The sequence below is a fragment of the Qipengyuania sp. NPDC077563 genome, from assembly GCF_044901345.1.
Taxonomy (GTDB): Bacteria; Pseudomonadota; Alphaproteobacteria; order Sphingomonadales; family Sphingomonadaceae; genus Qipengyuania; species Qipengyuania aestuarii.
The window spans coordinates 57672-114489 of the sequence record NZ_JBJDPC010000003.1 but is presented as its reverse complement, the minus strand read 5'-3'; the positions used below and the strand labels follow the sequence as shown (position 1 = coordinate 114489).

Below are 56818 nucleotides of genomic sequence, written 5' to 3'. Positions count from 1 at the left end.
GAAGGCGCGGTTCGGCGTCACCTTCCTCAAGCTCGGCCTGATCCCGGGCGATGGCGGCACCTGGATCCTGCCGCGCATCATCGGCGAGGCGCGGGCGGCGGAGCTGTTCTATACCGGCGATGTGATCGATGCCGAGACCGCGCTCGACTGGGGGCTGGTGAGCCGCGTGACCGGGCACGAGTCACTGCTGGAGGAGGCGGAGGCGCTGGCCGCCAAGGTCGCCGCGATGCCGCCGCATGCGCTGCGGCAGGCCAAGAACCTGATGCGGCAGGGGCGCTCGACCAGCTATGACGGCGCGCTGGAAATGGCCGCCAATGCGCAGGCGCTGATGCATGCTACCAGCGACCATATGGAAGGCGTCGACGCGCTGATCGAGAAGCGGGCGGCGCGATTTACCGGCGAATAGCGCCGGGAGTTTTGTGCTGTCCTATCGCTGCGCTGCTTCAGGATGTTTTCATGTCTTATCGCTTCGCTACTTGAGGACGGTCAGACCCAGCGCCAGATGCCCGCATCCCAGCCATTGGCGTGGATATGGCCATAGGTCGCCGCCAGCCAGATCGCGGTGCCGCCCAGCCATGCGGCGGCGCCCGCGTGCTTCAATCCGGCAAGGCGCGGCCAGTAGCTGGTCTGCGCTTCCCAGCCTGCCCAGGCCTCGCCCATCAGCGCCTCTTTCTTGCGGTCCTGCATATGCGCGCCGAGCAGCGCGAGCAGAGCGATCGACCCGGCCAGAACCAATTGCCGCGGCGTCGGGCTCAGCATCACATGCACGGTAGCCCAGAGCGCGAAGGACCACATCATCGGGTGGCGAGTGACATGGAAGACGCCGTGCACGCCCGCCGCCGCATGCTTAGCCGCGCGCGGATCGGGCAGGGCGGGATTGCGGACAAAGGACCCGGCCAGCAGGACCGAGGCGAGCAGCATGATCACGCTCGCCGCGATCCACAGCGCATCGCCTTTGCCGTCCCACAGCGCCGGGCCGCCCGGGCCAACCGCGCGGAAGGCCTGCACCGTCCAGACAAAGGTGGCGAGCGCGACCAGCGAATAGAGCAGGCGGAAAAGGTTCTCGCCCACCAGGCCGACCAGCGGCCGCCGCAGCGGATGCGACAGCGCGAAATGCGTGCCGACGAACGCCATGCTGGCAGCTGCGAGCGCGATGATCGAGGACGGCATCATTCCCTCCTGATTGGCCGGGCCCAGTCAATCGCAGCGCGGCGGCAAAGGCAAGCGCTTACTCGATATCGATCAGCTTCACCGTGAACAGCAGGGTCGCGCCGCCGGGGATCGGGCCCTTGCCGGTGGGACCATAGGCGAGGTCGGCAGGGGCGGCGATTTCGATCGTGTCGCCCACGCCCATTTGCGGGATCGCCATCTGCCACGCCTTGACCAGCCTGCCGAGCGGGAAGGTGGCCGGTTCGCCGCGGTCGAAGCTGGAATCGAAGGTTTCCCCGTCGATGAAGGTGCCCGCGTAATGCACGGTCACCGTGTCGCTCACGCTCGGCTTGCGGTCATTGCCCGTGTAATCGACGAAGCGCCAGCGCAGGCCGCCGTCCATCGAATTCCAGCCGTCTTCCGCCTTCAGACCGCTGAGATAGGCCTGCTGCGCATTCATCCACGCAATATCCGAGGATTTATCGGCACTCTGTATCTGGGCGGCGGCGGAGGTAATCGCCACGGCCGCACAGGCGGCGCCGAGCGCCAGCAACATGGTTCGCATTTCGGGGTTCTTCCTTACCAATCGTAGGCCTTGGGCATATCGCTCGTATCGAGATCGCGATATCGGTCGCGCAGGCGGCTCTGGTGGCTTTCGAGGGGTTGTTCGACACCGTCGATATAGACGCTGACCGGCGTCGATCCGAGTTCGAGCGGATCACCGTCCCACACGACCAGATCACCCACCGCGCCCGGCGTCAGCACACCCGCCCTGGACCCCATGCCCACGATGTCTGCCGGAACGGAGCTGATCGCGGCAAAGGCCTGGCCCCAGCTCAGCCCGTCGGCACCCGGAATGTGCGTGAGAGCGACGAGGTTGCCCGCATATTGGTTGAGATTGCGCGGGTTCTCCATCGCGGCGGCGTTGATCGCCACTTTGACCCCGGCTTTCACCATGCGGCCGATGTTCGACTGCGTGCTGGCGAGCTCTTCGAAACTGGCGGGCAGATCGTCGAGCCCGTCGGCGATTACCGGAATACCGGCAGCGGCGATTTCGGGGGCCACCAGCCAGCCTTCGCTGGCGCCGACCAGCACCAGATCGAGGCGCGGGAATTCGCGCTTGAGCGCGATCACGCTGCGAATGTCCGAAGCGCGTTCGACCATGACGAACAGTTTCTGTTCGCCGCGCACCACCGGCACCAGGGCCGCGGCATCGAAACGGGTCAGCAGCACGTCGGTCCCGCGTTCGCGGTTCTCACCGGAGAGGCGCGGATCGAGCGGGAGATCGTCACCCGTGCGCACGTCGCGCTGGCGTGATTCCATGCCGGGGATGCGCGCATCCTCGCCGAACTGGCCCGCTTCGCGCAAGGCGTTCCGGAACAGCGCATGGGCCGAGGCGCGGCTGCCGCCGGCCACTCGTGCGCCTGCTTCGCCGAGAGCGACGGACTGGAATGCGCGCGGCTGGACCACGGCATCGCCATCCGATCCCAGATCGATGATCGCGCCCTGGCCCTGGAAGATCGAACCGGTCGAGGACATCAGGCTGGCCGCGCGGGTGATTCCCGCGGCGCGGTGCACCGCGATATGCTGCGAGGCCGGGTTGACGGCCGGGGCCACGTCAAGAGCGGCGCTGAAGGGCGAACCGCCGGCGCTGGTATCGTTCGACTGGCTTACGGCGCCCACGTCCCACAGGCCAAGCGATGTGACCGTGGCGAAGAGGCCGGGCGTGACCCACGAACCCTGCGGCGCCTCTACCACGGCGACCGATGTCTGCGGCATGCCCGCAGCGGGGCCCGCATAGACGACCTTGCCACTGCGCAGGACCACCGCACCGTTTTCGATCGGGGCCGAACCGTCCCCGGTGGCCACGGTGACGCCGGTCATGGCGACATCCTGTGCCAGCGCGGGCGTTGCGGCGAGGGCCAGCGTGCTGGCGGCGAATGCGAACAGCGCCTTCATTTCACGTCTCCTTCACCCGGCTGGCCAAGCTCGAAATCGCTGACCGGCCGCCGTTTGCGGTCCATCGTGTCGAACATCAGCGCGCCGTCGACCCAGACCTTTTCGGGCCGCGAATAGACCGACAGCGGATCGCCATTCCACAGCACCACATCGGCCATCTTGCCCGGCTCCAGGCTGCCGGTCATGCCGTCGATGCCCATTGCCCTGGCGGCGTTGAGCGTGAACCAGCCGATCACTTCGGCATCGGGAATGTCGATGCCCGCGCGCCGCCCGGCGGCCTGCGCCTTGGCGGCTTCCTGGTTGAGCCGCTGGATGCCGTTGGCATCGTCGGAATGGATGATCACGCAGGCATCGGCCTGGCGCAGGAAGGCTGCGTTTTCGAGAATGCCGTCATAGGCTTCCATCTTGAAGCCGTACCAATCGGCCCAGATCGCGCTGCACACGCCGTTTTCGCGCAGGAGATCGCCGATCTTGTAGGCTTCCACGGCATGGTGGAAGGCGGTGACCTTGTAGCCCATCTCCTTGGCCATATCCATGACCAGCGCCATTTCGTCGGCGCGGTAGCAATGGTTGTGGACGAGGATGTCGCCCGCCAGCACGCCCTTGAGCGTTTCCTTGCCCAGATCGCGTTTCTTGCCGTCATAGGCCTTCGCATCGAGCCACATCTGGCGGTTCACGGCGAAATTGCCCATGCGGGTGGAAGGCATCCGGCCCTTGCCGCCATAGACGCGCTTGGGATTTTCGCCGCAGGCCATCTTCATGCCGTAAGGCGCGCCGGGAAACTTCATACCCTGCACCGTGCGCGCGGGCACGTTCTTGAGCGTGACCGAGCGGCCGCCGGTGAGATTGGCGGATCCGGGCAGGATCTGCAGGCTGGTGACGCCGCCATTGGCCAGCGCGCGGGTAAAGCCGGGATCCTGCGGCCAGACCGAATGTTCGGCCCAGACTTCGGGCGTCATCGGGCTGGTGGCTTCATTGCCGTCCGAATGCGCGTCGACGCTGGGGGTCGGGTAATCGCCCAGATGGGAATGGATGTCGATCACGCCGGGGGTGACGAACTTGCCGCTGCCATCGATCCGGTCATAGCCTTCGGTGGACAGCGAGGCATCGCCGGCAGCGACGATCTTGCCGTCGCGCAGCAGCACGGTGCCATTGTCGATCCGCCCGCCCGTGCCGTCATAGACGGTGGCGCCGACCAGTGCGGTCGGGCGGCCGGGAAAGGGCCGGTAGGTCGAGGCAAAGGGTGTGCGGTCGTCGGCACCCTTGGGCGCAGACCAGTCCTTGTCCGAAGCCGAGGCCGTCCGGCTGTCGGTATTCGCGGTGGCGCAGGCGGTAAGGCTCGCAGCGAGGGCGAGCAGGGCAAGTTTCTTCATGAAGTCCCCCAAAAAGAACGGGTCGGAACATCGCTGTCCCGACCCGTCTGGTCAATTGCCTTTGTCGATAAGAGTTGGCCGCTTAGCGGTTCTCTTCGTGCTTGCCGGGCATCTGCGGATTGGTCGCAGGATGCATACCGGCTTCCTGCGCCTCGAGACCGGCACCTGCCTGGCCTTCGAGATCGTCGCCGACCGTATCGTCGACGATGGTGTCGAGATGCATCAGCTTCTTGATCAGCGGGCTGATGACCATGACGAACACGCCGACGCCGACTGCGAACCAGCCCACCGTCGAATAGACGCCGAGGACGACCTGCTTGCCCGCTTCTTCGCCGACACCTTCGGCACCGGTGGCCGAAGCGATCAGACCGGCGGCAAAGTTACCGGCGGCCGAAGCGAAGAACCACGTACCCATGATCAGCGAGGCCATATGGGCCGGGCTGAGGCGGTTCATGGCCGAGAGGCCGACCGGCGAGAGGCAAAGCTCACCGGTGGTGTGCAGCAGGTAGATCAGGAAGATGAAGATGACCGGCGTCGGCACGTTCACGCCCACGCTTTCGGCACCCCAGACCAGCACCAGGAAGCCGAGGCCGACCTGGATAACGGCCATGCCGAACTTCAGCGGGGTGCTGGGTTCCTTGCCCTTGCGGGCGAGGCCTTGCCACCCCATCGCGAAGAGCGGCGCGAGCAGCACGATGTAGATCGCGTTGATCGACTGGAACATGGAGGCGTTCACACCCTGCGTATCCACGTGACGGTCGGTGAACAGGTTGAGGCTGGAGCCTGCCTGTTCGAACAGCGCCCAGAAGACGATCGAGGTCAGGATGAGGAACATGGCGGCGAAGATGCGGTCACGCTCTTCGCTGGGCAGCTTGGTGACTGCGGTGAACAGCACATAGAGCACCAGACCGCCGCCGAAGATGCCGAGCACCACGCCGACGAGTTCCTGATACTGGATGGCGGCCCAGCACAGCGCGACCATGGCAAGACCGGCACCGTAGATGCCCCATTCCTTGCCGCCCTTGAGCTTCGAAGGATCCTTTGGTTCGCCCTTGCCGAGCAGCAGGGGCTTGCCGAGCACGAAGAAGACGAGGCCGATCAGCATGCCGAAACCGGCGAGGCCGAAGCCGTACTGCCAGCCATAGGTCTGGCCGAGATAGCCGCAGATGATCGACGCGGTGGCCGCGCCGACGTTAATCCCCATGTAGAAGATGGTATAGGCCGGATCGCGGCGGACGTCGGTGCGCGAATAGAGCTGGCCGACGATCACCGAGATATTCGCCTTGAGGAAGCCCGAACCCACGATGATGAGGGCCAAAGCCAGCCAGAAGATGTTGATGATCGGATCGGTCTGGCCGCCGTCGCCTTCGAAGGCCATGAAGAAATGGCCCAGCGTGAGCAGGACAGCACCGAAGACCACGGCCTTGCGCTGACCGAGGAACCGGTCGGCCAGATAGCCGCCCACCACCGGGGTGATGTAGACCAGCGCGGTATAGGCACCGTAGATGACGGAGGCTTCGCTATCGGTGAAGAGCCAGTGCTGGACCAGATAGAAGATCAGCAGGGCGCGCATGCCGTAATAGGAGAAACGCTCCCACATTTCGGCCATGAACAGCAGGAACAGCCCCTTGGGGTGTCCGATGACTTCGGGTTGCGGGCGTGTGACGAGCACCACCCCTCCGATAAGAAAAGATGCCAGTGCGATTACGGCAACTCTGAATGCCCACATTTCGAACGCAGAGCCGAATGTGAAGAACATGCCTTCGACCATATGAATCGGTGTCCCTCTAAGTATTCCGATAGCCGCCCCTCCCTGGGCGCGGCCCTCCCTTGAAGCGGGGCACCCTAGCGGTTTGCGCGGCCATGTGAAGCATTAGTTACAGTCGCGACCAATCTGGAACGGCGCGGCAGGCCGTGCCGCGGGAACCTTGCGCGCGGCGCTGTATTATGGCACTGATGCACTATTGTGTCGCCCGGGAATTAACCATGAAGAACCAGTCCAAGCCCGTCTATCTCAAGCTGCGCGATCTCATCGCGGCGGCTATTATCGACGGGCAGTATAAAGAGGGCGAGATGCTGCCGTCAGTCCGCGCGCTCGCGGCCGAGCAGGGGGCCAATCCGCTCACCGTCGCCAAGGCCTACCAGCAATTCCAGAACGACGGGCTGGTCGAGGTGCAGCGCGGCGTCGGCATGTATGTGGTCAAGGGTGCGGCGCAGATCCTGCGGGACCGCGACCGGGAGATTTTCCTGAAAGAGGAATGGCCCGAAATCCGCGCACGGATGGCCCGCCTGGGCCTTGCACCGGAGAAACTGCTCGCCGAAACGTGATCCTGTGTCCACGAAATGCGACCTATTGTCTTGTGGAAACCACCTAATTCTGCCACTGGCAGGTGAAAGGGCTCGCAAAAATCGGTGCCCGTTACGGGTCGCATTTGTAACTGATGACGCTGCCATACTGGCGGTCTGGAAAGAGTGACCATGATTCGTTCAGAACTCCTCGCTGCTATCTCGAAGGACAATCCCGAACTGCGCGCCGAAGAGGTGGAGCAGGTGGTGGACATCTTTTTCGATGAAATCAGCCAGCGCCTGTCGGAAGGCGGCCGGGTGGAGTTGCGCGGCTTCGGTGCCTTTTCCACGCGCGAACGCGAAGCGCGGCAGGGCCGCAACCCGCGCACCGGGGATCTGGTGGACGTACCCGCCAAGCGGGTGCCCTATTTCAAGCCGGGCAAGGAAATCCGCGAGCGCCTCAATAACGAGCAATGATCCGCACCGGCACGATCCGGATTGCGACTTCCACCACTTGGCTCTAGGACGCCTCGCGCAATCGGCGGGTGTGGCGGAATGGTAGACGCCGGGGACTTAAAATCCCCTGAGCTTTGCTCGTGCGGGTTCGAGTCCCGCCACCCGTACCAGACCGCGGTTGGTGCCAGGCACGTGCTCCAGCGCCAGCGCCAGCGCCGCGAGATTAAAGCGGACGGTTAACCATAACCTAACCATTATCCTCCACTCCCCAACCCAGTTGATCAGGCCTGGGGGCACTCGTGGAAAAACCGAACCAATCCATCAAAGTCGATGTCGCCATTATCGGCGCAGGCCCCGCCGGTCTGACCGCCGGCTATCTGCTGACCCGCCAGGGCAAGTCGGTCGCCATCATCGAGCAGGACGAGACCTATGTCGGCGGCATCAGCCGCACGGTCGAACACGAAGGCTATCGCTTCGACATCGGCGGCCACCGGTTCTTCTCCAAATCGCAAGCCGTAGTCGACCTGTGGAACGAGATCCTCGGCGAAGACGATTTCATCCAGCGCCCGCGCATGAGCCGCATCTATTATGAGGGCAAGTTCTACAGCTATCCGCTGCGTGCCTTCGAGGCCCTGTGGAACCTTGGCATCCTGCGGTCGACCATCTGCATGGCGAGCTATCTGCAGTACAAGCTCTTCCCCAAGAAGGAGGTGAAGAGCTTCGAGGACTGGACCGTCAACCAGTTCGGCCACAAGCTCTATTCGATCTTCTTCAAGACCTATACCGAGAAGGTGTGGGGCATGCCGTGTGACGAGATGAGCGCCGACTGGGCGGCCCAGCGCATCAAGGGCCTCTCGCTCTGGGGCGCAGTGACCGACGGATTGAAACGCAGCCTCGGTCTCAACAAGAAACCGAACGACGGGCAGGCGGTGAAAACGCTGCTCGAAACCTTCCGTTATCCGCGGCTGGGGCCGGGCATGATGTGGGAAGCCGCGCGCGACAAGATTCTCGCCACCGGCAAGGGTCAGATCGTCATGGGCCACGGGCTCAAGCAGCTGGCCAGCGACGGCAAGGGCGGCTGGCGCATGAGCGCAGCCGGCAAGGACGGCGAAATCGTTATCGAGGCGGCGCATGCCATCAGCAGCGCCCCGATGCGCGAGCTGTCGAAGCGCCTGCATCCGCTGCCGCAATCGACCTTGCAGGCCAGTGAGCTGAAATATCGCGACTTCCTGACCGTCGCCCTGATGGTGGAAGGCGAAGACCTCTTCCCCGACAACTGGATCTACATACACGACAGCAAGGTAAAGGTCGGCCGCGTGCAGAACTTCCGCAGCTGGTCGCCCGAAATGATCCCGGACGCGGACATGGCCTGCGTGGGCCTCGAATATTTCTGCTTCGAAGGCGACGGCCTGTGGTCGATGAGCGACGACGATCTGGTCGCCCTCGCGACCGACGAGATGGAAATCCTCGGCTTGGTCGATCGCAAGAAGGTCAAATCCGGCGCTGTCGTCCGTCAGGAAAAAGCCTATCCGGTCTATGACGAAGATTATGCCGCGAATGTCGATGCCATGCGCCGCGAGCTGGAGGACAAGCACCCGACACTGCACCTCGTCGGCCGCAACGGTATGCATCGTTATAACAACCAGGACCACGCGATGATGACCGCCATGCTGACGGTCGAGAACATCCTGGCAGGCGAGCGCGTCTATGACACCTGGTGTGTCAACGAGGATGCCGAATATCACGAGGCGGGAGACGAGGGAGCCGAAGGTGTGCTGCCCAATCGCCAGCTTACCAACGACCAGGCCGCTGCGCTCAGTTCAGTACGCGAGGTTCCGGGCAAGGTTTCGCACGGTGGTCGGGAAGCAGCATAGGCTGCAGCAAACGTGCAAGGGGGGCAGGGCATGACCGCCATCATCTATCGGCTGCAACAGATACGCCTGTTCCGCTATGGCCTGGCAAGTATCGCCGCCTTGGCGGCGGATATGAGCATATTCTCGATCCTGATATTTCTGCTAACGCCTCCCATTGCGGCCTCTGCGGCTGCTTATTCTGTCGGAATCGTCATTCACTGGCTCCTATCGAGCCGCACTGTCTTTACCAATAAAGTAGCGGTAGACGGTGCATACCGCACTCGTCAGAAGGCCCTATTTGTCGCCTCCGCCATGGTGGGACTGGCCCTTACTGCAACTATCGTAGGTGCTGGTGACGCGGTGGGTGTGGATCCTCTAGCCGCCAAACTGGTTGCTATTGCGCTCAGCTTTTCCGCAACTTGGCTCTTGCGCAGCCGCATCGTCTTTCGCTCTGGGCTTTGACATGACCGAAGATCGGCACGAAGGACCGGGGCAATTTCCAGGGAGGCAGCTCTTTTTTGCCTGGATGGCAGTCGTGGCTATCCTTCTTTTGTCGAGCCTTGGTCAATTACGTGAACGCCAGTTTCCTGACCCTGACGATATCCTTCGGTTGGTACAGGTTCGCGACCTCCTAGCCGGACAGGCTTGGTTCGATCCGACCCAATACCGCATCGATCCACCCTTGGGGACACCGACGCATTGGTCGAGGCTCGTCGACCTCCCGATTTTAGCAGTCATCGCGCTCACAAGTCCGCTGTTTGGTCAGGACGCCGCGGAGCAGGTCGCGCTCATCGGCGTGCCGATGCTCACCTTTGGCCTTACCGCCGCGATGATCGGTCGGCTGGCATGGCGCTTGCTCGGTGCCCGGGTGGCTGTATTCGCGATCCTATCGTGCGGATTTGTGCCCGCGATTTTGTTTCAATACCGTCCTATGCGGATCGACCATCATGGCTGGCAAATCTTCAGCGTCATGCTCGCACTTTGGGCGATAAGCTGGCGTGATGCGAGGAAAGGTGGCTGGGTGGCAGGCCTGGCGATGGCGTTCGGCGTGAGCGTTTCGGTCGAGCTGCTACCCATGGCTGGTGCTTTCGGGAGTGTGCTTTTTTTGCGCTGGTGGCACGCAGAGGAGCGGCAGCGTTGGTTGGTGTCATACATGCAGGCTCTTTCAGGCGGGATAACCCTCTTTTATCTCGCGACGCGAGGGCTATCACTGCTTGAATATTGTGATGCTATTTCTCCGGCGCACATAGCATTCTTCCTCATGGCGGCCGGTGGAACCTGGGTGATTTCAGCCGTTCCTCAACCGCGAACGCCTATCGTCCTCCTTTTATTTGCATTTGTCGGCGGCGCTGCCTTGGGAATCTTCGCCCTCATCTCTCCCAAGTGCCTCGCAACGCCATTTGCTCAACTGGATCCGGTTGTCGATGCTCTTTGGTATCGTCAGGTACTGGAAGGGCAGCCCCTTTGGCGGCAGTCCAGTGAATACATTTTAAGCGCGATAATTCCGATAGCGGCCGCCAGCGGCGCCGTGGTGGCCCTGTGGATGCGGTCGCAGGGCTGGGCGCGATTATGGTGGGCAGAGTATCTTTGCGTCCTCGTTGCAGCCTCAGGCCTTGCTTTGCTTGTCTCGCGCTCGCTCATTTTTGCTGCAGCCATTGCAACTATTCCAATTGCCTGGCTAGCTTCGGTCCTTCTGATGAAGCTTCGCAGAACAGAAAGCATGATCGGAAAATTAGGGTTCGCAGCGCTATTTACAGTCATTCTCGTCCCGGTGGCTCCATTGCAATTCGTATCTTCTTTTGCTCCCGCAGCGCAAGATGCCGATCGCGGCGGCGCAGAGCTGGGGGCGGCCGAATGCCGGGTGCAGGATCAAGTAAGCCTCCTCAACGCGTTGCCTGCTTCCACAATCTTCACGCCCCTCGATATCGGGCCTCAAGTGTTGCTCGACACTCAGCATTCGGTGGTGGCGACCAGCCATCATCGGTCGGAGCGAGCGATGGCCGACGTGCTCAATGGTTTTACTGGGGCGCCCGAGAGGGCGCAGGCAATAATCCGTCGCCACAATGCTGCCTATCTGGCGCTTTGTACTGATGTCATCGAAACATCGCTATACAAGTCTGTAAATCCGGACGGCCTCGCGGCAGCACTCATCCGCGGCGATACGCCAACATGGCTGGAGCCAGTCGATGTAGGACAGGCGCCTGAATTTGCCGTCTACCGCGTCCTTCCTCAGACCGGGCATCAGACCGGGACGAAGTCCATCGCCACGCCATTGATGCAGTGACGCTTGCCGGTGGGTTTCGGCCCGTCCTTGAAGATATGGCCCAGGTGCCCGCCGCAATCGGCGCAATGCACTTCGGTGCGCGGATAGCCGATCTTGTAATCGGTGGCGGTGCCCACGGCTCCCTTGTCGATCGGGGCCGAGAAGCTGGGCCAGCCGGTGCCCGATTCGAACTTGGTCTTCGACGAATACAGCCGGTTGCCGCAGCCGGCGCAGACATAGGTACCGCTGCGCTTTTCCTTGTTGAGCGGCGAGGAATAGGGCCGTTCGGTCGATTCCTTGCGCAATACGCTGAATTCCGCGCTGGTCAGCTTCTTGCGCCACTGCGCCTCGCTCATCGAGACGGGATAGCTTTTCGCCTCTGCCCGGCCCGATCCACAGGCACTGAGGGCGACGAAACTGGCGGTGGCACCGATCCAGCCGAGTAGGCCGCGGCGCGTCTGGGTGTGTTCAGGCTTCATGGTCATATTAGCCTTATATCATAGAGTGGCTGAACCGGGGCTTTCCGGGGCTCAGAACTCCGATAGCTCTACCTCGAGCTTGCGAAACCCGTGCACGAAATTGGCGCGTACGCGCTCGATCTCGCCCTTCACATGCACCCGCAGCCGCCGCTTGTGCATTTCTTCCAGCAGCACCCGCAGCTGCAATTCCGCCAGCCGCGCCCCGACGCAGCGATGGATGCCATAGCCGAACGCGATGTGCCGGCGCGCATTCTCCCGCTCGATATCGAGCTTGTCGGGATTGTCGAAGACCTGCTCGTCGCGATTGGCGGACAGATACCACAGCACGACCTTGTCGCCCTGTTTGATCTGCTGCCCGAAGACCTCGGTATCTTCAGTGCAGGTCCGCCGCATATGCGCCAGCGGCGTCTGCATGCGCAGGATTTCCTGCACCGCATTGGGGATGAGGTCGGGCTGCCGTTCGAACAGTTCGCGCTGGTCCGGGTTCTTGTCGAGCTGGTAGATAATCCCGCTCATCGAATTGCGGGTCGTGTCGTTGCCGCCGACGATCAGCAGCACCAGATTGCCCATGAATTCCTCGGGCCGCATCTGACTCATCGCCTCGGAATGGATCATCATCGAGATGAGATCGTCGCCCGGCTCTTTATCCTGCGCGCGTTCCATCCACAGCGACTGGAAATAAGCCGCCATTTCGTGGAGGAAGCCCCAGCGCATTTCGTCCAAGCCGCGGACGGTGGCGAGTTCGGTATCGCCTGCCCAGTCGGACCACAGCGTCAGTAGGCGGCGATCCTCCCACGGGAAGCCGAACAGGATCGCCAGCATGCCCGTGGTCAGTTCGATCGAGACCTTGTCGACCCAGTCGAACACCTCGCCGCGGGGCAGCGAATCGAGCAGTTCGCCGGTGCGGGCGCGGATATCCCCTTCCATTTCGGCCATGCCGCTGGGGGTGAACTTGGGCGCCACGGTACGGCGCTGGCCGGTATGTTCGGGCCGGTCCATGGCGATGAACATGGGCAGTTCGCGCCGCTCGCCGCCGCTCTGAGCGATTTCCTCCTCGCTCAGGCGGTTGAGAATGGTGATGCCGCCATATTCCCAGCTCGACGAAAACAGTTCCGGCAGTGCCTCGATATGCTGGATCGCCTTGTGCTGGACGACCGCCCAATAGGGGCCGAATGGGCTTTCGGGGATGTAGTGAAGCGGACCTGCCTCGCGCATTTCGCGGAAGATCGGCTGCCAGGTGTTGTCGGCGTAGATATCGCTGCGGGACACATCCCATTTGTGCGGATGGTGCAGCCGCTGCTCGGGGTGCTCGTCGAAATGCTGCTTCAGCGCGGCATAGGCCGTAGGCGATGTGCGGCATTCGGGGCGGCTGGCGGCGGCGGTGGCCATGGCTCTCTCCTCGTGGCGACAGCGAGGCGCTGCCGCTATCCTCTCTCGCCCGGCATCCTGCCCTAACTTACACAGCTGTCAATAGTGCGTTGCAAAAGCGAACCCATGTCTTGCGCGCAAGCGGGCGGGAGAGAGGCGGCGCGTGCTATCGCCGCACGAGGCCGCGGCGTTTTGCCCGTTTGCCCCCGGCCTTGCCCGATTTCATGACCTTGCGGCGGAAGAGTGTCGCCCCGGTTTTTACGAAGATCGCTACCCACAGGATCTGCCATGCCAGCGCTAGCGCATGGGTCCATAGAACCGGAGACTGCGCCGCGCGGGCGACCATCGCATAGGGCGAGGAGACCGGGAACAGCACGGCGAAGATCTCCGGACCCGAGCCGGGATCGCTCATCGAATAGGTGGCGAGGAAAAACACCGCCAGCTGGAGAATGGTGGCCGGCATCGACAGCGTCTGCACATCGCGCACGGTAGGCGCCATTGATCCGATAGTCAGGAAGACCGAGCCGATGAGGAGGTAGGCCATTGCGAAATAGATCACGAACAGCGCGGTGAAGAGGGGCCAGCCGACCGCCGGTTCGGGCAGCGGCCCGAAGGCCGATTTGCCCAGCGCGAAGATCACTGCGCCGATGCTGCCCCACACGGCGATGCCCACGAAACTGACCGCCAGCATGGCGAACAGCTTGCCGTAGAAAACGGCGTCCATCGGAATGGCGGCGGCCAGGATCTCGATGATCTTGTTCGCCTTTTCCTCCACCAGATTGGACAGCACCATGCCGGCCAGCAGCATGGTCAGAAGGAACAGTAGGGTGATCGCGCCGGTGGCTGTGGCAGTCTGCGAGCTGCGGGTATTGGCGACGCTGGAGCGTGTCGGTTTCAGCGCCACTTCGGGCATGGCTGCCGCGCCTCCGCTGCTTGCCTGAGCGCTGAGCAATGCGACTTCGCCGCGCCAGCTTTCGATCCGTTCGGGCGTGCCCGTGAGTTCAGGCCGCTCCAGCGTTCCGGTGAGCACGGCGCCGAAATTGCGCGAGCCATCGCCCAGCAGCGCTGTAGGCGCGGTATCACCCGTTGCGGGCACGCGCTCGATCCCGGGCAGGCTGATCGAATCCTTCAGTCGCTCATGCGCGGCGACGAAGGCCGAGCTTCCGGCATCGTCCAGCATGACCGCCAGTTTGGGCGGCGCGGCGCTTTCCACTGCCTTGGCGCCCAGCGCACCGGCGGCAAAGCTGATCGCGGCGAAGAAGACCGGGCCAAGCAGGAAGAACAGGAAAGCCTTGGAGAAAAGGATCGCGCCGAAATCGCGGCGCGCGATGACAAGGGCGGCACGCCACAGCGGCAGGCGGCTGGCATCGGCGCTCATGCGGGTTCTCCTGCTGCGGGGTCTTGCATGGCGCGGGCGGCGGCCTCGCCCGCGATTTCCACGAAGGCATCGTGCAGGCCGGCGCGTTCGATCGAAAGCGACAATATGCCCGCCTCGCCGTCGATCAGTCGCCGCAAGAGCGCCTCGATCCCGCCTTCGGGCATGGGGAAATACCAGAAATGTCCGCCGCCCTGCTTGGCATCGTGGCGGGCGTCGGCGGGCAGGGCCGCGCGCCAGTCGCCATCCGCCCGGTGCGTTTCCAGCCGGACCTGCGCGGGAATGCGGTCGCGCGCGGCGTCCACCGACCCGGCATAGGGCACGCGCCCGCCGGCGATGATCGCCACATCGTTGCACAGCCGTTCGGCATGGTGGATCACATGGGTGGAGAAGATTACTGTCGTGCCGCTGTCGGCAAGTTCGCGGATCATCACCTCCAGCTTGCCCTGGTTGATTGCGTCGAGCCCGCTGAAAGGTTCGTCGAACACCACCAGCCGGGGGCGATGCACCAGCGTGCCCAGTAGCTGGACGGTCTGCGCCATGCCCTTCGACAATTGCCGGATCTGCCGGTCTATCGCATGGGACAGGCCGTGCCCTTCCATCAGCTCGCGCCCGCGCCTGCGCCCTTCGTCCAGCGACAGGCCGCGCAAGGCGCCCATGAAAGCGATCGCTTCATCGCATTTCATCGCGGGGTAAAGCCCGCGTTCCTCAGGCAGATAGCCGATCCATTTCGCGATCTCGTGCGGCCGGTCATGGCCGAAGACACGGCGCACGCCCTCATCGGGGTCGATGATGCCCAGCAGCATGCGCAGCGTGGTCGTCTTGCCCGCGCCATTCGGGCCGAGGATGCCGTAGATCGCGCCTTCGGGGACGGATATATCGACCCCGTCGACCGCCAGCGTATCGTCGAAACGCTTGACCAGCCCGCGCGCTTCTATCGCAAGGGTACTGTTGTATTGATCGTCGTTTCGCGACATCGCGTCCATCGAACTCCCCAATGTGGAGTGTGACCTACCCTCGCGGGATGAACGGGAGCAACAGCAAGTTTGGTTAAGACCGCGTCACTGGAAGAATTGCAGCATGCGCTGAGGCAAGAGGCGCGCGCGCTGGGTTTTGCCGCCTGCGGTTTCACCTCGGCGGTGGAGGATCCCCTGCGCACGGCGCGGTTCGAGGAATGGCTGGCCGAGGGCCGCCACGGGTCGATGGAATGGATGGAAAGCCGCAAGGTCCAGCGCGCCTCGCCGCAGGGGCTGTGGCCTGAGGCGAAAAGCGTCATTGCATTTGGCATGAGCTATGCCCCCGATGTCGATCCGCTCGCGCTGGAGGGTGACGAGGAGAAGGCCCGCATATCCGTCTATGCCCAAGGGCGCGATTATCACGATGTGGTGAAGAAGGCGCTGAAGGCGCTCGCCCGCTGGCTGATTGCGCGCGAACCGGACAGCGACCTCAAGGTTTTCGTCGATACTGCGCCGGTGATGGAGAAACCGCTGGGGCAGGCCGCGGGGTTGGGCTGGCAGGGCAAGCATACCAATCTGGTGAGCCGCGCGCATGGCAGCTGGCTGTTTCTCGGGGCGATCTATTCGACCATCGAATTCGCGCCCGATCCGCCGCATCGCGACCTGTGCGGAAGCTGCCGCGACTGCCAGGATGCCTGCCCGACCAATGCCTTTCCGCAGCCCTATCATCTCGATGCGCGGCGCTGCATTTCCTATCTCACGATCGAGCACAAGGGCCCCATCCCAGAGGAGTTCCGCGCCAGCCTCGGCAACCGGATCTATGGCTGCGACGATTGCCTCGCCGTGTGCCCCTGGAACAAATTCGCCGACACCGCGCATCGCCATATGAAGCTGGCCCCGCGAGAGGAGCTTGCCGCGCCGCAGCTCGCGCGCTTCCTCGTGTTCGACGATGCCGGGTTCCGGCAGTTCTTTTCAGGCTCGCCGATCAAGCGCGTCGGGCGCGACCGGTTCGTGCGCAACTGCCTGTATGCGGCCGGTAACAGCGGCAATGCAGCGCTGAAGCCGCAGGTGGAGCGGCTGAAAGCCGATCCCGATCCCGCAGTCGCCGATGCAGCCGCATGGGCCGCCGAGCGGCTCAGCCCATCTCCTTGAGCGCGATTTCGGTATCCGCCAGCAGGTCCGGATCGATCTCTGCACCATTGGCGACCAGTTTGCGCCCCTGCGCATAATCGCGGGTATTGTTCACGCAATCTAGCGCGATCACCCGGCCTTCCCTGAGATAGATCAGGCTGAACTTGCGATCCGACGGCGTGCCGCGCAGCACGGCCTGATCATAGCCGTTCGAGATGCCCACCGTCTGCAGCCGCAGGTCATACTGGTTCGACCAGAACCACGGCACGGCATCATAGCTTTCCCGTTCGCCCATGATGCTTTTTGCAGCGACGCTGGCCATGTCGTTGGCGTTCTGGACCGACTCGAGCCGGATCACCGCATTGTCGGCATAGGGATTGGGATGTGCGGCGCAGTCGCCGATGGCGTAGATATCGTCGAGCGAGGTGCGGCCGTATGTGTCGACATCGACCCCGTTGCTGCCTGCCGCCCCCGCCGCGATCAGCGGTCCGACCGATGGCACGATGCCGATCCCGACGATCACGATCTCGCATGCGATCGTCTCCCCTGTCGAAAGGGTGACGCCGGTGACCTTCTCGCCGTCTCCTTCGATCCGGTCGACTCCGGTCTCTAGGCGGACTTCCACGCCCTGTGCGCGGTGTTCGGCCAGATAGAAGTCGGAAATGTCCGGCCCGGCGACGCGGGCCAGCAGGCGGTCCTGCATTTCCACGACCATGACCTCGCAGCCCAGCTTGCGCAGAACAGCAGCGCCTTCCAGCCCGATATAGCCGCCGCCCACCACAACGGCTCGTCTGGCACCCGCGGCGAGTTCGCTCTTGAGCGTATCGGTATCGCGCCGGTTGCGGATGGTATGGATGCCCGCAAGGTCCGCGCCCGGACAATCGAGCCGCCGCGCGTCGCCGCCGCCGGCCCAGATCAGCTTCCGGTAGGACAGGCTGCTGTCGTCCGACAGGGTCAGCACATGCCGCATCCAGTCGACTTCGTTGACATTGCAGCCAAGGCGCAGGGTCACGTTCCGGTCGGCCCAGAATTGCTCGGGCCGGATAAGGATTTTCTCGAAGGGCTTTTCGCCGGCGAGATATTCCTTCGACAGCGGCGGGCGCTCGTACGGCGGGTTGCGGTCGCGGCTGATCATGAGGATGGGCTCCTCGTGACCAGCCTGCCGCAGCGCTATAGCAGCCTGCGCGCCGCTATGGCCCGACCCCACGATGACGACATCATAGTGCTCCATGCGCGGGAGGGCTGGCCTCAATTGCCGGTCGGGTCAAGCCTTGCGGGCCGTTTCACCGGGCCAGCAGGTTGCGTGCCATGCTTGCCACCTGGGCCAGCATCGCAGGCGCGACAGGGGTCTGCGCCTGCGCCCGGTCCACCATGGTGCGGAACTGGCGGATCGCGGTTTCATGGTCTTCCGCCCAGTTCTCGACGACGCCCGGCATATCGGTCTTGGCATCTTTCCTGCGCGCAAGGCGGCGCAAGAGTTCGAGCCGCATCTGCTGGAAGTCCCGGGCAAGGCCCGATGTCAGCAGCCGTTCCCAGACGTCCGAAGGGTTCATCTTCGCCGCCGTGCTCTGCGCCCAGTCGATCCCGAGCATGGCCCCGAGATCGGAGAAGCCCTGCGTGACCATCTTGGGCCCGATGTCCGTATCGGCGGCGAGCTTCGCCAGGCCGACCGACCCGTCGAGGTCGAAGGTATTGGTCACCTTGACGGCAAGGTCGTCGGGCGCGCCGGCGGTGGTGAAGACTTCACGCAATTTCAGCGACTGGGTCTTCAGTTCGGCACCAAGCAATTGCTCGGAAGATTCGACGAGGACCTTCACCCCTTCGCCGAGTTCGGCGACCATGGCTGCGGGCTGGACGCGCCCGCCAGCCGTGCGGAGCACATCGGACATCAGATTGCCCGTGGCTGCGGCCAGACGGTCGAACAGCACCAGACGCCCGCTTTCCTCCATCTCGGCGAGATCGATTTCCGCCCAGAGAGTGCTGAGGTCGAACAGATGCGCGACGGCGACGAAGGCTGCCGCCACTTCCGAAAGTTCGACACCTTCTTCTTCGGCGAGCTCGAACGGATGCACCATGCCCATCCGGTTGACGATCGCATTGGCGAGCTTGGTTGCGATGATTTCGCGGCGCAGCCGGTGATTTTCGATCTGGGTTCGGAACTTCTTGCGCATCGGTTCGGGGAAGCTGCGCATCAGCAGGCCTTCCAGGATCGGATCGTCGGGCAGGTCGCTCGCCTCGATCGCGTCCTGCAGCACCAGCTTGGTGGAGGATAGCAGCACGGCCAGTTCGGGCCGGGTCAGGCCGATACCGTCGGTGGCGCGCCGCTGCAGCGTCTGGTTGTCGGCCAGCCCTTCGGTCCGGCGATCCAGATTCCCGCCGGCTTCCAGCGTCTCGATCAGGTGCAGCTGCGACGCCATCGCTCGTTCGCCGCCGATTTCGGCGATGGAAATGGCAAGCGCCTGCAGGCGGTTGTCTTCCAGCACCAGCGCGGAGACCTCGTCGGTCATTTCCTCGAGCAGTTCGACCCGCTTGGGCTCGGTCAGCTTCCCCGCGCGCTTGGCCGCCGCGAGGGCGATCTTGATGTTGACCTCGTTATCCGAGCAATCGACCCCGGCGGAGTTATCGATGAAGTCGGTGTTGCAGCGGCCGCCATTCTGCGAATACTCGATCCGCCCGGCCTGCGTGACGCCAAGATTGGCGCCTTCGCCGATAACCTTCGCGCGCACTTCCTTGCCGTCGACCCGCAAAGGATCGTTGGCGGGATCGCCGACCTGCACGTTATTCTCGGCGCTCGACTTGATGTATGTTCCGATACCGCCGAACCAGATCAAATCGACCGGAGCCTTAAGAATGCCGGAAATAAGCACATCGGGTTCGATTTCCGAGACGTCGAGGTCGAGGACCTTCTGCATCGCCTTCGACAGCTTGATGGTTTTCGCGTCGCGCGAATAGACGCCGCCGCCGCGCGAGATAAGATCGGCATCGTAATCCTCCCAGCTCGACCGCGGAAGGTCGAACATGCGCGACCGCTCTTTCCAGCTTGCCGCAGGATCGGGATCGGGATCGAGGAAGATATGACGGTGATCGAACGCCGCCACGAGCTTGATCGCCTTGGACAGCAGCATGCCGTTCCCGAACACGTCGCCCGACATGTCGCCGCAGCCCACGACCTGGATCGGGTCGGTCTGGACGTCGATGCCCTTCTCGAGGAAGTGGCGCTGGACACTGACCCACGCGCCCTTGGCGGTAATGCCCATGGCTTTATGGTCATATCCCTTGGAGCCGCCCGATGCGAAGGCATCGTCGAGCCAGAAATCCTTCGATTCCGCGATCGCATTGGCCACGTCGGAAAAGCGTGCGGTGCCCTTGTCGGCGGCGACCACGAAATAGGGGTCCTCGCCATCGGTGATGACCACACCGTCAGGATGTACCACCTTGTCGTCGACGATATTGTCGGTGATCGACAGCAGCGTACGGATGAAGACTTCGTAGCTGGCCTGGCCTTCTGCCGCCCAGCCATCGCGGTCAATCGCTGGATCGGGCAATTGCTTGGGATAGAAGCCGCCTTTCGCCCCGGTTGGGACGATCACGGCGTTCTTCACCCGCTGGGCTTTCATGAGACCGAGAATTTCGGTGCGGAAATCGTCGCGCCGGTCCGACCAGCGCAGGCCGCCGCGGGCGACAGGGCCGGCCCGCAAATGAATGCCTTCGACCCTGCGCGAATAGACGAAGATTTCGCGCCAGGGAATCGGCTTGGGCAGGTTGGGCACCAGCGAACTGTCGATCTTGAATGCCAGCGCCTCGTTCGCCGCCGGAGCGAAGGAATTTGTGCGCAGGATAGCATCGATCAATGCGTTGTAGAGCCGCAGCAGGCGGTCGTCATTGATCGCCTTGACCTTGGACAGGCCGCGCTTGATCACATTGCGCGCATCGTCGACCGCGCCTTCCCGGTCGCCCTTGAAGGCGGGATCATGGCGGGCGGTGAAAAGATCGATCAGCGCACGGGTGATGTCGGCATTCTTGGCTAGCGCGTCGACCACCGTGTAGATGGTGAAGCCCATGCCCGTCTGGCGCAGGTAACGATAAAAGGCGCGCAGCCAGTCCGCATGGGCGGCATCCAGCCCGGCTTCGGTGACCAGGCGGTTGAAGACATCGTTTTCGGCATGGCCATTGAGGACGGCGGCTATTGCCTCTTCGATCGTCTCCGAACGTTCGAACAAATCGCCCGCATCAACGCCCGGCGCCAGTTCGAGCGCGAAATCGTGGATGGTGCCCAGCTTTCCTTCATTCAGAACAGTGGGCATTTCGGCCTGTACGTGGAACCCGAAGTTTTCCAGCACGGGCACGGCGTCCGATAGCGGCAGGCTGCCTTCGGACTGGTACAGCTTGAGGTGCAGGTTGGATGGGCCATCCCGCTCTGAAAGATACAGCCGGGCACCGCGCTGCGGCGCGTTGTTGGCGTCCTCTTCCGCATCATCGGCGTGGATGCCCAGGCCGCGCAGCCGCGCAATGTCTTCTGCGGCCTCGCGCGGGCCGAAGCGCGCGCGGAAGGCGGTGGGAAAATGTTCGGCGAACCGGATCGCCAGCGCAGCTGCGCGTCCGCTTTCGACCATCGTGCCAAGTTCGTTCTCGACCGCTTCGCTCCAGCCGCGCAGGAGGGTCTGCAACTGCTGTTCAAGCAGCGCTTCGTCGGGCGATTTGGCCCCGTCGCGAATGTCGAGCACGAAGCGCAGCATGGCGAGATTGCCGCCTTCGACTTCCAGGCTCCAGTCGAGCAAGCGTGCCGCAGCGTTGTCTTCCAGCAGCGACTTGATCTGCAACCGGACCTGCGTCGCCAGCATGTCGCGCGGCAACCACACGAATGCAAACAGGTGACGGGCCAGGGGCGCTTCGACCAGCGAGAGGCGCGGACGCGGACGATCGACCAGCGCCATCATGGTGGTGGCGACGCGTTCGCAATCCTCTTCGCTAAAACCGATCAGGAGATCGTGCGGCAGCGTGGTCATCGCATGAACCAGCGCCTTGCCCGCATGGCCGCCCTCGTCGAAATTCAGGCGGTCGCGGATGCGATCGACCCGTTCGCGCAGGATGGGGACAGCACGTGGCGGCGCAGCCAGGGCGGCACTGGTCCAGACGCCGGCGTGGACCGACAGGGCAGTGACCTTCTTGCCTTCACGGCGCGGCACGATGAACAGGTCGAGCGGCACATGGCGGTGCACGCGTGAAATGTGGTTGGCCTTGATGATCAGCGGCGTGCGCTGATTGCCGCCCTTTTCGAACCAGGCGAACGCGCGTTCGAAGCTGCTGTCCACAAGCAATTCGGGCTCGCCTGCGCGGCAGATGCCCAGCGGGTCCTGCTGGCTCCCGTCGCGCAGCCGCACGACATGGCCGAGCTGCGTCAGCATGCCCGACTCAAGCCATTCCAGAAGCGCGCTGCCCTCATCGTCGTCGATGGAGGCGGCATCGGCTTTCATCTGTTCCTGAAGCTTGGCCCAATCCTGTACCGCGGCGCGCACATCGGCCAGCGTCGTCTGCAGCTCTTCTTCGAGAGCGCGGCGCTGCTTGGCATCGACACGCGCGGTCTCGAGATAGATCATCGATTCCCAATAGGCGTCGTCAGGCTCGCCCTCATGGATCTGGCTGAGCGTGCCATCCTTGGCCCGGGCTACCGGGACGACCGGATGGACGAGACGATCGATCGCGATGCCCAGCGCCGAGATCGCGTTGGCGGTCGAATCCACCAGAAACGGCATGTCGTCATTGACGATGGCGATGCGCGTATAGCGATGCCCTTCCGTCACCGACTCGATCCGCATCGCAACATCGCCGAACTTGCGTTGCTGCGCCGTCGCAGCGACATATTCGGCTGCGTCCTTCATTCCCTCCGGGCTGAACGGCGTATCGCCGGGCAGCATGGAATCGCGCATGTGCTGGACAAGCGCCTCAATCTGGTTGGCAGGAACGGTAGCGGGCTTCGAATCGGTTTTGGAACCCATGGGGCCTCTCAAATATGACGCGAAAACTTGCCGCGCCTTGAAACATCCGAGTCTTCACCCGGTATCGATCAGACGCCGCGATTAGGCCCGTTGCCCAGCAAGGGCAAGGCACTGAACATGCATTTTCGCAAACCTATGCATGAACCACGGACGTAGCGTCAGCGCGGCCAATCAGGCCAGCGCATCCAGCGCCAGCTTCAGGCTGTCGATGCGAGCCTGCGGGTCGAAGGTCGGGCCTGCAAAGATGATCTCATCGGCATGGGTGCGTTCGGCGAACCGGTTGACGGCCTCTGCACATTGCTGAGGCGTCCCGATCGCGCTCGCCTGTCCGATGTGGTCGAGCATCGCGGCCGCTGGGGGCGGCAGATGCGCGCGATAGCCTTCCACCGGCGGCTTGAGCTTCGAAGGACGCCCGGTGCGCAATGCGACGAAAGCCTGCATCTGCGAAGTTCCCAGCGTATGGGCTTCATCCTCGGTTTCGGCGCAGAACAGGTTCATCGCGGCCATCACATGCGGCTTCTCGCAGGTTTCGCTCGGCTGGAAATCCCGGCGGTAGATTGCCAGTGCATTATCGAGATGGTCGGGCGCGAAGTGGCTGGCAAATGCGTAGGGCATGCCCAGCCGTGCAGCGAGCTGCGCCCCGAACAGGCTCGATCCCAGCATCCAGAATTCGGGCCTTGCGCCAAGACCAGGCGTGGGATGGACCGCGGTATCGCCGGCCATGAAATCCTGCAGTTCGACGACGTCCTGCGGGAAGGTTTCCGCCGCCCGGTGAAGGTCTTTGCGCAGCGCCCGCTGCAATTCCGGTCCGGCCCCCGGGGCGCGGCCCAGGCCCAGGTCGATCCGGCCCGGGAAGAGTGCGTCGAGCGTCCCGAATTGCTCGGCAATCTGAAACGGCGTGTGATTGGGCAGCATGATCCCGCCCGAACCGATGCGGATACTGTCGGTCGCATTGCCGATATGAGCCAGCACTACCGAAGTCGCGCCGCCCGCAATACCTTCCATCGCGTGATGTTCAGCCACCCAATACCGTTTGCAGCCCGCCTCTTCGGCCCCTTGCGCCAGAGCGACGGCGGCCTCGAAGCTTTCGGTGAGGGTGCTGCCTTCGCGGACAGGGACGAGATCGAGGACGGAATATGCGGTCATTCTGGAGATGGTTTCCTTAGCTGGTCGAGATAGCCTTGCGCCCGCTGAGCCTCGGGGCTGTCCGGCGCGACTTCGAGGACCGAAGAAAAGCTCGCGATTGCATCGGCTTCGCGACCCGACATGGCGGCGATTACCCCGGCTTCAAGTCCGACCTGAGGGTTGCGCGGATCCAGCAGCGCGGCGCGCTCGATCTGCGACTGGGCCTCGCCTAAACGCTGTAGCCGGCGCGAAAGGGTCGCTGAAAGCAGCCAGGCTTCGGCATTGCTTTCGTCGGCTTCACGCGCCTCGGCAAGAGCGGCGGCAGCATCTTCCTGGCGGTCTGCGCGCACGAGAATGCGGGCAAGATCTACGCGAAGGCTGGCTGCCAAAGGTCCTTCGTCTGCGGCCAGCGCCATGCCTCCTGCGCGGTCGAGCAGCGGGAGGGCAGCTTCGATCTCTCCTTCGGCAACGGCTGCGTTACCCGCCATTGCGGCAAGCCGCGCCGAATAGGCCAGATTGTCTGCGGGAGCTTCCGCGCTGGCCAGTTCGAAAGCCTGCCGCGCTTCGTTCATCCGGCCAAGCTTGACCATGGCGAGGCCGAGGCAATGGGCGCTCTGCGCAAGGCCGAGATCGCTGTCTGCCGTCTCCCGCCAGCGCTGGGCCGTGTCGAGCGCTCGCTGCGGATCGCTGTTCGTCTGCTGCAGGCACTTGGTAAGCGCGCCTGCCTCGCTGTTCGTCCCAGCCTTCTCTCTCGGCGGCCGGTCCCGCAATTCTTCAGGCACGCCGGGCATCCCGCCCGCAGCGGGATTGAGCCCGACCTGCATAAGCATCAGGGCGAGGGGGGTAAGGAGATTGGTCACGTGGTTTCCAGCTGTTGCAAAAGGCCTTCGACTGTTCGCAGCAGCAGGGCGATATCCTGCGGCCGCGAAAGCCGGTGGTCGCCATCCTTGATCAGGGTAAGTTGAACAGCATCCGAACGCAGCGCCTCGGCCAACCGCTGGCTGATCTGCCAGGGCACATCGGCATCGCGCTGGCCGTGCAGCAGGTGTGTGGGCGCCGCGATCTCAATCGTTTCGTCCAGACGGCGCAGCGCCTGGCCATCGGCGAAGAAGCGCGGATATGTCGGCGTTGGCTCGGGGCCATAGGGATTTTCTTCCCGCACCACCGCGCCCGATGCCAGCTGTTCTTTATGTTCGGCGGAATAACCCCAGTCGGTGAAGTCCGGCGCGGCAGCGATGCCAATCATGCCGGCCAGCCGTTCGCCGAGCTTAAGTGCGGCCAGCAGCATGAGCCAGCCGCCCATCGAAGACCCGACCAGTACCACCTGGCCAGCGATGCGCGCGTCGATCAGGGTCAGCACCTCGTCCCGCCATGTCGACAGGGATCCATCGGCAAAATCGCCGTCGCTGCGCCCGCAGCCCGAATAGTCGAGCAGGAGGCAAGCCCGGCCGTGCCCACGCGCCCAGTCGAACAGGGCGGTAGCCTTGCTGCCGTCCATGTCGGACATGTAACCGGGCAGGAAGACCAGCGCGGGGCCCTCGCCCTCGCTAAGCCGGAAGGCGATCCGGCGTCCATCTGCCATGGAGTGGAATTGTACGTCGCTCATCGACAGGACATGTCGTGGCGAAGGGTTGGGGATGCAACCCTGCAGGGGAAACGCTCAGAAGAAGAGATCGAAGCTCTCTACATCCGGATCCTGTTTGCACATGTCTTTCAGTGCCTGAAACTCCGCGGCGGTCAGAACCGGCTCGAACGTCTTCCCGCGCGCTGCGGCGCGATAGGCCTTGGCGCGTTCGGCCGGCCCGGGATGGCTGGACACCCAGCCGGTCAGCCCTTCCTCATCGGCTTCGTCATCCCCGCCCAGGCGTTCGAAGAAGCGGGCCGCACCCAGCGGCGAAATCCGGCTCTCGGCCATGCGCTCGCGCGAATATTCATCCGCTTCGCGTTCGGCGTCGCGCGAATATCCCATCGCCGCCAGGCCAAACATCGTGTCGCCCACCGTTGTATTCGCGCCGGACAGAAGGATGGTCAGCCCGAACTGCCGCAGGAGAGCGGTCATGACGTGCCGTTCGCGGACATGACCGACTTCGTGGCCCAGCACGCCGGCCAGCTCTTCGGGGCTTTCGGCATCCTGCACCAGCCCATCGAACAGCAGGACCTGTCCGCCCGGCAACGCAACCGCATTGACCATGCCGATATTGGCGACACCGGCCCGCACTTTCTCCTGTTCCGGATCGACCTTGGCCAAGAGCTTGGTCAGCGCTCGGTCACCATCGCGCGTATGGCACAGGCGGTTGCCGAAATCTCCGACCATCGCATCGCCAAGATTACGCTCCCAGCTTTGCGGGATTCGCGGGCCGAGCCATTCGGGCGCGGTCATGAAAAGCGCGACAGCGGCCACACTGAGCGTAGCGAAGATGGCAGATGCCTTGCCGAGGCCAAGCTTGTCCACCCAGGCGCCATAGGTCTGCCGCTCGGGCAGTTTCGAAGCAAGGCCGGGCGGCAGGTCGGCAGGCAGTATGAGGCGGAAATCGGGTTCGCTTGCCCGGCGATAGACGGTTTCGCCAGGGCGCTCTTCACCGAACTCCAGATCGGCGAAAGGCACTTCCAGACTGCCGCTCGCTCCGCGTAGCCGAAGCAGACCGCCGCCATCCCAGACTGCCTCGCCCTCATGCTTGACGGCGGTATGACCGTCATACCACTGGGCAAAGCTCTGGAATGCCGGTTCGCTCATGTCAGATCGCCCCCATGTCGAAGGCGTCGAGCAGTCCTTCGCCATGCTTCGCGGTCCTGGTGGTGGATTGCGTCAGTTCATCAAGCAGGATGTTCCCGTCTGCCTGCATGTGTACGATGAAGAACTTCCAGTGGCGATAGGATAGGAAGACGAAGCCGATGCCAAGGGTCAGAACCACCAAGACGAAGTCGCCGAGATACAGCTTGATCCAGTCTGCAGTCGACGCTTCGAAGCCGAATCTGAGGTCTTTCCAGCGCGTCGATCCCACGACTTCGCGGAAATATTTGGCATAGAATGCCGCCGCGATCAGACCGAGGGCGAAAAACCATACGAAGAGCGCGATGGCAATGCCGAGGCCCACGCCGACACCCGTGCCAGCTTCTCCGCCCAGCCCGAAACCGATGCCGCCGCCCGTGACGGCTGCGATCGCCATGGCGACAAACAGGAGGATCGGCGCGAGATAGAAAAGGAGATAGCGTCCGAAGATGTCACCCGACTGGGCATCGGCATCGAAATGATAGGGGCCGAAGCTCATCTTGTTCCAGCGCTCGTTCCAAAGGCTGGTCATGGACCATGGCACGAGCAGACCCATGGGGAGCTGACCGACGATGGTTTTCCAGAGATAGGACCAGCCGAACTTGAAGCCCTGGTCATTGCTGCCACCTCTGATGCCGCGCCAGCGTGTCCGAGACATGCGGTACCGCAAGGCACGGAACTGGGCGACGCCGGTGAGATACAGAATGAAAAAGAACGATCCGGCAGTAAGCAACACTGCCCAAAGTTCCTGGCCCCGCAATACCAGCGCTTCCGACACCATACCGATGAGCGAGAAAGGCAGGAAGAAGAGCAGCATGACGAGGACGAAGCCGATGAAAAGCTCCATTCCCTTGCCGGTCCATTCAAGCCGTTCGTCCACGAACCTAGTATGGGCCCACAGATATTTTCGTTCGCGGGTCGTGGCCCAGAAGCGGTAAATGCCCAGCGTGACGATGGTGAGCAAAAGATTGGGCAGAGCGATTTTCGCGAAATCCTGCCAATTGCCGTCGAATCCGAACGCACTGTCGGCGTCGTTATTCTCGTAATGCATAAATAAAAGCGACCCCCGTAGCCGAATGCCTGTTGTATTCCCGTCCGGAACCGACATTCCAAGGAGGCATCGTTCAAGTCAAGCGAGGTCGATACAAATCGTGTTCAGTCACGCAAAAAGATCTCCTCGATGGCCAGTTCGAAAAGGTCGGCGATCCTGAATGCGAGCGGCAGGGAAGGATCGTAGCGGCCCTTCTCGATCGCGTTCACGCTCTGGCGGCTGACTTCCAGCTGGTCGGCGAGGTCCTGCTGGCTCCAGTTGCGTTCGGCGCGCAGGACCTTGAGGCGATTGTTCATTCACCGCTCCTGCTCTGCCACACCTGGCCGATACCCATACCGAAAGCCCATATCGGGACAGACCACCAACCCGGAACATGCGGTACAAGTTCGAAGGTCTCGAGAAACCCCCAGAAGCTGCCGATGGCGAGTACAAAGCCAAGCCCAATGAGCGAGGCAATAATTGCCCGGTAGCGCAGATATTCGTCGTTTTCTTCTTTAAGATAGCGAGCCATTACAAAAATCATCCAGAAAATCGGGATGATCGGTAGCATCGCGAGCAACCATGTGAATCCGGTCGAAGGATCAAGATTACGCCAGACCGAAAGAGCAATACCCAGCCCAAGCAAATAGGCGAGCGAACTGGCCATGATTCCTTTCGTGTACCGAACTGCCGCCTGGTTGGATCGGCTGGCCGTTTTGCTCGCTTGAAGAGAAGCGCGAAAGCAGAGCACCATCAGAACCAGTGGGATGATAGCGAGAACATAAATCGTGGATCTGTCGATCGCGCCAGAGAACTTTAGCCCGAGAATGGCAGCCGCAGTGCCGACCGATAGGCCGCCCCACATACTAGCACGGCGCGACCTCGTTTCAGCGTCCGCACTCATGCCTTGCTCCGTCCCAGAATGTTGCAGCAACGGTCGCGGCCCAACCATGCCCCAGGGAACATTGCGAGAAGGGCAAGGGGCGCAAACTGCGCTACCTTTTCCGGGACAATATCGAAGATGGCGAGAAGCCCCACACCTATCATGGCGGCCGCGAGAAGCAGGCTTTTGTAAATCTGTTTCATGGCAAGATTCCTTTTCCTTATGTAAAGGGTGTTTGCCATATCGGAATTTGAATGTCAAGCACCCTTTCCATTAAGTAAAGCTCACTCTGGTGTTTTGAAAAATCGCTTGTCACGAAGTTGCCACGCGCTTCGGTCATCCGGCGCGCAAAGGAGATAGCCATGTCGCTCACCGCGCCGCCTGAATCAGCCTGCCTGCCCGCACTCGATCGTCGCACCTTGCTCAAAAGCGGTGTGCTCGGAGCTGGCCTTGCAGCGACGCCTGCCATCGCGCAGACCGGGCGCTCCTCGCAGGGCTTCACCCACGGCGTGGCCAGCGGCGAACCCGGCCGTGATCGCGTGTTGCTCTGGACCCGGTTCGCGGCCGCGCAGGATACGCCTCTTACCTGGCAGGTGCTGGAAGCCGATTCCAACCGCCGGGTCATCGCCGAGGGCGAGGTGAGCGCGTCCCCGGACAACGATTACTGCTGCAAGGCCTGGGCGACCGGTCTGGAGCCAGGCCGCTGGTATTATTTCCGTTTCGTGGCGCCGGACGGAACAATGTCCGATCTCGGCCGGACCCGCACTTTGCCAGAAGGTCGCGCAGCCAGCTGGAAGATGGCCGTGTTCTCCTGCTCCAACATCGGCTTCGGCTGGTTCAATGCCTATGCCCACGCGGCGGAGGCAGGCGATTTCGACTGCGCCTTGCATCTCGGCGATTATTTCTACGAATATCCGGCCGGCAATTATCCTTCTGCGGAACAGACGGCTACCGGGCGCAATGTGCTTCCGCCGAGCGAAACGGTGTCACTGACCGACTATCGCAACCGTTTCGCGATCTATCGCAGCGATCGCGACCTGCAGCGCCTGCACCAGCTTTACCCGATGATCGCCGGCTGGGACGATCATGAAAGCACAAACGATAGCTGGGAAGGCGGCGCGCAGAACCACCAGCCGGAAACCGAAGGGTCATGGTCGGTGCGCAAGGCCGCTTCGATGCGGGCATACCGTGAGTGGATGCCGGTTTCGGACGAGCCATGGGCCGAATACCAGGTGGGCGATCTGGCCACCCTCTACCGCTTGGAAACCCGCCTCACCGCCCGCGCGGAGCAATTCGATTACACCAGCATCCTCAAAGGCAGCGGCTCACCCGAAGACACCGTGGCCCGTCTGGAGGCGTTCCGCGACGGCACCTATCTCGACCCGGCACGAGAAGTGCTCGGCACAAGGCAGCAAGCCTGGTTGGCCGAGGGGCTGAAACGTTCGCGCCGCGAAGGCACGATCTGGCAGGTGCTTGTCCAGCAGGTCCTGATGGGCAAGGTCAGCAGTGCAACATCGCTCAATGACCGGCTTTCCGTCGGCGTGCCCGATTACGTGCTAGAAAGAATTCGCAACAGCGCCTTTGCCAGCGAAGCGGGATTACCGCTCAACATGGATGCATGGGACGGGTATCCGGCGGCGCGTGCAAGGGTGTTCGAAGCCGCGCTCGATGCCGATGCCAATCTTATCAGCCTGGCGGGAGATACACATAATGCCTGGGCGTTCGACCTGGGTCACGGTGGCCAGAAGGTTGGGGTCGAATTCGGCGGCCATTCGGTCACTTCTCCCGGCTTTGAGGGCTATCTCCCGCAGATTGCCCCTGAGGACATCGCCAGGGCTATGGTGGAGCGCAATTCTGAGCTCCAATTTATGGACAGTTCGCAGCGCGGCTATATGGCGGTCGAACTGACCCCCGGTAGCGCGAGCAGCGAATATCGTTTCCTTTCCAGCGTGAAGCAGAAAGGTGCCGGCATGGTCGGGACCAAGCGCATTTCGACCCTTGCCGGCGCGCGCCGCCTCGACACGGCTTGAGGAATCACGCGGCCTCGCTTATCTGCAGGGCCATGATGCAGGCGCGCAGCACCTTCACAACTACCACCACCCCGGCGCTCCGGGGGCGGCTGCTCGCTGCTTAGCGAAGCACCGCCACCCGGTTTCGGGTGGCTGGCGTTTCCTCCCGAAATCGCGAAATTCTCCTGAAACGCCGCTTCAAGCGCGTGGCTTCCTGTGCCATGGGCCTCCTCAAGTCGAGGCCGGACCAGGAAACCCTCGCAACCAGACGGATGAGACGATGACGGAACTTCTTAAGATCAGCCTGCCCGATGGATCGGTGCGCGAAATGGAACCCGGCAGCACGCCCGCCGACGTTGCCGCCGCGATCGGACCGGGCCTCGCCAAAGCCGCCATCGCCGCGCGTGTGGACGGCGAACTGCGCGACATCAACCGGCCCTTTGACGGCGATGCGGAACTCGCGCTGGTCACCACCCGCGACGAAGAGGACGCTCTCGAACTCGCCCGCCACGATTTTGCCCATGTGCTGGCCGAAGCGGTGCAGTCGCTCTTTCCTGGCACGCAGATCACCTTTGGTCCCGCGACGGACGACGGCTTTTATTACGATGTGAAAGCGCCTGCCACACGCGAGCCTTTCTCCATGGACGATCTGCCCGCGATCGAGGAGGAGATGCGCCGGATCATCAAGGCCGACAAGCCGCTGACCCGCGAAGTCTGGTCGCGCCAGCAGCTGATCGAAAAGTGGGAATCCGAAGGCGAGGTCTTCAAGGCCGAATGGGCAAAGGAACTGCCCGAAGGCGAGGAACTGACCGTCTATCGCAGCGGTGAAGACTGGCTGGACATGTGCCGCGGCCCGCATCTTTCAAGCACGGGCAAGCTCGACCCGCAGGCTTTCAAGCTGATGCGCGTTGCCGGGGCATACTGGCGCGGCGACCAGAAGAACGCGCAGCTCACGCGCATCTACGGCACGGGCTGGCTGAACAAGAAGCAGCTGAATGCGCACCTTACCCGGCTGGAAGAAGCCGCGAAGCGCGACCATCGCAAGCTGGGGCGCGAGATGGATCTCTTCCACCTGCAGGAAGAAGCGCATGGCAGCGTCTTCTGGCACCCCAACGGCTATCGCATCTGGCGCGAGCTGGAAGCCTATATGCGCCGCAAGATGGACGGCGCCGGCTATCAGGAAATCAAAACGCCGCAGTTGATGGACGTGCGCCAGTGGGAGCAGTCCGGCCATTGGGGCAAATATGCCGAGAATATGTTCGCCGTGCCCGACATCGTCCCCGAAGTCGACGGACTGGGTGACGATAACGATGGCCAGGGGGCATCGCCCAAGGTCGCCGACGATGCCGATTGGATGGCGATCAAGCCCATGAACTGCCCGGCCCACGTGCTGGTCTTCAAGCAGGGTATCACCTCTTATCGCGACCTGCCGATCCGGCTGGGCGAAATGGGCTGCTGTCACCGCAATGAACCGCACGGCGCGCTCCACGGGCTGATGCGCGTTCGCCAGTTCACGCAGGACGATGCGCATATCTTCTGCACGGAGAAGCAGGTGGTCGAAGAGGTTCGCGCCTTCTGCCGGCTGGCCGATGCCGTCTACAAGGACTTCGGCTTCACCTATGAGGTCAAGCTGGCGCTGCGCCCAGAGAAACGGTTCGGAAGCGAGGCCGACTGGGACAAGGCCGAGCAGGAATTGCGCGATGCCGTCGCCGAGGCGGGCATGGCGAACGAGGACTACGGCTGGGAAGAATTGCCCGGAGAAGGTGCTTTCTACGCGCCCAAGCTCGAATGGCATCTGACCGACGCCATCGGCCGCACCTGGCAGGTCGGCACGATTCAGGGCGACCGCGTCCTGCCCGACCGCCTCGATGCAAGCTATATCGGCGAAGATGGCGAGAAACATCGCCCGGTCATGCTGCACCGCGCGATCTTCGGATCGTACGAGCGCTTTATCGGCATCCTCATCGAGCACTTCGCCGGTCGTCTGCCTGTCTGGCTCGCTCCGACGCAGGCGGTGGTCGCGACGATCGTGTCCGACGCGGACGATTACGCGAGGGACGCGGTCGCCAAGCTCGAAGCGGCCGGCATTCGCGTGGAAAGCGATCTCCGTAACGAAAAGATCAATTACAAGGTGCGCGAACATTCCGTCGCCAAGGTTCCGCACCTGCTGGTGGTCGGCAATCGCGAAGCCGAAGAAGGCACTGTCGCGGTTCGCACGCTCGGCCAGCAGCACCAGAAGGTGATGAGTCTTGATGAGGCGATTGCCATGCTGAAGACAGAGGCGACGCCGCCGGATTTGCGCGAAGGCTAGGCCACCATGGATCTTCTGGCGGGCTACGGCCCAGCGGCGATCGCCGCCGCGCTGCTCGCAGCTTTCGGCTCCGCTTTCGTGCGGGGGCTGACGGGGTTCGGCATGGCCATCCTGCTCGTGCCGATCCTGGCGTTGGCCTTGTCGCCCGTGCATGCGGTGTTGCTCGCCAACTTTCTGTCCGTTTTTATCGGGCTGACCGAGATCAGACGTTTGCTGCGCGGGGCAGAGAAATCTGCCTGGGCCATCATCGCATTGGTGGCGGTCACCACGCCGCTTGGCCTCTACGCGCTGGGTCTCACGACTCCGGCGGTGGCGCGTGTGGTCATCGCCTTCATCGCCCTGTCGGCATTCGGGGCAGTACTGCTCCCGCGCCGCAAAACCGCTGGCCATCATCCCGCCACTACCGGCGCGGTCGGGGTGATGAGCGGGCTGATGACGGGTTATGCCGGCATGCCGGGGCCCCCAGTCGTGCCCTATTACGTCGGACGCGATATCCCGCGCGAAACGGCCAAGGCCTCGATGATGCTGATCTTCACCTGCGCATCGGGAACAGGGCTTGCGAGCGGAGCAGCGCTGGGCGTGCTCGAAGGATCGCTCGCCCTGCTCGCCTTATTGCTCTTTCCGGCCATACTGATCGGCAATCGGCTGGGAGATCGTGCTTCCGGCAAGATCGAAGACCGCACCTGGCGCGTCTGTGTGGGGCTGGTCCTGGGCGGCGCTGCGGCAGCTGCGCTGTGGAAGGCGTTTGCTTAAAAAGGCAGTACCGGTCCCGCGAGGATAAGCGCGAGACCGCAGCCGCTCACCACGGCAGTGCGCACCACTTCACCCAGCGGGATCGCCGGAACGGTGGAGCGTGCGAGAGCGATAGCTTTTGCCATCCGCCTATTCTCCGCTCAAATTCCTTACGAAAAGTTAACTTTGCGTCGCGCGGGGCATTTGCTGGCTTGCACAATGGAAGCCGCCGCCGCCTGCAAGCACGGCATCGCCGCGCACGCCGACGGTGACGCGATCGGGGACGAGTTCGGCAATGGCCGCCACGCCGTCATCGTCATGTGGGCTGCCGAAGGTCGGGACGACGACGAGATGGCTGGTTATCGCGAAATTGGCGTAGCTTGCCGGCTCGATCCGGTCGCCGCTGGTGACAAGGCCGGGTGAGGGGATTTCTTTGACGGTGACCCCGGCAGCCTCGGCCCGCGCCTTGGCATCGGCATAGATGGCAGCGTTGGGATCGTCTTTCCCGGTAGCGCGCGGCAGGGCAAGCGTGTTGGGGCCGACGAACCGCGCAAGGTTGTCGACATGCCCGTCGGTGTGGTCGTTGATGAGCCCGTCGCCGAGCCACAACACGCGGGTAAAGCCGAGGTCGCGCTTGAGGCGATGTTCGAGATCTTCGCGGGTCAAAACCGGATTGCGGTTGGAATTCAGCAGGCATTGCTCAGTCGTGGCGACAAGGCCCGTGCCATCGCCGTCGATCGCCCCGCCTTCGAGAATCCAGTCGGCGACTTCCAGTGGCAGACCTGAGTCTTCCGCCAGCTCGGCCCCGATAGTCTGGTCGCCTTCCATCAGATATTTCCCGCCCCAGCCGTTGAAGCCGAAGCGCCGCGCCGCGCGATTGCCAGCGCCATCGGTTAGGACCAGCGGCCCGGTATCGCGCAGCCACACATCGCCAAACTCGCGCCGTTCCAGCTTCACTGCGCCGCTGACGAGATCGCGCGCGCGCTGTTCGTTATTCGCATCGCGGACCAGCAGGCGTACTTCCTGTCCGCTTTCGGCCACGGCATTGGCGAAGGCCGCGATCTGCTCCTGCGCGGGCCCAAGCACTTCCGGCCATTCCTCCGCATCGTGCGGGAAGCCGATCCACAGCCATTCCTGCGGTGCCCATTCGGGGGGCATGGTCCATTTGGGCGTTTCGCTCATGGCGCGCGGTTAGGCTGGGGCGGCCCCTTGGCGCAACAAAAAAGGGGACACCGCAGTGCCCCCTTTTCCCGTTAGCGTAACGTTCTGATCAGGCTTCGGCGCTCTCGCCTTCGTCCTTCGCCTTGTCATTGGCCGGAAGGGCTTTGGGCTCTTCCTTGGTGTCCGCAACATCGTCGTGTACATCGAACCCGCCGGTCTGTTCGGCCGGACCCTTGACGAGATTGTTAAGGCTCGAGCCGTCGAGGCCCAGTTCCTTCATCAGCCCGTCCAGCACCGGGGCCTGCGCACGGTAGGCGAGCGCTGCGCTGACCGCGTCGGTGGCAAGGTTGCCCGAGCCTCCGCCCGATCCGCCTGCAGCCGCGGCTGCGCCTTTCCCGCCGCCATTCGTAAGCCCGTCGACCTGGACGATCTTGATGCTTTCGATGGCTTCCATCGGCTTGGCGCTTTCGCGTACCAAGTCCGGCAGGACCTTGAGCAGGGCCAGCTTGGTCTGCAGGCTGATCTGGTCCGAGGACAGGATATTGGCCGCCTCGTTGATTGCCTTCTGACCCGCAGCCTCGACTTCGAAGCGGACGCGCGCGGCTTCTGCCCGCAGCTTCTCGGCCTCCGCCTCGCCCTGCGCTTCCAGCCTTGCAGCCTCGGCGCGGTTCGATGCGGCGTCCTTTTCGGCTTCGGCATCGACGCGGATCTTGATCGCGTCACGCTCGGCCTGCTTCGACGCCTCGATCAGCTCGATGCGCTTCTGACGCTCGGCGATCTCGGTTTCGCGGGCCGTGCCGACCTGCTCCTCCGCGGAGACCGCCTTGGCGCGCGCCTCGTCGGCATCTGCCTTGGCCTGGCTTTCCTCGCGGCTCTTGTTCTGGACCGCGATCTGCTGCTCCTGCCGGGCGATTTCGAGCGCCCGCTGCTGATCGATCCGTGCCTCTTCGACGAGCCGGTCGGCTTCGATCTGCTGCGCATCGACCTGCTTCTTCGCCTCGATCCGCGCTGCGTCGGCCTCGCGGGTCCGCTCGGCCTGCTCGCGCGCAATCTCCGACGACTGGGCCGCGCGGCGCACTTCGACTTCGCGCTCTTGCTCGAGCCGCGCATATTCCTGGTCACGCTTGATCTGGAAGCTCTTCTGATCGGCTTCGAGATTCTTCGTTTCCATCTGCACGCGCGTGTCCTGCTCGATATCGTTGCGCAGTTTCTTGCGCGCTTCGATCTGCTCGGTCAGCTTGGTCAGACCTTCGGCGTCGAAGGCGTTGTTGGCGTTGAAATGCTCGATGCTGGTCTGGTCGAGACCGGTCAGCGAGACCGATTCCAGTTCCAGACCGTTCATCGCGAGATCGTTGGACGACACCTGCTGCACCTTCTGCACGAAATCGGCACGCTGTTCGTGCAACTCGTTCATCGTCATGCCGGCAGCCACGCTGCGCAGCGCGTCGACGAACTTGCCTTCGACGAGGTCCTTCAGCATTTCCGGCTGCATGGTGCGCTGGCCCAAGGTCTGCGCGGCCATGGCGATGGCTTCGCTGTCGGGCTTCACGCGAACGTAGAATTCCGCCTTCACGTCGATCCGCAGGCGGTCGAGCGTGATCAACGCCTCGCCGTCGCGGCGGACGACCGAAAGCACCAGCGTGTTCATGTTGACCGGCATGGTTTCGTGGAAGACCGGCAGCACCAGAGCGCCCCCGTTCATCACGACCTTTTCGCCGCCTACGCCGGTTCGCACGAAGGCGATTTCCTTCGAGGCGCGGCGATACATTTTCAGCAGGAAAGTGATGATGATGACGGCAAGGATCACTCCTCCGCCGATCATCACCAGCGATGTTCCAATTAGACTTTCCATTCTTACCCCCTATTGTTCGATTTGCGTTGGCGACAGGCGGCGCTCGGCGAGCGCGGTCGCATAGAATTGGCTACCCTCGCGGCGGACGAGCAGAACCTCGTCGCCAGCGTGGATTTCCGATGATGCCTCATGCGGTTCGACCATCACGTGATGCGTCTGGCCATGCGCGTCCTTCACTTTTGCGCGTGCGGGCGATCCTGCCCGGGCAACACCGTCAGTGATCTTGGCCCGGCGGCCGATCAGGCTTTCGGTGCTGACCGCAGTAGTGTGGTCCTTCGGCAGGATGCGGCCCAGCGGTCGGGCGAACACACCGGTGACCGGAAGCGCGGCGACGCCCGCTATCACGGCGGCAAGCCAACTGTAGAGCGGGCTGCCGGTAAGGCTTGTCGCCAGTTCTTGCACCGAAAGGCCGATGCCTGCGAACAGGAACAGGAACAGCGCGAGCCAGATCGTGAGCGGGACCCGTCCGATGCCGAGCAGCGTCAGCAGCCCGTCGAACATTCCCGCATCCGGCAATCCGTCGCCATCGGCATCCAGATTGAAGTCGGCATCGCCGAAATCGGCGATCCCGATCAACTGTACCACTGCGAGGATCAGCATGATGACCAGAGCGGCCGCAAACGGCATGTTGTGCGGCTCGAGCAAAGTCATAAAAACCCCCCTTTCTTGGCGCAGGAAGACATGGTCTCCGACTGCTGCCGAAAACCTATCGTCCTACTTTTTTATCCATGTGAATCACTTACCAGAACGACAGCTTCAACCGTAGAAATATGCGACGAACCGAGTTCGATTCTTCCCGCAATATCGCGGGTTTGCGAAGGGTTGGTTAAATGACGCCCGTCTTTTGGCAGGCGCTCTCAATCTGGAACTTCACCTTGATTGATGGCGGCAAATTGCCTTGCCCTGTTGGCAGTTGTCAGGCCTACGACGCGCCTTGGGCGGCCTTGCGTTCATACTCGTCACGCAGCTCGCGCTTGTAGAGCTTGCCATTCGCCTCGCGTGGCAGCTCCGGCCGGAAATCGAACAGTTTCGGCATCTTGATACTGGACAGGCTGGTGGCCAGAAACTCGCGCAGTTCCGCCTCGAGGGCGCCGCCTGCATCGTCCATGTCTTTCGGCTGGACGATGGCGACGACCTTCTCCCCGAATTCGGCGCAGGGCGCGCCGATCACGGCCGCGTCCATCACTTTGTCATGCGTCACCAGCAGGTTCTCGATTTCCTGCGGGTAGATATTCACCCCGCCCGAAATGATCATGTGGCTCTTGCGGTCGGTGAGGTAGAGATAGCCATCCGCATCGATGTGGCCGATATCGCCGAGCGTCATCCAGCCTTGCGGATGCATCGCCTCGGCGGTCTTTTCGGGATCATTGTGATAGCTGGGAATGGTCGCATTCTCGAAGAACAGCAGGCCGTCCTCGCCCGCCGGTAGTTCCTCGCCACCAGGGCCGCAGACATGCAGCGTGCCGTAGATGGCTTTGCCCACGCTGCCGGGATGGGTCAGCCAGTCCTCCGCGTTGATCAGCGTCATCCCGATACCCTCGCTGCCGGCGTAATATTCGTTGATGATCGGGCCCCACCATTCGATCATAGCCTGCTTGATGGGCACCGGGCAGGGCGCTGCGGCATGGAGGGCGCGCTGGTGGCTGGAAAGATCGTGGCCTTCGCGCTCATGCGGTTCCAGCTTGAGCATGCGGACGAAATGGGTCGGGACCCACTGGCTGTCGGTTACCCGGTATTTCTCGATCGCTTCCAGCGCGTGGACCGCATCGAACTTCTCCATCACCACGACAGTCCCGCCGAGCCTTTGCGCGGTGGTGCACCAGCCAAGGGGGGCAGCATGATAGAGCGGCGCGGGTGAAAGATAGACCATGCTACCGTCCGCTGGCATGCCTGCGCCCATGACCGCCAGACCGACCAGCGGATTCACTGCTTCGATATCGTCGGTTGGCGGGGCCGCAGGGCGCACGCCCTTCGGCGCACCTGTCGTCCCGCTGGAATAGAGCATGTATTGCCCCGGCGCCTGATCGGGTATCGGCCGGGCAGGCTGCGCCGCCAGCCTGGCCTCATAATCTTCCTCGCCTTCCCCGCCCACGATCAGCAGGTCGACTCCGGCGCATTGTTCGCGGATGCCCGCAATCACGGGATCGAATTTTCGCGTGGTGACCAGCAGGCCGACTTTGGCATCCTTCATGATGTAGCAGATTTCCGGTGCGGTCAGCCGGGTCGAGATCGGCACCAGCATGGTGCCTGCGCGCTGCGCGCCCCAGACGAGCGGCAGGTAGTGGATGGTGTTTTCCATCAGGACGCCGAAGTGATCGCCGCGCTTAATGCCGTTCGCACGGAGGAGCTGGGCGAAGCGATTGGCATAGGCGTCCATCTCGCCGTAGGGCATCGTCTCCCCGCTCCCCGCCATTATTAGCGCGGGATGATCGGGGCGGGTTTTCGCATGCTGGATCGGGTGCATCGGCGGTCCTCTCTCGTGCCGGCGGTCCTCATTGGCGGAACTCGTCCGGTTGCATTGAGAAACCTACCTTGAGAATTCGCAGGGGCAAGAGAAAAGGGCAAAGCAAAAGGGCGGCCAGGTCATCCCTGCCGCCCTTTTCGATCTGCGCAATACTTGGTGCCGTCCGACTTATTCTTCGTCGTTACCGCCCTGGCCGCCTTCGGTCATTGCAAGCGCGAAGGCCTGCTGTGCCTGCGATTCGACCATATAGGGAACCGGGTTGACGGCCTGCCCGTCGATGCGGACTTCATAATGAAGGTGCGGGCCGGTCGAACGGCCGGTCGAACCGACATATCCGATCACATCGCCCTTGCGCACTCTAGTGCCCTCGGCAACGGCGATGCGCGACATATGGGCATAACGCGTCTGGATGCGGGCACCATGTTCGATCGCGACATAGTTGCCGTAGCTGGAAAACGGTGCGGCCTTGGAGACATAACCGTCCGCCGTTGCATAGATCGGCGTGCCGGTGGTGGCTGCAAGGTCGACGCCCTTGTGACCCATGCGGCGCTTCAGAACCGGGTGGGTACGATCGCCATAATCGCTGGTCATGCGTGCATCATGCAGCGGCATGCGCGACGGGACCGAAACCATCGGCTGGGCCGACATCGTCTGACTGGGATTTTCCCAGCGAGCGAAAAGCTCGGTAAACTCGGCGTCACCTTCGTCGGAAGCGGGCGATGCCACCTTCGATACGTCGATCGCGCCAGTAGCAACCGCGGTGTTCGTGTCAGCCTGCGCAGGGGCAGCGGCGATCGTAAGACCTGCGGCAGCCACGGCGAAAGCAAGCGTTGTGCGCTTGGTGTTCATGCTAAACCCGTCCATCCAGCGCGGGTTGACCCCGCGCCCCTTGTCCTGGATCGGAAAGGGCGTCCCGGCCGCTTTCCGATCTTTTTTCAGTCCCGCCGGAACCCCCCGGCATCTCGTGAGTTTGGTTTTTGCTGGAAAAGGTTAATCAGACAATACCTTCGTAGAAGTCCCGCGATAAACCGGCTGCCGAACGCGCTGAGTCGTTGAATGGTGGCTTCAGACCCCCCGAAAAGTGGATTTTGACCAAATTTCGCCATGATTCCGGCGGGTTTTCGGCGCGCGTGACGCAGATGTTTCGGAAATGCTTGGCGCCGAAAGCGACATGACGAATTTCGTCGTCAAGGATTCGCTGAAGAATTTTCGCCCCGTTTTCATCACCTTGCGCACGGACCCGCTCAAGAGTGGCAGGAGTAACGTCCAGCCCCCTGGCCTCGAGCACCATGGGCACGATGGCGAGCCGGGCCGCGACATCGTGGGCGGTGTCTTTCGCCGCACTCCACAATCCGTCGTGAGCAGGCAACGCTCCGTAGGTGGACCCCAGCGAATCGAGTTTTCGCTCGAGCAGCGCGAAATGCATCGCCTCGTCGGCCGCGACCGAGAGAAAATCCGCAACGAAGCCCTCACCCATCGATTCGCCGAACCGCCCGGCCATGTCCAGCGCGAGGTCGATGGCGACGAATTCGATATGCGCCAGTGAATGCCACAGGGCCAGGCGGCCCTTTTCGGACCCACCCTTGCCCCGGCGGGGCATGTCGCGCGGCAGGCGCAGGTCGAGGTCGGACGGCCATTCGGGCCGATCGGGCATTGGGCAATCGAAACGAAAGGCCAGCTTTCCGGCGCGCCAGTCACGCGCCAGCTTGCGCGTGGCGAAGACTTTCGCCGTCTTGTCGCCCGTCAGCAGAACCTCGCGGATGGCGCGGGAGACAGAGGTCATGCGCCTTGTGCGGCGGCCAGCACCTCTGCTGCGTGATCCTTGACCCGCACCTTCGGCCAGATGCGCAGGATTTTTCCGTCTGCATCGAGGAGGTAGGTCGAGCGGATCATGCCCATATAGGTGCGTCCGTAATTCTTCTTCTCACCCCAGACGCCGAGTTCGTCGGACAGACCCGCTTCCTCTGCATCGGTGGCGAGGTCGACTGTCAGATCGTGCTTGGCGATGAAGTTCTGGTGCTTGCGCGCTGAATCCTTGCTCACGCCCAGCAAATGGGTTCCCGCCTTCTCGAATTCGGATTTGAGCGCGCTGAAATCCCTCGCCTCGGTCGTGCAACCGGGCGTATTGTCCTTGGGGTAGAAAAAGATGACGGTTTTCTTCCCCAGCAGATCGGCCTTGGTCACCGTGCCGCCGTCGGGCGTTTCCATCGTGAATTCGGGAAAGGCATCGCCTTCGGCATATGTCGTCATTGATCAAGCTCCAGTCGTTCGTCGAATAGGTCGTGCCAAACCTGCGCGACCACGCGCCGCTGGTGGGCAAGATGCGCCAGCAGGCCCTCGAAATCGCCGGTTTCGCATAGCCGGGCCAGAATCGCTTGCTGGGCGTCTGCCGGAATATCGAGATCGGGGGCGAGCAGCCGGGTACCGACCAGCAATCGCGTCATCAAGACGTGTGCCGGGACCAGCTTCGCCAGATCGGGAATCTGCGCCAAGGCCTCGTCAACCGCCGGCGTCAGTCCCACCCGGTCGCGCAGCTGCACGAAATGCACGAGGAACTCGATATCCACCAGGCCGCCGCGCAGCAGCTTGGCATCGAGCGGTCCCTTGGCCGGCTTGTGCGCCGCCATTTCGCCGCGCATCTTGAGCAGGTCGTTCTTGAGCGCCGCCGGATCGCGCTGCGCGCTAAGCACCTCGGCGAGAATGGCATCGATCTTTCGGACCGCTGCCTCGCTGCCGGTCAGCGGGCGGGCACGGGTCAGTGCCATGTGCTCCCACGTCCAGGCGTCTTCCATCTGGTAACGCGCGAAACTGTCCAGATTGACCGCCAGCGGCCCTTGCGCGCCCTGCGGCCTCAGCCGCGTATCGACTTCATAGAGCGCGCCTTCGGCTGTCGGGACGGACAGGGCCGCACTCACCCGCTGGGCCAGGCGGTTGAAATAGAGCGTTGCCCCCAGCGGCCGGTCGCCATCGCTTTCGCCATCGTGGCTGCCGGTGAACAGATAGACGATGTCGAGGTCCGACGCATAGGTAAGCGCGCCGCCGCCGAGCCGGCCAAGGCCAAGGACGACGAGTTCGCTGCCCTCGATGCGGCCATGCTTGCGAGCGAACTCTTCCTCCGCCGCCTCCTGCGCGCTCGCGATGGCGGCTTCCGCCACGCGCGAGAGGGCGGCGGCGACATCGAGCGGGTCATGCGCCGCCTCGATCAGCTGGACGCCCAGGGCGAAGCGCTTCTCGCCGGTCACGATCCGGATCCGATCAAGGCGGTCTTCATAGGTATCGCCGCGCTCGGACTGAACCATCTCTCCGATCAGGTCGCTGCGGCTGCCGGACAGGTCGAGCGCGCTGCGATCGATCAGCGCATCGACCAGTTCGGGCCGCCGCGCGATCGCATCGGCCAGCGGCGGGGCCAGCGTCAGGCAATCCGCCAGCAATTGCATCAGCCCCGGCCGCGCTTCCAGCAGGCGGAACAGGTTGATCGCGCTGCTCATGCGCTGCAGCACGCTTTCCCAGCGCGCCACCGCCCGCTCCGGCTCGGGCGACGCGGCGAGCGAGGCCAGCAATCTGGGTCGGATCGCCTCGAATGCCGACAGCGCGGCCGTGCTGCGCAAGGGAGCGTACCGCCCGTCGGTCCAGTCGGTCACGCGCTCGGTCAGTTCCGGAGCGAGCACCGCCTGCGATTGTTCTGCCACGACATGCGGCGTATCGATCGGGACGGAGACTTCATCCTCGGCCAGCAGGGCATCGTAGCGCTGGGCTACCGGCGCGGTGAGGCTGGCGATATGCTCCAGCCATGCCGCCCCGTCCGCATAGCCATCCAGCTGGGCGACATTATCCAGCGCCTCGCCGGCGGGAAGCGTATGGGTCTGCTGGTCGGCCACCATCTGCAGCCGGTGTTCGATGCGCCGCAATCCGTCATAGCTTTCGCCCAGAGCCCGCGCATCGTCGGCGCCGATCCGGCCCGTGGCCGCCAGCGCATCGAGAGCGGCGCGCGTATGCCTTCGCCGCAGCGACGGATCGCGTCCGCCATGCACCAGCTGATGGGTCTGGGCGAAGAATTCGATCTCGCGAATCCCGCCGCGCCCCAGCTTGACATTGTAATCCGGCGCAGGTTCGCGCGGGCCGGACTGCTTGTCGCGAATGCGGTGCGTCAGGCGGCGCACCTCGTCGATCGCCCCGAAGTCGAGGCTGCGGCGCCAGACGAAGGGGCGGATATGGTCGAGAAAGGCTCCGCCCGCCGCGATATCGCCGGCGCAGGCCCGCGCCCGGATGAAGGCGGCCCGCTCCCACGCCAGGGCGCTGCTTTCATAATGCGTGATCGCGGCATCGAGCGGGATGGCCAGCGGGCTGACCTCCGATGCGGGCCTCAGCCGCAAGTCAACGCGGAAGACATAGCCTTCGGCGGTTACCTCGGACAACAGGCGCACCACTTCGCGGGCATAGCGCTGCGCCGCTTCGCCCGGCTCGTCACGCTCTCGCCGCGGCAGGGTCTGCGGATCGTAGAGCAGGATCGGATCGATATCGGACGAATAATTAAGCTCGCCCGCCCCATGCTTGCCCAGCGCGAGGCCGATCATGCCATGCGGCTGCGCATCCGGCACACGCTTGAGGATCGCCGTGTCGATCGCGCGGTGCAGGGCGCGGTCCGCAAAGAGCGATAGCTCGCGCATGACCTTGTCCAATGCGAATGCCCCGGCAAGGTCGCCGACCGCCAGCACCAGCCCCAGCGCGCGCTTTTCCCGCCGCAGCGCAACGCCGACGTCCTCGATACCCTCGCCCGCGTCCTTCGCCAGATGGAGCGCTTCATCGGCCTCGCCTGCAGCCAGCAGGGCGGCAAGGTCTTCATGCTTCTCGAGCCCGCGCGCGAGGAAAGGCGCGTGATCGCGCGCGCGCTTCAGCGCATCGGTCCATCGTGCAGCCATCGCCGTGGCTCTGCCCAAGCCTGCCGCATCGCGCAAGGCAGCAACTTGCGCCCGGGCGTCGCCCGGTGCAGAAGCTGCCGCAACGCAGACACGCAAACGAGAGGTTGCCCCAAGGATGATCCGCAAGTCCATCGCCGCAGCGACGGCGCTTATGCTCGCGGCCTGCAATGCCGCCATCGACGATGAACCGGGTTCGGCGCCCGGTCTCGATATCCCGGAAATCGCGAGTGGCGAAATTTCGGAAGAGACGATGAAAACCGTGACCGAGCGGCTTTCATCGGACGAATTCGAAGGCCGCATGCCGGGGACGGCGGGCGAACGAAAGACGGTCGCTTACCTGATCGAACAGTTCAGGAAGGCGGGGCTTGAACCGGGCAACAACGGCAGCTGGACCCAGAAAGTCCCGTTGGTGGAGATTACCGGCAAGGATTTCGCCCCGCTCACGATTTCGGGAGCGAATGGCGAGCCGATGGAGCTGGCCTATGGCGATGACTGGGTCGGTGTCTCCTACAGGGAAGATGTCCAGACCAGCCTCGAAGACAGCGAACTCGTCTTCGTGGGCTACGGCATCGATGCGCCCGAGAAAGAGTGGAATGATTACGAAGGCGTGGACATGACCGGCAAGACCGCGGTCATCCTCGTCAACGATCCCGACTTCGGTGCGGCCGGCCTCGACGGGCCCTTCGGCGGGAAGGCGATGACCTATTACGGCCGCTGGACCTACAAATATGAAGAGGCTGCCCGTCAGGGCGCAGCCGGCGCGATCATCATTCACGATACCGAACCGGCATCCTATGGCTGGAATGTCGTCGAAAGCAGCTGGTCGGGCCCGCAGGCCTATGCGCAGCGCGGAGACAATGCCCCGCCGCTTACCACTATGAACGGCTGGGTGCAGAACCAGGTCGGCAGGGACATCATCAAGGCGGCGGGCAAGGATTTCGACAAGCTTGCGGCGGCGGCCAAGAAGAAGGGCTTCAAGCCCGTGCCGCTGGGCCTCACCGCTTCGACCAGTTTCCGCAATGACATCCGCACCTTCGAATCGCAGAACGTAATCGGCATCCTGCCGGGCACGGAACGGCCGGACGAATACGTGATGCATACCGCGCATTGGGATCATCTGGGCCGCTGCACGCCTGCCGACGATGGTGACGACATCTGCAATGGCGCGGTCGACAATGCCACCGGCACCGCCGCGCTCGTCGCGCTGGCCGAAGCACAGGCCAAGGCCGGGCCGACCGCGCGCAGCCTGGTGTTCCTGGCCGTGACGGCGGAAGAATCGGGCCTGCTGGGGGCGGATTATTACGCGGCCAATCCGGTCTTCCCGCTCGCCCAGACGGTCGGCGGGATCAATATGGATGCCTTCCTGATTGCCGGGCCAAGCAAGGACGTGACGGTCGTGGGGCCGGGCAAGTCCCAGCTTGACCAGTTCCTGGAGGCCGCGCTCAAGGCCGACGGCCGTGTCGCAACGCCCAATCCCAATCCTGAAGCAGGCTCCTATTACCGCTCCGATCACTTCGCTTTCGCCAAGCGCGGCGTGCCGATGCTTTATGTCGATGGCGGCGAGGACCTGATCGAAGGCGGCACGCAGGCGGGCAGCAAGATCGCGCAGGACTATCGCGACAATCGCTATCACGGGCCGAAAGACGAATACGATCCCAACTGGGACTGGTCGGGCGTGATGGCCGACCTGCAGCTATTCTACCGGCTCGGCCGGATGATGGGCATGAGCACCAGCTGGCCCAATTGGACCGAGGGTGATGAGTTCAAGGCGACGCGCGACGAGGCTTGCGCGGCGCAGGGTGCGGCCTGCGGCGGCGCCTGATCTGATCGGGACCAATAGGAAAAGGACCGGCTCGCATGTGCGGACCGGCCCTTTTCCATGGTGTCAGTAATGCCCCTTATTGGGCGAGGAGCCGTTCTGCGATGGCGCGCACTTCGGCGCCCATGCCTTCACGTTCCAGGGCGAGCGCGAGCGTAGCTTCCACGAAGCCCGTCTTGTTGCCGCAGTCGTAACGGTTGCCGGCGAAGGTCACGGCGTGGAATGGCTGCGTGCCGATCATTTTCGCCATGGCGTCGGTCAGCTGGATTTCGCCGCCCGCGCCCTTTTCCTGATCTTCCAGGACGCGCATCACTTCCGGCTGGAGGATGTAGCGGCCCGAAATGATCTTGTTCGACGGCGCCTGTGCCACGGGCGGCTTCTCGACCAGGCCGGTGACTTCGGTCAGCGTGTCGCTGACCTCCTTGCCCGGTGCGATCACACCATAGCTCGACACTTCCTCTTCGGGGATTTCCAGCACCGAGATGAGGTTTCCGCCCACTTCCTCATAGGCATCGACCATCTGCTTCATGCAGCCGGGCGCGCCGATCATCAGCTCGTCGGGCAGGAAGATCGCGAAGGGTTCGTCGCCCACGATGGACCGGGCGCACCAGATGGCGTGGCCCAGCCCCAGCGGGACCTGCTGCCGGACCGACATGATGTCCCCGGGCGTGGCGCGGGTCGGGTCGAGGACGTCCATGTCCTTGCCGCGCTGGTCCATCGTCGTCTCCAGCTCGAAGGCGAGATCGAAATAATCCTCGATGGCGGTCTTGCCGCGACCGGTGACGAAGATGATCTGTTCGATCCCCGCTTCGCGCGCCTCGTCGACCGCATACTGGATCAATGGCCGGTCGACGATCGGCAGCAATTCCTTCGGAACGGCCTTGGTGGCAGGCAGGAAACGAGTGCCGAGCCCCGCGACGGGGAAGACGGCTTTCTTGATCGGTTTGCGCTGGCTCATGTGGTGATGGCGTACGCCCTGGGCTGGAACAGGTCAATTAGGTGGCGGTTCGTAACATCATGAAGGGGCGGGATGACAGATGGATGACGCTTGTCAGCAGCCCCGAGACATTTAAAGGCAGGGCATGGACAAACTCATCGTACGCGGCGGCAATCGCCTTTCGGGCACAATTCCCATCTCCGGCGCCAAGAATGCGGCGCTCACGCTTATCCCCTGCGCGCTGCTGACCGAAGAAGCGGTGACGCTGCGCAACCTGCCGCGGCTCGCCGATATCGACGGCTTCCAGCACCTGATGACGCAGTTCGGCGTTAGCCATACGATTCCGGGCAAGCGGCCCGAAGACTTCGGCCGCAACGTGACGCTGGAGGCGATGCGAATCACCAGTTCGGTCGCGCCTTACGATCTGGTGCGCAAAATGCGCGCCTCGATCCTCGTGCTTGGCCCGCTGCTGGCCCGCACGGGCGAAGCGACCGTTTCGCTGCCCGGCGGCTGTGCCATCGGCAACCGCCCGATCGACCTCCATCTCAAGGCGCTGGAGGCGTTCGGCGCCAATATCGAGCTGGCGCAAGGCTATGTGAAGGCCAGCGCTCCTGACGGCGGGCTGCCCGGCGGCGAATTCGACTTCCCCGTAGTCTCGGTCGGCGCGACCGAGAATGCGCTGATGGCGGCGGTCCTGTGCAAGGGCACCAGCGTGCTGCGCAATGCCGCGCGCGAGCCGGAAATCGTTGATCTGTGCAATCTGCTGACCGCAATGGGCGCCGAGATTGAGGGTGTCGGCACGTCGGAAATCACCATTCACGGCGTGAAGGCCCTCCACGGGGCGACCTATCGCGTCATGCCCGACCGGATCGAGGCGGGCTCCTATGCCTGTGCGGCGGCGATCACCGGCGGCGAAGTGCTGCTGAGCGGCGCGGATGCCGGGGACATGGGTTCGACGCTGCATGCGCTGCGCAACATAGGCGTCGAGATCGAAACGGTGAAGGAAGGCGTGAAGGTCGCGGCCAATGGCCCGCTCAAGGCCTATAACCTCACCACCGCGCCCTTCCCAGGTCTAGCCACCGATATGCAGGCGCAGCTGATGAGCCTTTTGTGCAAGGCCGAAGGCACCAGCGTGCTGAAGGAAACGATCTTCGAGAACCGCTTCATGCATGTGCCCGAGCTGGTGCGCATGGGGGCCGATATCGACACGACGGGCCGTACCGCCATCGTCAAGGGGCCGGTCGAGCTGACCGGCGCCGAAGTGATGGCGACCGATTTGCGCGCGTCGATGAGCCTGGTGATCGCGGGCCTTGCCGCCAAGGGCGAGACGACGGTGCGCCGCCTCTACCATCTCGACCGTGGTTACGAGCGGCTGGAAGAGAAACTTCAGCTGGTCGGCGCTGATATCGAACGGGTGGGCGATGACTGAGCAGATTCTGCGGACCTTTCGGCGGCCGCAACAGTTGGTTTGGTAACATCTATCCGAAAGGGAAGCAGACATGATTATCAAGCTCGCAGCACTCGGCGCACTCGGTTATGCCGGATATCGCTATTACGAGAAGAACAAGGTCGACCAGAACGGCGTGGCCTTTGCTGGCGGCGAACCCGAAGGCAGTTTCCGCAACGCCGGATCGGATGCCACGGCATCGCATGACCGCATGAGCACGACTGACGAAGCGCTCGACGAAACCTATCCGGCGAGCGACGCGACCGCGAAATACTAATCGCCTAGATCATAAATCAGGATGACAATTCCTGATCGGAACGGACGGCGGAAGCGATTTCGCCGTCCTTTTCATATCCGGGTACCAGCTCGGAGGTGACCAGCCACACGCGGATTGCGCCCGCCAGACCCGGCGGGGTCTCGCTCCTGATGCGTTCGGCATCGATCCGGGCGACCAGCGTGTTCACCGCAATCCCGCGCCGCGCGGCGGCTTTCTGCAACAGGTCCCAGAACACCGGTTCGAGGCTGATCGAGGTGCGATGGCCTTCGATACGCACGGAGTATTTGGCCGGTGGGTGGTAGGGCGTTGTCATTCGGGCGCTTTTGTAAGAGAGACTGTCAGACGGGACAATCCATCCTTTCGTTACAGGGCAGAGAGACGGTTCGGCGGGCAAGGTGAAAGAAACGCAGCATCAGGATGGCGACACGCCGCCATCGCTCGAAGGCGCTGCGCCTTTGCGGCCCCGCAGTTTTTCCGCCGAGGAACTGGCGGAACTCGAACGGCGAGAGCGCCTCGGGGGCTGGCTGATCCTCTTTTTCGCCGGCGCCGCGCTCGCCACGGGCGCGCTGGCCTTTTATCTCTTTGCCGACGACGTCGAGCAGAACGATGAATTCGTGCGTGCGGACCGGCCCGCGCAGACGGTGCAGCCCGCTGCCGAGGAAGAAGAGCCATTCCTGTGGGGCGGAGTCCTCCCCGAACCCAAAGAAGAGGCCGAACCGGAAGCCGAGGAACCGCCCGCCCCGCCCACCGGAAAGGCCCAGGCCCCAACGGGCGCGCGCAATAGCGAAACGCCCGTGCAGACCTTCAATTTCCCCGGACCGCCCGAGCCCGGCGATACGCCCCGTTTCAGCGGCCCGCGCCCCGGATCGGTCGACCGGGAAACCTCCCGCGCCCTGCGCAGCGGTGAGGCCGAGCTGTGGCGCGAGGATGGCCAGCGCGGCTATGTGCTGGTGAGCGATGCGGTGGTGTACGGCGACAGGGAATGCCGCCAGGTCAGCTACACGCTGTTCGCCGATGGCGGACAGCGCACCTCACCCTCCAGCCAGTGGTGCCGCACCCGCGGCAGTGCGCGGTGGCGGCCGGACCCGCGCGGCGCCGAATAGCGAGCGCCTACGAATTTTTTGGGGTGGCTAGGCCAGATGGCGGGGCATAGGCAGGGCGGAATGACGCCGGCCTCTTCCAAACCCCGCCACGGCCTTGAGGAACTGACCGAAAAGGAGAAGGAAACCCTTCGCCTGATGGCCCGCGGCCACGATGCGAAATCGATGGCGAGAGAGCTTTCGCGCTCGGTCCACACGATCAATGAACGGCTGCGTGTCGCCCGCCGCAAGCTCGACGTGACCAGCAGCCGCGAGGCGGCCCGCCTACTGTTCGAAAGCGAGGCCGATGCCTACAAAAACCCTGTATACGAAAGTTTGCGGGATGCCGAAGCACGGCAAACAAGCGAGTTACCTCCCACTACCAAACCGGCCCGCAACCGGGCCATCCTGATCGGAGGTATTCTCATGTCCTTACTCGCTGCCGCGCTATTTCTGGCGACCCCCATCATGGTCGAGGAAGCAGGTTCTCCCGCATCCGAAACCACGGCGCGCGATACTGCGGTCGAAGCGGCTGCCCGCAACTGGCTGGAGCTCGGCGATGCCGGCAACTGGCAGGCCAGCTTCGATGCGGCCGGCGAAAGCTTCCGCACGGCGAATACTGTCGAAGGGTGGACCGACGCTTCGGAAGATGCGCGCGTCCCGCTGGGGGCGGTGATTTCGCGCAACCTTGCCACGGTGCGCTTCCTCAACGCGCCGCCTAGCGGTTTCATGGAGGTCACTTTTCACACGCGGTTTGCCAACAAGGCCGATGCTGTCGAGACCGTGACGCTGGTGAAAGAAGAGGGGCAGTGGAAAGTGGTTGGTATCCTGATCGACTGACCGGCGCTCGTCGCTACGACTGCTTTCCCTCCATCGCTGCCCACAGCCGCTCGGCAAGCTGGTCGAGCGGCACCCAGTGCTTGCCGCCGCGCAAATTGATCACCGTGACATTGTCGCCGCCAGCTTGTTCGAGCAGGGCCGCCGCCGATGGGTCGACGACATCGTCCTCGCTGCCGTGGAGCAGCAGGACGGGTTCCTCCACGCGGCGCATCGCAGCGCGATTGTCGTAGCGGTCCTTGACGAAGGCCCGCGCCAGTTTCGGAACCATCGATCTGAGATCGGTAAAGGCGCCCAACGTCGCGACCGCTTCGACCTCGTGCCGCGCGGCCATTTCCAGCGCCACGGCCCCGCCGAGCGAAAATCCGAAAAGATAGAGCCGCTTGTCTGGATGCAATTCGCGCGCCTTGGCGATCCACGCCTCGGCATCGCGCATCAACCCTTCCTCGCTCGGCTTGCCGGGATTGTCGCCGAAGCCGCGATAGGAAGTGACGAGAACCCCGCGCCCGCCGATGCGCAGGGGCTCGGCGCGGGCTGCCATGACGAGATGATTGTAGGAATTGCCGTGGAAGACGATGACCAGCTGGTCCACGGGCGCGGCTGACGGCCAATAGGCACCTTCGAGCACCAACCCGTCTTGCGTCCGGGCCGAAATCGTCTCGGGCGGGTCACCGCGAAAGGATACTTCGGTATCCTCCAGGGCGACGGGTTCCTAAATCCGGTCCGCAACCGGATTGGCCAGAACCGGGGCGGCAGCGAGGCAACACAAGAATGCACCGCAAGAAACGAGGGGTGCCGATGCTGCGATCCGTGCCATTGCCTTCACTCGCTACTCCCGCCCGCCGCATCCGGTTGCGACCGAAGCCGCACCGCCAATACAGCCATCAATACATATGCTGTCCGCCATTGATGCTCATCGTCGATCCGGTGACGAATTCGCCATGCTCGGAGACGAGGAAGCTCACCCCGCGGGCGATCTCGCTCGCCTTGCCGAGGCGGCCGACTGGGATCTTGGCGACGATCTTTTCCAGCACCGGTTCGGGCACGGCAGCGACCATGTCGGTGTCGATGTAACCCGGCGCGATGGCATTGACCGTGATGCCGAAGCGCGCGCCTTCCTGCGCCAGCGCCTTGGTGAAGCCGTGGATCCCGCTCTTGGCGGCGGCATAATTGACCTGGCCATACTGGCCCGCCTGTCCGTTGATCGACCCGATATTCACGATCCGGCCCCAGCCGCGTTCCTTCATTCCGGCGAAGGTCGCCTTGGCCATGTTGAAGCAGCCGCCCAGATTGGTGCGCATGACCGCATCCCAATCGTCATAGCTCATCTTCAGCAGCGTGCCGTCACGCGTGATCCCGGCATTGTTGACCACGATCTCGATCGGGCCGTGTTCGTCCTCGACCTTTTTGCAGGCGGTCTGCACCGCATCGAAGTCTCCGACGTCGAATTTTACTGTCGGAATGCCGGTCTCGTCGGAGAATTTCTTCGCCGCTTCGTCATTTCCGGCATAATTGGCGATCACGGTGCATTGGCGCTCGTCGCGTAATCTTTCGCAGATGGCGCGGCCGATTCCGCGCGTACCACCCGTCACAATCGCAATACGTCCCATCCAATCCTCTCCTCGCAATTTTTCGCGCTGTTTGGAGTAGCCTTACGCAAGATTACGACAGCGTAAAGACAATGCGCACACCGAGGGGCGAGGATTCAATCGTATTCGTGCTGGAAGAGCCGCGCGGAGCGGAAGATCAGAAGCGGATCTGCGTTCCGACATAGACCGCCTGATCATCCTCGATCCCGTCGGTAAGCGGGTTGAGGCGGTCGCGTTCCTGCGACAGGCGGACACCGGCCGTCACATCGAGATTGCGGCTCAGGCTGTATGCGCCGCCCAGATCGACACGCTGCGAACCGGCACCTTCGACCGTCAGCGGAGCCGTACCGGCGTTGTCGCGGTTCTGCAGCGAGATGCGCGATTTGAAGCGGCTCGGTTTGCCGTCATCATCCGAATCGTCGAAGCTGCGCAGGTCGGGCATGGCGAAATCTTTCACCTTGTCGCCGATATTCGCGGCCGCAACGCTGCGGGTCGGCTGGGCGAAGCTCTGATAGCCGCGAGCGATGCCGAGATTGTAACGCGCGGCGACCATGGACAGTCCGCTGTCGGGGCCGGCGCTCTTGGCCAGGGTTTCTGCCGGGCTGCGGCCGGACAGCGTGCGGGCGGTTGCCGCGTCCACGCGGACCGCGAAGTTCACCGTCCGCTCACGCGCCGGGGCCGGTTTGTTGGCGGGGGTGAAGCGTAGGGCATCCTTGCCCACCAGCTTGGCCACCTTCTGCGCCAATTCGGGATCGACACCGGCGGGCGTGAAGGACATGAACTCCGTGGCTGCGGGCTGGACCGAATCGCTCTGCACCGAGGAAACGGCCATGCCGGCGCCGGGAATGGCGAGAGCCAGACCGGCAACAGCAAGCAGCGCCGGCGCGAACCGACCCTTACCTGTGCTGTTTCTGGACTTGCCCATCGAACGCCTCTCTGCCCCTATCGCGGTGTTCGTACCGTTATACCACGGTATCCGCTTAATGGTTCCCGAACATCGCAACACATGTTTTCATGTAAGCGACTCCGGTATTTCAGAAGATTAGGTCTTCGATCCGAATAATTCCAGCTTTTCCACAAGCATCGCCCTTTTGGCGCAAATAGTGTTGCCCTGCGCACACAGGGTGCCGCTTGCGAGGGCGGCGATTAAGGACGCATTCACGCGTCCGGTAGTGTCTGTGCGCGTGGCCCGGCGGGGCAAAGGCAGTGCTTGCCCCCGCCTGTCCAGCCATTATAGAGCCGCAACGACATATTCCGATCCAAGGACCGTTCATGACCGCATACCGTAATCTCCGCCGTCCCGCCGCCATCGCCCTTGTCGGCGTGGCCAGCATCGGCCTTGCGGCATGCAGCAGCGGCAATCGTCCGCAGGCCGATCTGGCCGCGGCGCAGGTGTCGACCATCGGCGTGAACTCCTATCTCTGGCGCGCCAGCCTCGAAGCGGTCAGCTTTGCCCCGCTGCTGCAGGCCGACAGCGCCGGCGGCGTGATCGTGACCGACTGGTATGCCAATCCCGGCAATCCGGGCGAACGGGTGAAGATGACCGTCTCCATCCTCGACACCGACCTGCGCGCCGATGCGCTGCGCGTCGCCGCCAGCCGCCAGGTCAATCAGGGCGGCACCTGGGTCGATGCGCCGGTACAGGCCGCCACCGTGCAGAAGCTGGAAGACATCATTCTGACCAAGGCGCGCGAACTGCGCCGTCAGACAATCTCCAACTAATTCGGCCGATAACGGCCTGCAAACCGGCAATCTCTGCGCTTCCGGCGCTCACGACCTTTAAGGTCGCTGCGCTCCGGTTCACGCGCTTACCAATTTTGACCAAGGTCATCTAAGATTCCGGCTCGTTCTAGGCCGAATTGGCTTTGAACGCCTTCCATTCGCGCCTGAAATCCTTACAGGCGTGCGCATGAGTGACACCCGTTTCAATCCGGCCGCGGCCGATGCGCGCTGGCAATCCGCATGGGACGAGGCGCAGACCTTCCGCGCCGACAGCGATTCGCCCAAACCCAAGAGCTACGTGCTCGAGATGTTCCCCTATCCTAGCGGGCGCATCCACATCGGCCATGTGCGCAATTACACGATGGGCGACGTGCTGGCGCGCTTCAAGAAGGTGACCGGGCACGAAGTGCTTCACCCGATGGGCTGGGACGCTTTCGGCATGCCCGCGGAAAACGCGGCGATGGAAAAGGGCGTGCACCCGGGCGGCTGGACGCGCGACAATATCGAACACATGAAGGCGCAGCTGAAGCGCCTCGGCTTCGCGCTCGACTGGTCACGCGAACTGGCGACCTGCGAGCCCGACTATTACGGCCACGAACAGGCGCTCTTCATCGATCTCTACGAAGCGGGGCTCGTCTACCGCAAGGAGAGCGAGGTCAATTGGGACCCGGTCGACATGACCGTGCTCGCCAACGAACAGGTGATCGACGGCAAGGGCTGGCGCTCGGGCGCCGAGGTCGAGAAGCGCAAGCTGAACCAGTGGTTCCTCAAGATCACCGACTTCGCCGAGGAACTGCTCGAAGGGCTGGGCAGCTTGGAAAACTGGCCCGACAAGGTCCGGCTGATGCAGGAAAACTGGATCGGCAAGTCCAAGGGGCTGGAATTCAGCTTCGACCTGTCGAACGGCGAGAAACTGCCTGTCTACACCACGCGGCCCGACACGATCTTCGGCGCGAGCTTCGTCGCCGTCGCTGCCGATCATCCGGTGGCGCAGGGGCTGGACAGCGATGAAGTGCGCGAGTTCATCGCGCTGTGCAAGAAGGGCGGCACCACTGCGGCCGAACTGGAAACGGCGGAGAAGCTCGGCTTCGATACCGGCATCACGGCCAAGCACCCCTTCACCGGCGCGGACCTGCCCGTCTATATCGCGAATTTCGTGCTGATGGATTACGGCACCGGCGCGATCATGGCGGTGCCGGGGCACGACAGCCGCGACTTCGAATTCGCCACCAAATACGGCCTGCCGATCCCGCGCGTGGTCGCGCCGAGTGTCGAGCAGGCGGACAAGCCCTTCGAAGGAGGGGCCGAGGCCGGAGAGGGCGTGATCGTCAATTCCGACTTCCTCGACGGGATGGAAGTGGAGGACGCCAAGCGCGAGATCATCGCCCGCATCGAACAGCAGGGCCGGGGGACAGGCAAGACCGTCTGGCGCCTGCGCGACTGGGGCGTGTCGCGCCAGCGGTACTGGGGCACGCCGATCCCTTTCATCCACTGCGAAAAATGCGGCGTGGTCCCGGCGCCCAAGGACAGCCTGCCGATCACGCTGCCCGAGGATGTCGACTTCCAGACGCCCGGCAACCCGCTGCTGCGCCACGCCACGTGGAAGCATGTCGACTGCCCCACATGCGGCGGCAAGGCGGAACGCGAGACCGACACGCTCGATACCTTCGTCGATTCCAGCTGGTATTTCCTGCGCTTTGCCAGCCAGCCTGCCGATAAGCCCTTCGACAAGGAAGAGGTCGCCAAGTGGCTGCCGGTCGAACAGTATATCGGCGGGATCGAGCATGCGATCCTGCACCTGCTCTACGCCCGCTTCTGGACCCGCGCGCTGGCGCATATGGGCCAGATCGAGGTGAAGGAGCCCTTTGCCTCGCTGTTCACGCAAGGCATGGTCACGCATGAGACCTACAGCCGCAAGGACGGCAGCAAGACGCTCTATTACGCGCCCGACGAGATCAGCCGCGAGGCCGAGCGTGCGCTGCTGAAGGCCGATGGCGGCGAGGTCGAGATCGGCCGCGTCATCAAGATGTCGAAGTCGAAGAAGAACGTCGTCGATCCCGACACCATCATCGACACCTATGGCGCCGATGCGGTGCGCTGGTTCATGCTGTCCGACAGCCCGCCCGAGCGCGACCTGCCGTGGTCCGAAGCCGGGATCGAGGGCTGCAGCCGCTTCGTGCACCGCTTGTGGCGCCTCTTCTCGGCCCATGAGCCGCAGGCGCAGGGCGAGGACAAGGCGCTCGAGCGCAAGACCCACCAGACCGTGGCCGCCGTGGCCGAGGATATCGAGGCGCTGGGCTTCAACAAGGCCGTCGCCCGGATTTACGAGCTGACCGGAGCGGTCGAGAAGGCCGCCCCTTCCGCCAGCCGGTCCGCCGCGATCCGCAGCCTCGTGCAGCTCGTCGCCCCGATGATGCCGCATCTCGCCGAAGAGGCCTGGGCGGGCATGGGCATGGACGGCCTGGTGGCCGATGCCGCCTGGCCCGAGGTCGATCCCGCGCTGCTGGTGGAAGACGAAGTGACCATCGCGGTCCAGCACAAGGGCAAGCTGCGCGACACGCTCACCGCGCCCAAGGGCACGCCTAAGGAAGATCTGGAAGCCATGGCGCTGGCGTCGGAAAAGGTGCAGCGTTCGATCGACGGGGCAGAAGTGCGCAAGGTCATTGTGGTGCCCGACAGATTGGTGAATATCGTCACCTGATGCGCCAGTCTTTCGCCCTCTCGCTCGCCCTGCCGCTCGCCTTCGCGCTCGGCGGCTGCTCGCTCCAGCCCATGTATGCCGGCGGCGGCAGCGGCGCGGTCGCGCAAGGTCTCGCCGCGGTCGATGTCCCCCCGATCGAGGGCAAGGCCGGCTGGCTGGTGCGCAGCGCGCTCAACGACCAGCTGGGCGCGGCGGGCACGGGCGAGTTCCGTTACCGGCTCGAAGTGCGGCTGGACGACAGCCTCGAAGGCCTCGCCGTGCTGGCCGACGATACCGTCAGCCGCGAACGCCGCACCCTGCGCGCGCGCTATCAGCTGGTCGATTCGGCGACCGGGGCGATCCTGCTCGATGCGACCGAGGGCGTGGATGCCGGGATCGACGTGGTCTCCAGCGAATATGCCGTGATCGCGGCGGAAAACACCGCGCTCGAAAATCTCGCTGTCGAAATATCCGACCGGATCGTGACCCGCGTGGCCGTGGCGCTTCGTGAAAGGGCGCAGGGCGAACGGT

General features: G+C 63.3%; 52 protein-coding genes and 1 tRNA gene (3 of these 53 cut by a window edge). 20 read left to right on the top strand and 33 right to left on the bottom strand.

Annotated features, from left to right (window positions below):
- Nucleotides 1-406, top strand: the 3' portion of a protein-coding gene (locus ACI2I1_RS11580) for a crotonase/enoyl-CoA hydratase family protein (RefSeq protein ID WP_404679256.1). It extends 392 nt beyond the left edge of the window; the window shows 406 of its 798 coding nt (coding positions 393-798); its start codon lies beyond the left edge, outside the window; it ends in the stop codon at nucleotides 404-406.
- Nucleotides 407-486: 80 nt separating this feature from the next.
- Here ACI2I1_RS11580 and ACI2I1_RS11575 read toward each other — a convergent pair whose 3' ends face one another.
- From ACI2I1_RS11575 to ACI2I1_RS11555, 5 genes are all read right to left on the bottom strand, one after another.
- Entirely contained in the window at nucleotides 487-1173 is a 687-nt protein-coding gene (locus ACI2I1_RS11575) for an NnrU family protein (RefSeq protein ID WP_404679255.1), read from the bottom strand.
- A 55-nt stretch (nucleotides 1174-1228) separates the two neighbouring features.
- Nucleotides 1229-1714, bottom strand: a complete 486-nt coding sequence (locus tag ACI2I1_RS11570; RefSeq protein ID WP_404679254.1) for an FKBP-type peptidyl-prolyl cis-trans isomerase — start codon at nucleotides 1712-1714, stop codon at nucleotides 1229-1231.
- Between the two features lie 14 nt (nucleotides 1715-1728).
- Nucleotides 1729-3108: an amidohydrolase family protein gene (locus ACI2I1_RS11565; RefSeq protein WP_404679253.1), complete on the bottom strand. Its 1380-nt coding sequence runs from the start codon at nucleotides 3106-3108 to the stop codon at nucleotides 1729-1731.
- The gene (locus ACI2I1_RS11560; RefSeq protein ID WP_404679252.1) at nucleotides 3105-4481 is read right to left on the bottom strand and encodes an amidohydrolase; all 1377 of its coding nucleotides are present in this window, start codon (nucleotides 4479-4481) and stop codon (nucleotides 3105-3107) included. Before ACI2I1_RS11560 ends, ACI2I1_RS11565 begins: the two co-directional genes overlap by 4 nt.
- 82 nt (nucleotides 4482-4563) lie before the next feature.
- Nucleotides 4564-6252, bottom strand: a complete 1689-nt coding sequence (locus ACI2I1_RS11555; protein ID WP_404679251.1) for a peptide MFS transporter — start codon at nucleotides 6250-6252, stop codon at nucleotides 4564-4566.
- A 215-nt stretch (nucleotides 6253-6467) separates the two neighbouring features.
- On the opposite strand from ACI2I1_RS11555, the gene ACI2I1_RS11550 reads away from it, so the two are divergent.
- From ACI2I1_RS11550 to ACI2I1_RS11525, 6 genes are all read left to right on the top strand, one after another.
- The gene (locus ACI2I1_RS11550) at nucleotides 6468-6809 is read left to right on the top strand and encodes a GntR family transcriptional regulator (RefSeq protein ID WP_221543993.1); all 342 of its coding nucleotides are present in this window, start codon (nucleotides 6468-6470) and stop codon (nucleotides 6807-6809) included.
- A gap of 150 nt (nucleotides 6810-6959) precedes the next feature.
- A complete protein-coding gene (locus ACI2I1_RS11545) occupies nucleotides 6960-7244 on the top strand; it encodes an integration host factor subunit beta (RefSeq protein WP_221543995.1) in 285 nt (94 codons plus the stop codon).
- 64 nt (nucleotides 7245-7308) lie between these two features.
- Nucleotides 7309-7393 (top strand) — tRNA-Leu (locus ACI2I1_RS11540).
- 129 nt (nucleotides 7394-7522) lie between these two features.
- The gene (locus ACI2I1_RS11535) at nucleotides 7523-9097 is read left to right on the top strand and encodes an NAD(P)/FAD-dependent oxidoreductase (protein WP_404679250.1); all 1575 of its coding nucleotides are present in this window, start codon (nucleotides 7523-7525) and stop codon (nucleotides 9095-9097) included.
- Nucleotides 9098-9127: 30 nt separating this feature from the next.
- The gene (locus tag ACI2I1_RS11530; protein WP_404679249.1) at nucleotides 9128-9538 is read left to right on the top strand and encodes a GtrA family protein; all 411 of its coding nucleotides are present in this window, start codon (nucleotides 9128-9130) and stop codon (nucleotides 9536-9538) included.
- 1 nt (nucleotide 9539) lies between these two features.
- Nucleotides 9540-11360: a hypothetical protein gene (locus ACI2I1_RS11525; RefSeq protein WP_404679248.1), complete on the top strand. Its 1821-nt coding sequence runs from the start codon at nucleotides 9540-9542 to the stop codon at nucleotides 11358-11360.
- Here ACI2I1_RS11525 and msrB read toward each other — a convergent pair.
- From msrB to ACI2I1_RS11505, 4 genes are all read right to left on the bottom strand, one after another.
- A complete protein-coding gene (gene msrB, locus ACI2I1_RS11520) occupies nucleotides 11318-11818 on the bottom strand; it encodes a peptide-methionine (R)-S-oxide reductase MsrB (RefSeq protein ID WP_404679247.1) in 501 nt (166 codons plus the stop codon). The genes ACI2I1_RS11525 and msrB overlap by 43 nt on opposite strands.
- Nucleotides 11819-11869: 51 nt before the next feature.
- A complete protein-coding gene (locus tag ACI2I1_RS11515; protein WP_404679246.1) occupies nucleotides 11870-13207 on the bottom strand; it encodes a cytochrome P450 in 1338 nt (445 codons plus the stop codon).
- 145 nt (nucleotides 13208-13352) lie between these two features.
- Entirely contained in the window at nucleotides 13353-14564 is a 1212-nt protein-coding gene (locus ACI2I1_RS11510) for an ABC transporter permease (protein WP_404679245.1), read from the bottom strand.
- On the bottom strand, nucleotides 14561-15538 hold the full coding sequence (locus tag ACI2I1_RS11505; RefSeq protein WP_404679244.1) for an ABC transporter ATP-binding protein: 978 nt from the start codon (nucleotides 15536-15538) through the stop codon (nucleotides 14561-14563). Before ACI2I1_RS11505 ends, ACI2I1_RS11510 begins: the two co-directional genes overlap by 4 nt.
- 69 nt (nucleotides 15539-15607) lie before the next feature.
- Here ACI2I1_RS11505 and queG point away from each other — a divergent pair, with 69 nt between their 5' ends.
- Nucleotides 15608-16669: a tRNA epoxyqueuosine(34) reductase QueG gene (queG, locus tag ACI2I1_RS11500; RefSeq protein ID WP_404679243.1), complete on the top strand. Its 1062-nt coding sequence runs from the start codon at nucleotides 15608-15610 to the stop codon at nucleotides 16667-16669.
- On the opposite strand, the gene ACI2I1_RS11495 is transcribed toward queG, so the two are convergent.
- The 10 genes from ACI2I1_RS11495 to ACI2I1_RS11450 all read right to left on the bottom strand — a co-directional run bounded on the left by ACI2I1_RS11495 (nucleotide 16653) and on the right by ACI2I1_RS11450 (nucleotide 28655).
- Complete coding sequence (locus tag ACI2I1_RS11495; RefSeq protein WP_404679242.1) at nucleotides 16653-17879, bottom strand: NAD(P)/FAD-dependent oxidoreductase; 1227 nt, start codon at nucleotides 17877-17879, stop codon at nucleotides 16653-16655. The two genes, queG and ACI2I1_RS11495, sit on opposite strands and share 17 nt — an antisense overlap.
- Before the next feature lie 52 nt (nucleotides 17880-17931).
- Nucleotides 17932-22644 (bottom strand): NAD-glutamate dehydrogenase, encoded by a 4713-nt coding sequence (locus ACI2I1_RS11490; protein WP_404679241.1) that lies wholly within the window; start codon nucleotides 22642-22644, stop codon nucleotides 17932-17934.
- 171 nt (nucleotides 22645-22815) lie between these two features.
- A complete protein-coding gene (locus tag ACI2I1_RS11485) occupies nucleotides 22816-23790 on the bottom strand; it encodes an LLM class flavin-dependent oxidoreductase (protein ID WP_404679240.1) in 975 nt (324 codons plus the stop codon).
- Nucleotides 23787-24629, bottom strand: a complete 843-nt coding sequence (locus ACI2I1_RS11480) for a tetratricopeptide repeat protein (RefSeq protein ID WP_404679239.1) — start codon at nucleotides 24627-24629, stop codon at nucleotides 23787-23789. Before ACI2I1_RS11480 ends, ACI2I1_RS11485 begins: the two co-directional genes overlap by 4 nt.
- Nucleotides 24626-25375, bottom strand: a complete 750-nt coding sequence (locus ACI2I1_RS11475; protein ID WP_404679238.1) for an alpha/beta fold hydrolase — start codon at nucleotides 25373-25375, stop codon at nucleotides 24626-24628. The genes ACI2I1_RS11480 and ACI2I1_RS11475 overlap by 4 nt, the downstream gene beginning before the upstream one ends.
- A 54-nt stretch (nucleotides 25376-25429) precedes the next feature.
- Complete coding sequence (locus ACI2I1_RS11470) at nucleotides 25430-26503, bottom strand: M48 family metallopeptidase (RefSeq protein WP_404679237.1); 1074 nt, start codon at nucleotides 26501-26503, stop codon at nucleotides 25430-25432.
- A 1-nt stretch (nucleotide 26504) separates the two neighbouring features.
- Nucleotides 26505-27590, bottom strand: coding sequence for a YjgN family protein (locus tag ACI2I1_RS11465; protein ID WP_404679236.1), 1086 nt, complete (start codon nucleotides 27588-27590; stop codon nucleotides 26505-26507).
- Nucleotides 27591-27694: 104 nt separating this feature from the next.
- Nucleotides 27695-27886, bottom strand: a complete 192-nt coding sequence (locus tag ACI2I1_RS11460; protein ID WP_221544022.1) for a helix-turn-helix transcriptional regulator — start codon at nucleotides 27884-27886, stop codon at nucleotides 27695-27697.
- On the bottom strand, nucleotides 27883-28473 hold the full coding sequence (locus tag ACI2I1_RS11455; protein WP_404679235.1) for a hypothetical protein: 591 nt from the start codon (nucleotides 28471-28473) through the stop codon (nucleotides 27883-27885). The genes ACI2I1_RS11460 and ACI2I1_RS11455 overlap by 4 nt, the downstream gene beginning before the upstream one ends.
- Nucleotides 28470-28655, bottom strand: coding sequence for a hypothetical protein (locus ACI2I1_RS11450; RefSeq protein ID WP_404679234.1), 186 nt, complete (start codon nucleotides 28653-28655; stop codon nucleotides 28470-28472). The genes ACI2I1_RS11455 and ACI2I1_RS11450 overlap by 4 nt, the downstream gene beginning before the upstream one ends.
- A gap of 159 nt (nucleotides 28656-28814) precedes the next feature.
- Here ACI2I1_RS11450 and ACI2I1_RS11445 point away from each other — a divergent pair, with 159 nt between their 5' ends.
- The 3 genes from ACI2I1_RS11445 (at nucleotide 28815) to ACI2I1_RS11435 (ending at nucleotide 33525) form a co-directional block, all read left to right on the top strand.
- Nucleotides 28815-30482 (top strand): alkaline phosphatase D family protein, encoded by a 1668-nt coding sequence (locus ACI2I1_RS11445; protein ID WP_404679233.1) that lies wholly within the window; start codon nucleotides 28815-28817, stop codon nucleotides 30480-30482.
- A gap of 259 nt (nucleotides 30483-30741) precedes the next feature.
- Nucleotides 30742-32772, top strand: a complete 2031-nt coding sequence (thrS, locus tag ACI2I1_RS11440) for a threonine--tRNA ligase (protein ID WP_404679232.1) — start codon at nucleotides 30742-30744, stop codon at nucleotides 32770-32772.
- A 6-nt stretch (nucleotides 32773-32778) separates the two neighbouring features.
- On the top strand, nucleotides 32779-33525 hold the full coding sequence (locus ACI2I1_RS11435; protein WP_404679231.1) for a sulfite exporter TauE/SafE family protein: 747 nt from the start codon (nucleotides 32779-32781) through the stop codon (nucleotides 33523-33525).
- Here ACI2I1_RS11435 and ACI2I1_RS11430 read toward each other — a convergent pair.
- From ACI2I1_RS11430 to glnE, 9 genes are all read right to left on the bottom strand, one after another.
- Nucleotides 33522-33650 (bottom strand): hypothetical protein, encoded by a 129-nt coding sequence (locus tag ACI2I1_RS11430; RefSeq protein ID WP_404679230.1) that lies wholly within the window; start codon nucleotides 33648-33650, stop codon nucleotides 33522-33524. The genes ACI2I1_RS11435 and ACI2I1_RS11430 overlap by 4 nt on opposite strands.
- A gap of 34 nt (nucleotides 33651-33684) precedes the next feature.
- Nucleotides 33685-34686, bottom strand: a complete 1002-nt coding sequence (locus tag ACI2I1_RS11425) for an agmatine deiminase family protein (RefSeq protein ID WP_404679229.1) — start codon at nucleotides 34684-34686, stop codon at nucleotides 33685-33687.
- Between the two features lie 88 nt (nucleotides 34687-34774).
- Nucleotides 34775-36487, bottom strand: a complete 1713-nt coding sequence (locus ACI2I1_RS11420) for a flotillin family protein (RefSeq protein WP_404679652.1) — start codon at nucleotides 36485-36487, stop codon at nucleotides 34775-34777.
- A gap of 39 nt (nucleotides 36488-36526) precedes the next feature.
- A complete protein-coding gene (locus tag ACI2I1_RS11415; protein ID WP_404679228.1) occupies nucleotides 36527-37168 on the bottom strand; it encodes a YqiJ family protein in 642 nt (213 codons plus the stop codon).
- Nucleotides 37169-37439: 271 nt separating this feature from the next.
- Complete coding sequence (locus ACI2I1_RS11410; RefSeq protein WP_404679227.1) at nucleotides 37440-38981, bottom strand: acyl-CoA synthetase; 1542 nt, start codon at nucleotides 38979-38981, stop codon at nucleotides 37440-37442.
- Nucleotides 38982-39149: 168 nt separating this feature from the next.
- The gene (locus ACI2I1_RS11405) at nucleotides 39150-39830 is read right to left on the bottom strand and encodes a M23 family metallopeptidase (protein ID WP_404679226.1); all 681 of its coding nucleotides are present in this window, start codon (nucleotides 39828-39830) and stop codon (nucleotides 39150-39152) included.
- A 145-nt stretch (nucleotides 39831-39975) separates the two neighbouring features.
- On the bottom strand, nucleotides 39976-40764 hold the full coding sequence (locus ACI2I1_RS11400; RefSeq protein WP_404679225.1) for a ferritin-like domain-containing protein: 789 nt from the start codon (nucleotides 40762-40764) through the stop codon (nucleotides 39976-39978).
- Nucleotides 40761-41231 carry a peroxiredoxin gene (locus tag ACI2I1_RS11395; protein WP_404679224.1) on the bottom strand — a complete coding sequence of 157 codons (471 nt, stop codon included), beginning with the start codon at nucleotides 41229-41231 and terminating at the stop codon, nucleotides 40761-40763. The genes ACI2I1_RS11400 and ACI2I1_RS11395 overlap by 4 nt, the downstream gene beginning before the upstream one ends.
- Complete coding sequence (gene glnE, locus ACI2I1_RS11390; RefSeq protein ID WP_404679223.1) at nucleotides 41228-43900, bottom strand: bifunctional [glutamate--ammonia ligase]-adenylyl-L-tyrosine phosphorylase/[glutamate--ammonia-ligase] adenylyltransferase; 2673 nt, start codon at nucleotides 43898-43900, stop codon at nucleotides 41228-41230. The genes ACI2I1_RS11395 and glnE overlap by 4 nt, the downstream gene beginning before the upstream one ends.
- A 115-nt stretch (nucleotides 43901-44015) precedes the next feature.
- Here glnE and ACI2I1_RS11385 point away from each other — a divergent pair, with 115 nt between their 5' ends.
- Complete coding sequence (locus tag ACI2I1_RS11385; protein WP_404679222.1) at nucleotides 44016-45722, top strand: M28 family metallopeptidase; 1707 nt, start codon at nucleotides 44016-44018, stop codon at nucleotides 45720-45722.
- 76 nt (nucleotides 45723-45798) lie between these two features.
- Here the strand turns inward: ACI2I1_RS11385 and galU are convergent, their stop codons facing one another.
- A complete protein-coding gene (galU, locus tag ACI2I1_RS11380) occupies nucleotides 45799-46677 on the bottom strand; it encodes a UTP--glucose-1-phosphate uridylyltransferase GalU (RefSeq protein WP_404679221.1) in 879 nt (292 codons plus the stop codon).
- Between the two features lie 124 nt (nucleotides 46678-46801).
- On the opposite strand from galU, the gene murA reads away from it, so the two are divergent.
- Together murA and ACI2I1_RS11370 are read left to right on the top strand one after the other, a co-directional pair.
- Nucleotides 46802-48085, top strand: a complete 1284-nt coding sequence (murA, locus tag ACI2I1_RS11375) for a UDP-N-acetylglucosamine 1-carboxyvinyltransferase (protein WP_221544046.1) — start codon at nucleotides 46802-46804, stop codon at nucleotides 48083-48085.
- 70 nt (nucleotides 48086-48155) lie between these two features.
- Nucleotides 48156-48380, top strand: coding sequence for a hypothetical protein (locus ACI2I1_RS11370; RefSeq protein WP_221544047.1), 225 nt, complete (start codon nucleotides 48156-48158; stop codon nucleotides 48378-48380).
- A 16-nt stretch (nucleotides 48381-48396) separates the two neighbouring features.
- Here the strand turns inward: ACI2I1_RS11370 and ACI2I1_RS11365 are convergent, their stop codons facing one another.
- Nucleotides 48397-48693, bottom strand: a complete 297-nt coding sequence (locus ACI2I1_RS11365) for a ribbon-helix-helix domain-containing protein (RefSeq protein WP_404679220.1) — start codon at nucleotides 48691-48693, stop codon at nucleotides 48397-48399.
- Between the two features lie 82 nt (nucleotides 48694-48775).
- On the opposite strand from ACI2I1_RS11365, the gene ACI2I1_RS11360 reads away from it, so the two are divergent.
- Nucleotides 48776-49483, top strand: a complete 708-nt coding sequence (locus tag ACI2I1_RS11360) for a hypothetical protein (RefSeq protein WP_404679219.1) — start codon at nucleotides 48776-48778, stop codon at nucleotides 49481-49483.
- A 60-nt stretch (nucleotides 49484-49543) separates the two neighbouring features.
- Nucleotides 49544-50299 (top strand): DUF4019 domain-containing protein, encoded by a 756-nt coding sequence (locus tag ACI2I1_RS11355; RefSeq protein ID WP_404679218.1) that lies wholly within the window; start codon nucleotides 49544-49546, stop codon nucleotides 50297-50299.
- 13 nt (nucleotides 50300-50312) lie between these two features.
- Here the strand turns inward: ACI2I1_RS11355 and ACI2I1_RS11350 are convergent, their stop codons facing one another.
- The 3 genes from ACI2I1_RS11350 to ACI2I1_RS11340 all read right to left on the bottom strand — a co-directional run bounded on the left by ACI2I1_RS11350 (nucleotide 50313) and on the right by ACI2I1_RS11340 (nucleotide 52810).
- Entirely contained in the window at nucleotides 50313-50924 is a 612-nt protein-coding gene (locus tag ACI2I1_RS11350) for an alpha/beta hydrolase (RefSeq protein ID WP_404679217.1), read from the bottom strand.
- 256 nt (nucleotides 50925-51180) lie between these two features.
- Nucleotides 51181-51906 carry an acetoacetyl-CoA reductase gene (phbB, locus tag ACI2I1_RS11345; RefSeq protein ID WP_404679216.1) on the bottom strand — a complete coding sequence of 242 codons (726 nt, stop codon included), beginning with the start codon at nucleotides 51904-51906 and terminating at the stop codon, nucleotides 51181-51183.
- 136 nt (nucleotides 51907-52042) lie between these two features.
- On the bottom strand, nucleotides 52043-52810 hold the full coding sequence (locus tag ACI2I1_RS11340) for a hypothetical protein (RefSeq protein ID WP_404679215.1): 768 nt from the start codon (nucleotides 52808-52810) through the stop codon (nucleotides 52043-52045).
- 347 nt (nucleotides 52811-53157) lie between these two features.
- Here ACI2I1_RS11340 and ACI2I1_RS11335 point away from each other — a divergent pair, with 347 nt between their 5' ends.
- On the top strand, nucleotides 53158-53607 hold the full coding sequence (locus ACI2I1_RS11335) for a DUF3576 domain-containing protein (protein WP_221544052.1): 450 nt from the start codon (nucleotides 53158-53160) through the stop codon (nucleotides 53605-53607).
- 187 nt (nucleotides 53608-53794) lie between these two features.
- Nucleotides 53795-56308 (top strand): leucine--tRNA ligase, encoded by a 2514-nt coding sequence (gene leuS, locus ACI2I1_RS11330; protein WP_404679214.1) that lies wholly within the window; start codon nucleotides 53795-53797, stop codon nucleotides 56306-56308.
- On the top strand, nucleotides 56308-56818 hold the 5' portion of the coding sequence (lptE, locus tag ACI2I1_RS11325) for an LPS assembly lipoprotein LptE (protein WP_224812622.1). The gene runs 2 nt beyond the window's last position; only the first 511 of its 513 coding nucleotides appear in the window; its start codon is at nucleotides 56308-56310; the stop codon is cut by the window's right edge — 1 of its three bases falls inside, at nucleotide 56818. The genes leuS and lptE overlap by 1 nt, the downstream gene beginning before the upstream one ends.
- On the top strand, nucleotides 56817-56818 hold a 2-nt sliver of the coding sequence (gene holA, locus ACI2I1_RS11320; RefSeq protein ID WP_404679213.1) for a DNA polymerase III subunit delta. 1042 nt of this gene lie beyond the right edge of the window; only 2 of the gene's 1044 nt are visible here; its start codon straddles the right edge of the window (only 2 of its three bases are visible, at nucleotides 56817-56818); its stop codon lies beyond the right edge, outside the window. Before lptE ends, holA begins: the two co-directional genes overlap by 4 nt.

Coding starts and splice junctions, on each gene's coding strand:
- ACI2I1_RS11530 (WP_404679249.1), top strand. CDS start 9,128: ATGACCGCCATCATCTATCGGCTGCAACAGATACGCCTGTTCCGCTAT.
- ACI2I1_RS11475 (WP_404679238.1), bottom strand. CDS start 25,375: ATGAGCGACGTACAATTCCACTCCATGGCAGATGGACGCCGGATCGCC.
- ACI2I1_RS11560 (WP_404679252.1), bottom strand. CDS start 4,481: ATGAAGAAACTTGCCCTGCTCGCCCTCGCTGCGAGCCTTACCGCCTGC.
- ACI2I1_RS11385 (WP_404679222.1), top strand. CDS start 44,016: ATGATCCGCAAGTCCATCGCCGCAGCGACGGCGCTTATGCTCGCGGCC.
- ACI2I1_RS11565 (WP_404679253.1), bottom strand. CDS start 3,108: ATGAAGGCGCTGTTCGCATTCGCCGCCAGCACGCTGGCCCTCGCCGCA.
- ACI2I1_RS11435 (WP_404679231.1), top strand. CDS start 32,779: ATGGATCTTCTGGCGGGCTACGGCCCAGCGGCGATCGCCGCCGCGCTG.
- ACI2I1_RS11555 (WP_404679251.1), bottom strand. CDS start 6,252: ATGGTCGAAGGCATGTTCTTCACATTCGGCTCTGCGTTCGAAATGTGG.
- ACI2I1_RS11355 (WP_404679218.1), top strand. CDS start 49,544: ATGACGCCGGCCTCTTCCAAACCCCGCCACGGCCTTGAGGAACTGACC.
- ACI2I1_RS11445 (WP_404679233.1), top strand. CDS start 28,815: ATGTCGCTCACCGCGCCGCCTGAATCAGCCTGCCTGCCCGCACTCGAT.
- ACI2I1_RS11470 (WP_404679237.1), bottom strand. CDS start 26,503: ATGAGCGAACCGGCATTCCAGAGCTTTGCCCAGTGGTATGACGGTCAT.
- ACI2I1_RS11415 (WP_404679228.1), bottom strand. CDS start 37,168: ATGACTTTGCTCGAGCCGCACAACATGCCGTTTGCGGCCGCTCTGGTC.
- ACI2I1_RS11515 (WP_404679246.1), bottom strand. CDS start 13,207: ATGGCCACCGCCGCCGCCAGCCGCCCCGAATGCCGCACATCGCCTACG.
- ACI2I1_RS11505 (WP_404679244.1), bottom strand. CDS start 15,538: ATGTCGCGAAACGACGATCAATACAACAGTACCCTTGCGATAGAAGCG.
- galU (WP_404679221.1), bottom strand. CDS start 46,677: ATGAGCCAGCGCAAACCGATCAAGAAAGCCGTCTTCCCCGTCGCGGGG.
- thrS (WP_404679232.1), top strand. CDS start 30,742: ATGACGGAACTTCTTAAGATCAGCCTGCCCGATGGATCGGTGCGCGAA.
- ACI2I1_RS11550 (WP_221543993.1), top strand. CDS start 6,468: ATGAAGAACCAGTCCAAGCCCGTCTATCTCAAGCTGCGCGATCTCATC.
- murA (WP_221544046.1), top strand. CDS start 46,802: ATGGACAAACTCATCGTACGCGGCGGCAATCGCCTTTCGGGCACAATT.
- ACI2I1_RS11450 (WP_404679234.1), bottom strand. CDS start 28,655: ATGAAACAGATTTACAAAAGCCTGCTTCTCGCGGCCGCCATGATAGGT.
- ACI2I1_RS11400 (WP_404679225.1), bottom strand. CDS start 40,764: ATGACCTCTGTCTCCCGCGCCATCCGCGAGGTTCTGCTGACGGGCGAC.
- ACI2I1_RS11485 (WP_404679240.1), bottom strand. CDS start 23,790: ATGACCGCATATTCCGTCCTCGATCTCGTCCCTGTCCGCGAAGGCAGC.
- ACI2I1_RS11395 (WP_404679224.1), bottom strand. CDS start 41,231: ATGACGACATATGCCGAAGGCGATGCCTTTCCCGAATTCACGATGGAA.
- ACI2I1_RS11365 (WP_404679220.1), bottom strand. CDS start 48,693: ATGACAACGCCCTACCACCCACCGGCCAAATACTCCGTGCGTATCGAA.
- ACI2I1_RS11510 (WP_404679245.1), bottom strand. CDS start 14,564: ATGAGCGCCGATGCCAGCCGCCTGCCGCTGTGGCGTGCCGCCCTTGTC.
- ACI2I1_RS11425 (WP_404679229.1), bottom strand. CDS start 34,686: ATGAGCGAAACGCCCAAATGGACCATGCCCCCCGAATGGGCACCGCAG.
- ACI2I1_RS11405 (WP_404679226.1), bottom strand. CDS start 39,830: ATGAACACCAAGCGCACAACGCTTGCTTTCGCCGTGGCTGCCGCAGGT.
- ACI2I1_RS11465 (WP_404679236.1), bottom strand. CDS start 27,590: ATGCATTACGAGAATAACGACGCCGACAGTGCGTTCGGATTCGACGGC.
- ACI2I1_RS11575 (WP_404679255.1), bottom strand. CDS start 1,173: ATGATGCCGTCCTCGATCATCGCGCTCGCAGCTGCCAGCATGGCGTTC.
- ACI2I1_RS11340 (WP_404679215.1), bottom strand. CDS start 52,810: ATGGGCAAGTCCAGAAACAGCACAGGTAAGGGTCGGTTCGCGCCGGCG.
- phbB (WP_404679216.1), bottom strand. CDS start 51,906: ATGGGACGTATTGCGATTGTGACGGGTGGTACGCGCGGAATCGGCCGC.
- leuS (WP_404679214.1), top strand. CDS start 53,795: ATGAGTGACACCCGTTTCAATCCGGCCGCGGCCGATGCGCGCTGGCAA.
- ACI2I1_RS11490 (WP_404679241.1), bottom strand. CDS start 22,644: ATGGGTTCCAAAACCGATTCGAAGCCCGCTACCGTTCCTGCCAACCAG.
- ACI2I1_RS11410 (WP_404679227.1), bottom strand. CDS start 38,981: ATGCACCCGATCCAGCATGCGAAAACCCGCCCCGATCATCCCGCGCTA.
- ACI2I1_RS11335 (WP_221544052.1), top strand. CDS start 53,158: ATGACCGCATACCGTAATCTCCGCCGTCCCGCCGCCATCGCCCTTGTC.
- ACI2I1_RS11570 (WP_404679254.1), bottom strand. CDS start 1,714: ATGCGAACCATGTTGCTGGCGCTCGGCGCCGCCTGTGCGGCCGTGGCG.
- ACI2I1_RS11495 (WP_404679242.1), bottom strand. CDS start 17,879: ATGGAGCACTATGATGTCGTCATCGTGGGGTCGGGCCATAGCGGCGCG.
- ACI2I1_RS11370 (WP_221544047.1), top strand. CDS start 48,156: ATGATTATCAAGCTCGCAGCACTCGGCGCACTCGGTTATGCCGGATAT.
- ACI2I1_RS11430 (WP_404679230.1), bottom strand. CDS start 33,650: ATGGCAAAAGCTATCGCTCTCGCACGCTCCACCGTTCCGGCGATCCCG.
- ACI2I1_RS11455 (WP_404679235.1), bottom strand. CDS start 28,473: ATGAGTGCGGACGCTGAAACGAGGTCGCGCCGTGCTAGTATGTGGGGC.
- msrB (WP_404679247.1), bottom strand. CDS start 11,818: ATGAAGCCTGAACACACCCAGACGCGCCGCGGCCTACTCGGCTGGATC.
- ACI2I1_RS11545 (WP_221543995.1), top strand. CDS start 6,960: ATGATTCGTTCAGAACTCCTCGCTGCTATCTCGAAGGACAATCCCGAA.
- ACI2I1_RS11525 (WP_404679248.1), top strand. CDS start 9,540: ATGACCGAAGATCGGCACGAAGGACCGGGGCAATTTCCAGGGAGGCAG.
- ACI2I1_RS11420 (WP_404679652.1), bottom strand. CDS start 36,487: ATGATCGGCGGAGGAGTGATCCTTGCCGTCATCATCATCACTTTCCTG.
- ACI2I1_RS11460 (WP_221544022.1), bottom strand. CDS start 27,886: ATGAACAATCGCCTCAAGGTCCTGCGCGCCGAACGCAACTGGAGCCAG.
- glnE (WP_404679223.1), bottom strand. CDS start 43,900: ATGGCTGCACGATGGACCGATGCGCTGAAGCGCGCGCGCGATCACGCG.